The sequence below is a fragment of the Exiguobacterium acetylicum genome (assembly GCF_022170825.1).
GTDB classification, from domain to species: domain Bacteria; phylum Bacillota; class Bacilli; order Exiguobacteriales; family Exiguobacteriaceae; genus Exiguobacterium_A; species Exiguobacterium_A acetylicum_B.
The window spans coordinates 2,442,991-2,499,645 of the sequence record NZ_CP081878.1 but is presented as its reverse complement, the minus strand read 5'-3'; the positions used below and the strand labels follow the sequence as shown (position 1 = coordinate 2,499,645).

The window sequence follows — 56,655 nt, the reverse complement described above, 5'->3', positions numbered from 1 at the left end:
AGCGGGCGATGATGTCACGTGTGCCATCGACATGCCCTTCCCAGTAGTCGAACTCCATCCCGATCCGGATATCGATCTCGTTCTTATATGTCTCGCGTAGTTGCGTCAATTCCTTCAGGTAGGCATCGGCTGTCGCGAACGACATTCCGGAATCGTTATCCGGCGCGGGATCCGTCAGACCTTCTGGTAAAGGGGCATGTTCCGTGAAGCTGATTCGTTCTAAGCCTTGCTCTAAGGCACGCTCGATGTAGGCTTCGAGTGGATCCTTCGTACCGTGTGGACAATATGGACTGTGGACGTGACCGTCCCATTTCAATAATTGCATGATAAACCCTCCGATTTTTTAGAATTGGCAAGCAAAGCGATTGACAATGTGCCCGAAACGCGGTATCTTATCGTTAAATAATTTAGCGTGGTACAGTGATAATAAGATAAAGGAGTGGGAGTATGCAATCATTTTCTACGATTCGACTCAAGGATGGAGCGACTGACTACGTCGGTGCCTCGGCAACGCGGCTTCAACGGGTTATCCGTCAGCTCGAAGATGGACTCGAACAATCTAACTATACCCGATTAATCACCCCTTTAATTGAGGAAATCGGTGGACGGGAACAGATTCGGATGGACTTTACGACGAGTGTCGCGCGTGCCCTTAGCGAACGCGGTCGCGAACAATATAAACGTGTCTTCTACAGTGGCTCGGTCTTTCAACCGGAAGAGAAGTTCCAAGTCGGGTTTGAGGAACGGGGACAAATCGCAGAAGTCGAAGCGATCCAGCTTGCGGTCCGACTCGTTGAGGAACTGACAGGAAAAGAAGTCACACTCTCAATCGGCGATGCCGGGTTGATCGAGCATTTGATTGAGACGCGCGTCGGTGATCACCACTTACGTGACCAAGTGACACAGATGCTCCGTTTACGTAACGTCATCGAACTGAAGCGGATTGCGGGTCAACTCGATGATGCGTTGCTTGCAAAACTTCCTTTATTATTCGGACGTGAAGGAGCAGAGACGATTCTACCGTATGTTGACGAGACACGACTCAATGCCGTGCTTGATCTTTCGGAAGCCGTCAATGCCGATCTCGACTTCGGTCAAATGGGCTTACAGACGTACTATGACGGGATCACGATCCACGGTTTCATCGAAGGTGTAACAGAACCGGTCCTCGTCGGTGGACGCTACGACCGGCTTTATGAACAATTCGGACAAGAACAACAGGCGTTCGGCATCGGATTCTCGGTCGAACGGTTGGCGGAGGTGCTCTAAATGCGAATCGGAATTACGAAAGGACGGCTGTCGAAAGCGACAGAACGTTATCTAAAAGAAGCTGGCGTCGAGACATGGGGAGCCATTGAACGTGAACTGATCGTCAAACGGGGCGAGCACGAATTCGTCTTTATGAAAGGATCGGACTTGATCCCGTACGTTGCCCAAGGTGTTCTTGATGTCGCGATCACGGGGAGTGACATCTTACTTGAATCGGATCAAGAACTATCGGAACTGACAGAATTGCCGTTCGGTGTCTGCCGAATGTCCGTCTGTGCGAAGGAGCCCTTGCAATTTGAAGGTGGGCGCCGCGTCCGGATCGCGACGAAGTATCCGGTCATCGCGAAACGTTACTTCAGCGAACTTGGTGTCGACGTCGACATCGTACCGTTGAACGGATCCGTCGAACTAGCACCATTGCTCGGACTTGCTGACGCGATCGTCGATATCGTCGAGACAGGTGAGACGTTACGCGCGAACGGACTAAACGAATACGAGAAAATCATCGATATCAGCGCTCGATTCTTTACGAGCGAATGGACGTTAAAACGGAAGCGGGTTGAAGTTATCCGCTTGCTTGAGCAATTGACAGAAGGAGTGACACGATCATGACACCGACAAAACCTTTCAGCATCGATCGCGACACGGAGCTCGCGGTCCGCGCGATTCTTGAACGCGTCGCAACAGACGGTGACGCTGCTGTCCGCGATTACACGAAGCAATTCGATCAGGTCGATCTTGAGGATTTCCGTCTCAGTGAGACACGAATCACACAAGCGTTCGAACAGGCAGACGCGAACTTGATCGACTCGTTGAAGTTGATGGCAACACGACTCGTCGAGTGGCACGAGCAGGAGCTACCGTCGGACATCGAACTCGTCGAAGCAGACGTGACACGACGCCAACGCTTCGTTCCCGTTGATTCAGTCGGGATCTACGTACCGGGTGGGGCAGCAAGTTATCCGTCGACCGTCTTGATGAACGCCATTCCAGCGAAAGTTGCTGGTGTTGAACGCGTCGTCATGGTGACACCGATGACGAACTTAAGTGACGAGGTTCTCGTTGCAGCACGCATCGCTGGTGTGACAGAAATCTATACAATCGGTGGAGCGCAAGCCGTCGCCGCTTTGACATTCGGAACAGAAAGCATCCAAGCCATCGATTTGATCGTCGGACCGGGAAACCGCTTCGTTGCCGAAGCGAAACGCCAAGTCTACGGCATCGTCGGCATCGACTCGGTCGCCGGTCCGTCGGAAGTCGTCGTCATTGCTGACGAAACGGCGCATCCGGACCGGATCGCAGCTGACTTACTTGCCCAAGCTGAACACGACCGTGACGCTGTCGCTATCGCCTTCGTGCCGACAGAAGAGATGAAACAAGCCGTTGATGCAGAGATCGAGCGGCGCTTACAACAATTGCCGCGTCAAGAGATTGCCCGTCGAGCAATGGAAAACGGTGGCGTCTTTGTCGCCCCACTCGAGACAGCGATTGAAGAAGCGAACCGTCTCGCAGCGGAACACTTGGAACTCGCGGTTGCTAATCCGCAAGAGGTCGTCAAGTCGATCCGTCACGCCGGGATGATCTTCCTCGGTCATGAGACACCGGAAACGCTCGGCGATTACGTCGCCGGAACGAACCACGTCTTACCGACATCCGGGACAGCTCGTTTTGCGTCTGGATTATCAGCGCGGACGTTCCTACGTCACCAAACGATGCTCGAAGCAACACGCGCAGGCGTACAACGTCTCGCGAACGCAGCGAAGACCGTTGCTCGAGTTGAAGGACTTGAAGCACACGCACAAGCTATCGAAGTGAGGGAAGACTAATGCGATTACACCAAAACGAACGATTTACGACCCACAGTCCAGCTGGGATCGAAGCGATTCAGGAATTGATCGCAACGTTCCCATTAAACGAATATCCTGTTGAGATCATCGATCAAGTCAAGGCATCGTACGCGACGTACGCTGGTGTCCGTCCGACGCAACTCGTCGCCGGAAACGGCTCGGATGAGTTGATCGGCTACTTATGTGCCCGTTACGGGGGACCCGGTATGCCAGTCATTGCCTCAGAACCGGACTTCGTCATGTACCAGTTCTACGCTGACCGGGCACGGGCACCGTTCGAACGGGTACCGTTACTCGACGAGATGGCGCTTGACGTCGACGGATTGATCGAAGCACCCGGTGAGATCATCTTCTTGAGTCACCCGCATAATCCGTCCGGTGTCCTCCGCAAGGAAGCAGACATCCGTCGTTTGCTCGACAGTGGTAAATACGTCGTCATCGATGAGGCGTATATCGACTTCGCGCTCGAACAGTCGATGCTTCATCTACTAGAAGAGTATCCGAAAGCGATCATCTTACGGACACTCTCAAAAGCGTTCGGACTCGCATCGCTTCGACTTGGTTTCGTCATCGCGAGCGAACAAATCATCGAAGAAATCGAACAGATCAAATCACCTTATAACGTCTCTGGTCTATCAGCAGCTGTCGGCATCGCCATCATGGCAGAACCAGAACTCGATCGGGTCTTAGACGAGACTTATGCGAGTCGCGAAGCGATCGAGCGGATTCTCGCTCCAATCGGGAAGACGTATCCGAGTGCAGCGAACTTCGTCTACGTCGAGTATCCAGAAGCTGAACGCTTTACGCAGCGTTGTGCAGACGCCGGATTACGGATCCGCTTGTTTGACCAAGCATTCCGTGTCAGTTGTGGATCACCGGAAGCAATGCAAGTATTAGAAACGTGTGTAGAGGAGGAATTACGATGCGGCGTGGCGCAAGCGAACGAGTAAGTGCAGAGTCAGACATCAAGGTTGAGGTTGATCTCGCAGGAGGTCCGGTTGAGATTAAGACCGGTGTCGGATTCTTTGATCATATGTTGACATTATTCGCCTTTCAGGCACGAATCGGTCTGAAGGTAACGGCAAAAGGCGATACGTGGATCGATGCGCACCACACGGTCGAAGATACGGCGATCGTCCTTGGGGCAGCGTTGACGGAAGCGCTCGGTGATAAAGCTGGGATCGAACGTTACGGCGAATCACGTGTACCGATGGATGAAACACTCGCGTCGGTCGTGCTTGATTTCAGTGGTCGTCCGTTTACAGTCTTCCGTGCTAGTTTCAAGAATCCGAAGCTCGGTGATTTTGATACAGAACTTGCAGAAGAGTTCTTCCAAGGGTTATCACGGAGTGCCCGGATGACGATTCATGCCGAAGTCTTGTATGGCTCGAACACACATCACATGATCGAAGGGTTGTTCAAAGCACTTGGTCGGGCCGTCCGTCAGGCAGTTGCCGTGACGAGTGAAGGCGTACCGTCTACGAAAGGGTTGATTGATCAATGATAGCAATCGTCGATTATGGCGTCGGGAATATCGCGAACGTCGAGCGGGCGTTAAAAGAACTCGGCGAAGCGGTCATCGTTACGAGTGACACAGAGTTGCTCGACCAAGCAGAGGCACTCGTCTTACCGGGTGTCGGCGCCTATGCGCCAGCAATGGAGCGCCTAAAGGAAACGGGACTCGTCGACTTCTTAAAAGAACAAGCCGAAAAGAAACCGTTCCTCGGGATTTGTCTCGGAATGCAGTTACTCTTTGAATCCAGTGACGAAGATGGACTGACGGAAGGACTCGGGATTTTACCGGGAACGATTGAAAAATTACCGAGCGATGTTCGCTTACCACACATGGGGTGGCACCAATTGACGAACCACGGCGAAGCCGTCTATTTCGTCCACTCGTATGGTGCCGTCTGTGACCCAGAATGGATCGTTGACGCGGTTGAATACGGACGTCTCGTCCCAGCGATCGTTCAAAAAGGACAAGTCACGGGAATGCAGTTCCACCCGGAAAAGAGTGGCGAAGTCGGACTGAAACTACTGAAGGAATGGAGAGAGACGACATGCAACTCTACCCAGCAATCGATTTAATGAGCGGACAGGCGGTACGCCTGAAGCAAGGAGATTTTGACCAACAAACATTCTTCGGTGATGCGTTGACAATCGCGAAGCGTTTCAAGGAAGACGGGGCGACTGCGATTCACTTGATCGATCTTGACGGTGCAAAAGCCGGCGAACCGTTACATTTGAGCTTGATCGCCGACATAAAAAAAGAGACCGGGTTGTTTGTTGAAGCGGGTGGTGGTGTCCGCAATATCGAGACGGTTGAAGCATACGTCGGTGCCGGGATCGACCGGATTCTCGTCGGCACGGTTGCCCTTGAGGATGAAGCGTTACTCGAGCAGATGATCGCCCTCGCTGGTGATAAACTGGCTGTTGCGTTAGATGCCAAAGAAGGCATCGTTCAGACACGAGGTTGGCTCGAAGCGAGCGGTTGGACGCTCGAAGAAGCGATGACGCACTTGATCGGTAAAGGCATCAAGACGTTCCTCTATACAGACATTTCGCGCGACGGGATGATGATGGGACCGGACGTTGATGGACTTGATCGTTTAAAACGGGAAGGGGTCGAATTGATTGCTTCCGGTGGGGTGACGACAGTTGACGATGTTGCGCGTCTCAAAGAGATTGGGATGGACGGAGCAGTCGTCGGTCGGGCATTGCTTGATGGATCACTCGCCTTAAAAGAGGTGTTACGCGTATGTTGATGAAACGGATCATTCCCTGTCTTGACGTCAAAGAAGGACGTGTCGTCAAAGGGGTTAAATTCCAGAACTTACGTGATCTTGGTGACCCGGTCGCCGTCGCAAAATACTATTATGAGCAAGGGGCAGACGAACTTGTCCTGCTCGATATCTCAGCAACGCAAGAAGGACGCGAGACGATGCTTGATATCGTCGAACGAGTCGCAGAAGTCATCTATATGCCGTTTACGGTTGGTGGCGGAATCAAAACAATTGAAGACGCAAAACGCTTGATTCGTGCCGGTGCCGATAAAGTATCACTCAACTCGTCAGCGCTTCAAAACCCACAACTGATTCAAGAAGTTAGCCGCCTGTTCGGTGTCCAAGCGACGGTCGTCGCGATCGATGCGAAACAGACGGGCGACTCATGGGGGGTCTTCTCACACGGGGGAACACAACCGGTCGGACGTGACGTGATCGAGTGGGCGCAGGAAGCGGTTGCCCTCGGTGCCGGGGAGTTACTCGTTACGTCAATGGATGCTGATGGAACAAAAGACGGCTATGATCTCGCCTTGATCCGTCGTTTACGTGAAGTCGTCAACGTACCAATCATCGCTTCCGGTGGTGTCGGGACACTCGATCACTTAGCGGAAGGACTAGAGGCAGGGGCTGACGCGGCTCTAGCTGCTTCGATTTTCCATGAAGCGACGTACACGATGCCGGAAACGAAAGCCTACCTCAAAGAACGAGGAGTCGAAGTCCGATGACGACATTGAATTTTTCAAAAGGACTCGTCGCTGCCGTCGTCGTCGACGAGCAGACGAACGATGTCTTGATGGTCGGGTTTATGGACCAAGCCGCGTATGATAAGACGCTTGCGACCGGTCTCGTCACCTTCTTCTCGCGGACGAAGAATCGTCTCTGGACGAAAGGCGAGACGAGCGGAAACACGCTTGAACTCAAACGGATGTGGATCGACTGTGATCAGGATAGTCTCTTGATCACGGTCAAAGCGAACGGTCCAACATGCCATACCGGAAATCGCAGTTGTTTCTATACGGAAGTGGAGGTGCCCAATGTTATACGAACTGGAACAGACCGTCAAAGCGAAGATTGATGCAAAGGAAGCAGAATCCTATACCAACTATTTGATTGCTTCCGGGTACGAGAAGATCGCGAAGAAATTCGGCGAAGAGGCGTTTGAAGTTGTCCTCGCTGGCGACGATACATTAGCAGAAGAGACAGCAGACTTGCTGTATCACTTAACGGTCTTGCTTGCTGACCGTGGTGTCTCATTTAAAGAAGTCGAAGCTGTCCTCAATGAACGTCACGGAACAAAATCGACGTTTAAGGATCGCCCAGATATTGAACAGTGGTAAGACATATCCACATCGCATAGGCGGTGTGGATTTTTGTATAAGCGGGAAAAGACAAACAGATGACATATGTCATCAAATCGACAGAATCTTTCGATAGGCATGTCGTCACCTTAGGGCGTATAATCAAACACATAGTCGTATGTTTTTCAGTCAGAAAGTAGGTGTTCGGTTGGTTACCAAAAAAGAACTTAAGCAAACGATCAAGCAACAATCGAAAGAAACGATCGAAGAGCTACTCGCAAAAGGTGACTCCTTGAAAGAGGAGATCGCTAGTGCCATTACACACGGATTGGGTGTCATTTTCAGTATCGTCGCGCTTGTCCTATTAATCTTGCAGGCGACGAAATCCGGCAGCGCTTGGAACGTCACTGCTGTCAGTATCTTCGGGGCAACGATGATTCTCCTTTATCTGTTCTCGACCTTGATGCATTCACTGATGCACACGAAAGCGAATAAGGTCTTACAAATTTTAGATCATGCTGGTATCTATCTCTTGATTGCCGGTAGTTATACACCGTTCGCCTTAATCACGCTCCGTGGTCCGCTCGGCTGGACGTTGCTTGGCATCGTCTGGGGTGTCGGAACGCTCGGCATCATCTGGAAGCTCTATTCGACAGGTAAATACGTCTGGATCTCGAATGCGTCTTATCTGATTCTCGGCTGGTGCTGTCTATTTGCGATTAAGCCGATCTATGAAGCACTCGGGTTACAAGGATTCTTACTCCTTCTCGGTGGTGGACTCGCGTATTCCCTCGGCGTCATCTTCTACGTCTGGGCACGCTTGCCGTATAACCACGCGATTTGGCATCTGTTCGTCCTTGCCGGCAGTGTCTTGATCTTCCTCTCGATTTTCTATTACGTTGCTCCGGCGACGATGTCATGAAGAAACTACGGCTTCGGGACTGGCTCCCGCTCACGCTGTATTTTATGTTTGGTCTTGGGTTGCTCCTGTACTTCCGGCTGTCTGGAATGCTGGAGCAATTCGACATTCAAGCATTGTCTGATTGGGTACGGGATCAAGGTCTGACCGGGATGTTGCTTTATGTGCTCGCGTACACGGTGCGACCACTCGTCTTTTTCCCGGCTAGTTTACTAACGTTGTTCGGTGGCTATACGTATGGTCCGTGGCTCGGCACATTACTCGACGTCATTGGTGCCGGTACTGGTGGCTTGCTCAGCTTTTGGATCGCCCGGCTGCTCGGTCGCCGTGGTGTCGAAAAGTTGATCGGGAAAGGGAAGATACAGGGACTTGACGAACGGATTGCAACGAACGGCTTTCTCGTTGTCTTAGTCGTCCGGTTGATTCCATTGTTTCCGTTTGATGCGATCAGTTACGCGTCAGGTCTCTCGAAAATCCGCTTCAAACAGTTCGCCATCGCCAATTATCTCGGGATCATTCCCGGTGCGTTCGTTTACAACAATATCGGTTCAAGCCTTCGTGATCCATTCTCTTGGCAATTTTTCGTTGCGATTGGATTGTATGTCTTATTCTTTACCGTAGGACTTGTTGCCCAACGGATTCTCAAAAATAAACGAAATAAAGAGCGTATGTAAGCGCTTTATGGCATAATATGAGTGCAGAGATGTGAACCGATACGGTAAAACAGCCTAGCATTTATTTAGGGGGAATCATGAGTGATGGAAAAAGTACTACGGGATGGTTTTATCTTCTTATCGCAAAACAAGACATTGAACGGTCTCGCCAAGCGATACGGGCTTAAATTCGGAGCAAGTCGCTTCGTGGCAGGGGATTCATTGGAAGCATCAAAACGGGCGATCCAGGAATTGAACGCAAAAGGATTATGCGTCACGATGGACCATTTAGGGGAGTTCATCTCCACGGTAGCAGAAGCAGAGATGATGACACAAGAATGTATTCGTGCGGTAGAGATGATTGCGGAAGAAAAATTAGACTCGCAACTCTCGTTGAAACTGACATCACTTGGACTCGATATCTCGGACGACTTGATTCGCTCGAACATGGAGCGGATCTTAACACGGGCGAAAGAACTTGGTGTCTTTGTCACGATCGATATGGAAGATGAGCCACGTTGTGAAAAGACGATTCAATTGTTTGAAGAATTGCGCCAATCTTTCGATAACATCGGAACAGTCATCCAGTCATACCTGTACCGTTCGGAAGATGATATCAAACGTGTCGGACGTTTCGAGACGAATCTCCGGATCGTCAAAGGGGCATACAAAGAGCCGGCAACGGTGGCGTTCCCAGAAAAAGAAGACGTCGACCACAACTACATCAAGCTCGTGAAATTACAATTATCACTCGGAAACTATGCTGCGGTCGCAACGCATGACGATGCGATGATCGAGCAAATCATCCGTTACGCTAAAGAAAACGGAATCGAAAAAGACCAGTTCGAATTCCAGATGTTATTCGGCATTCGGGTCGAGCGTCAACTCGAACTCGTCAAACAAGGCTATAAAGTCCGTGTCTACGTTCCTTACGGACGTGACTGGTACGGTTACTTCATGCGCCGCTTAGCAGAACGACCGGCAAACGTTGCTTTCGTTCTTAAAGGAATGGTTAAAGGATAAGTGTAGAAGGCGATGCAGCGCTGCATCGTCTTTTTTGATTCAGGAAGGAGAGAACAAGATGGCTCGAACGGAACAACAGCTAAAAGAACTGCTTCAACAAGACGTGAGCGTAACACCTGCGTTACTCGATGAGTTACTTTTACATATTGGTTCGACGGATCCTGAGTTGCGGGATGGATTGGTCTATCCGCAGTTAGCGACCTACATCGCATTAGAGTCATTTACGATAGAAGAGGCCAATCGGATTTTCGATTTTCTTTTAAGCGGGCATGGATTGATGTATCGGATGGGAACGTCGGATACAACCGCTGTTCTGACGCGATCGTTTTCAGCTTTGGCACTTGCTGAGCTGTTAGTGATGGATAAAACCCGGCACGTCCTGACGCAAGATCAGCTGGATCGGCTGTCCACTTACTTACAAACCTATTTGGAGCAAGAAAGAGATGTCCGCGGATTCATTGACGGGTCTGGATGGGCACATAGTATGGCGTATATCGCCGATGTTTATACGGTCTGGTTTACGCATCCAGCCAGTCGTCCGCAGGAGGAAATCGGAGCGATCGATGCGATGATTCGTCAATTGACGCGATCTGATTATCTCTACATCGATGAAGAAGCAGACCGGATGGTGACGGCATGGTTGCAAGCTTGTCGTCATGGACTGTCGGAAGACCTCCTATTGCAACGAATCGAACGTAATATTAAGGAATGGCTTGAGAGTGACGTGACATGGGGTGATGCGGAGTGGACGACGTATCGTAACGTCAAACAGATGCTACAGACACTCTATTTCCGACTGAAATGGGAAGAAATGACGGGAAGTACACGTGTAGAGGACTGGTTAAGAAAAGTGCATCAGCGAACGCACGGAGGATGAAGATACATAGTATACCGGACGTTCCCAACGTCTTCGCTTTCCTCAGGCGGGAAGTAAGCCGCGGCATCTCGCATTCCATGCGATTTGCCGGGTCTTCCCATTCCCTGACGGAAGCATATAGCATGCTTCCTTTTCCTGTAGGAGTCGAAGATGACTGGTTCCGTCCTAGATGAACTAAACTCAAAAGCGATCGATTCCATTGACAGAAATCGATCGCTTTTGAGTTCTTTGGATAACAAATGATTGCATTCTCCTCACATGTCTTCACCCGACTCCTACAGGAAAAAGCGCGGTGTTTTATCGCGCTGTCAGAGACAAACAAGACCCGTATTCATCATCCGAAGGGTGAGGAAGACTGGCTTGTGTCTCGCCTGAGGAAAGCGGGTGAGAAGACAGTGAGGTTAGCAACATTGTAGTACGGCTCGATCTATATCAAGGATACAAGGCATTCGCTACGAAAATAATTCCAGCAAACAGTAGCACAATCAGAAAAACAGCCGTCTGTGGATGGAATCGTTTTTCTTCAAAGCGACGGAATAAGCGACTTGCAAAAGCTTGCAGTACAACGAAAAGAACAATGGCGACCACGAAGAACTGCCATCTTTCAAGTATGCCGAGATTTTGTAAGTAGAATAAAAAGAAGATACCGACAACGTTCAATATGGAAGTGAAAAAATAGCTATATGACATATTTATCGCTCTCTCACAGTCGTCGTTTGAAAGGCAAACAAACACGAGAAAGCATGTGCTTGATCAAGTAAGCGATGCCCTGTCATGACGGCGCCTTCTTTTTGGATGACTGCTTCATCAAGTAACGTCCAGCCCCGTTCTTTCGCTAGCTGTAGCAATTCCCACGGCATCATCGTATTCCCCATTGCGACTTCCTCGCCATACAGACGACGATAAGCGAGTTGCCGTGGTGCGGCTGTCGGACCGAGTAGACTGATGACGACAAGTGGGGCAACGCGTTCGATTTCTTGCAGTACTTGGACGGGACGTGTCGACCATTCGAGTGAGTTGACGGCAAGAACGACGTCAAACGCATAATCACCGAATGGTAATGCTTCGCCCGTTCCGACGATGAACGTCTGCTCGGGTGATTTCTGACGTGCAATTCGAATCATCTCGTCAGAGACATCGAGTCCGACTGTTTGAAAGTCCGGTGTCAGTAGTCGACAGGCGGCACCATCGCCACAACCGAGATCAAGCAACCGACCACCGGTGATCATTTTTCGTAAGAACGGTAAAACGGTTTTGCGGCTGCCATTCGTCCACATATCATCAGCGCGCTCCGCCCAGTCAGCGGCTTTTTGATTCCATACGTGCTCAGTTTGACTCATTTTCAACCACCCCTTTATATCAGTCTAACAGGAAAATTTGTCCATTGACTGATTTTTTATTGCTACTGAATCATTATTCATTTATGATGAAGATGTAGAAGAAGCAAACGAAAACCGATTGGCTTCTTTTTTTGTCAGTATAATGAATGGTTGTTCATTCAATTTAAACTCAGGGGGTATATCATGGCGAGTCAAATCGGTCAGCCGACCACAATCCAGTTGACGAAACACATCCAATTCGCCGTCATCATCGGTTCAGGGGTGATGGGTGCAGGCATCGCGGCACATCTTGCGAATGCTGGCATACGGACATTGATGCTTGATATCGTACCAAAAGAACTTACAGCACAAGAAGAGAAGCAGGGCTTGACGCTGAGTGATCCGCGCGTCCGTTCCCGCATCGCGCGCGATAACCGCGAAAAACTCTTGAAACAAAACCCAGCACCACTGGCGTCGAAGAAATTGATCGACTTCATCGAGGTCGGAAACTTAGAAGACGACTTAGAGCGTTTGAAAGAAGCAGACTGGATCGTTGAAGTCGTTGTCGAACGACTCGATGTCAAACAGCAATTGTTTGAAACGATCGAACCGTTCATTCGGGAAGACGCAATCGTCAGCTCGAACACATCGGGCATTTCGATTGAAGCAATGCGCGAAGGGCGCTCGGAATCGTTCAACCGTCGTTTCCTCGGGACACACTTCTTTAACCCACCACGTTATCTGAAGTTACTCGAGTTGATTCCAACGTCAGACACGGATCCAAGTGTCGTCGACTTCATGAAACAATTCGCAGAAGAACGACTCGGGAAAGGCGTCGTCATCGCGAAGGACACACCGAACTTCATCGGTAACCGAATCGGGACATACGGTCTCCTCGTGACGATGGACGAGATGAAAAAAGGTGGTTATTCGATCGGGGAGGTCGATTCCGTCACCGGTCCATTACTCGGACGTCCAGGGTCAGCGACGTTCCGAACACTCGACGTCGTCGGCATCGACACGTTCGTTCATGTCGCGAACAACGTCTATGACTTGTTGCCAGAAGGCGAAGAGAAGGAGACGTTCGCGGTTCCGGCTGAAATGCGTCGCCTTGTCGAACAAGGGTCGCTCGGTGCGAAGACCGGTCAAGGCTTCTATAAGAAAGTCGGAAAACAGATCCTTGAACTTGATCTTGAGACATTCGAGTACGTTGAAAAGAAAGCGCTTACTGAACCGTCGATCGGACAAGCAAAAGCACTTCCGGGCGCAAAAAACAAACTGAAGGCCGTCGTCTTCGCACAAGATCGTGTCGGTGCGTTACTCTGGCCAATCCACGCGAAAACATTGCTCTATTCGGCACAACTGACAGGCGAGATCGCAGACGACATCAAAGCGATCGACGAAGCAATGAAATGGGGCTTCGGCTGGAAGATGGGACCGTTCGAGACATGGGATGCACTTGGCGTCGAGAAAACGGTCGCGAAGATGAAACAAGATGGATACGCGGTACCGGCATGGGTCGATGAGATGCTCGCAGCAGGAAAGACGAGTTTCTATGATGCATCGGGTCGTCATTATGACGTTGCAACAAAAGACTACGTCGGAGCGACAGTCAATCCGAAGGAAATCCGACTCCGTGATGTTCGGAAGTCAAACGGTGTCTTACTCGAGAATAACGGAGCACGCCTGCTTGATATCGGCGACGATGTCGCAGTCCTCGAGTTTACATCGAAGAGCAACGCGATTGGCGTCGACATCATGCAGATGATCGAACAGTCAGTCGATTTAGTTGAGAAAAACCACCGTGGTCTCGTCATCGCAAACGATGGCAAAAACTTCTGTGTCGGTGCGAACTTAGCGATGATGCTGATGGAAGCAGAAGATGAGAACTGGTTCGAACTCGACTGGATCATCAACAAATTCCAACAATCGATTCAAAAGATTCGTTACGCATCGCGCCCAATCGTCGCTGCACCACAAGGGATGACGCTTGGTGGTGGTACGGAGATCTCGCTTCCGGCAGCTCGTCTGCAAGCTGGTCTTGAAACGTACATGGGACTCGTCGAAGTCGGTGTCGGTCTGATTCCAGGAGGCGGCGGAAACGTCAACACGTATCGTCGACTGTTAGAAAACACACCAGACGGACTCGTCAACATCGAGAAAGCAGCGCAAAAGACATTTGAAAACGTCGCGATGGCAAAAGTCTCAAAATCAGCCTTTGAAGCACGGGAACTCGGATATGTTCGCTCCATTGATCAAATCTCAATGAACCGCGATCACTTGACGTATGATGCGAAACAACTTGTCTTGGAACTTGACCGGATTGGCTACACGGCACCAGCGAAAGCGAAAATTCCAGTCGTTGGTCGCGCCGGTAAAGCGACGCTTGAACTCGCAACACGCGAAATGTTCTACGGCGGTTATATCTCAGAACATGATTTGAAAATCGCAAGTAAACTCGCACACGTCATCGCCGGTGGGAACGTCGCCTTCGGTAGCCACGTCGATGAACAATATATGCTCGACATCGAACGGGAAGCCTTCTTGAGCCTGATCGGTGAGATGAAAACACAACAACGGATGCAGCACATGCTCGTCAAAGGCAAGCCGCTTCGTAACTGAGGACTGGGGGGATTCGGATGAAGGAAGCAGTAATCGTCGCCGGTGCACGAACACCGGTCGGAAAAGCAAAAAAGGGCGCATTCAAGTCAATGCGCTCGGATGAATTAGCAGGCATCGCCATCCAGGAAACGTTGAAACGGTCCGGTTACACGGGAGCGGTCGATGACGTCATCCTCGGATGTGCCTTACCGGAAGCAGAGCAAGGGATGAACATCGCCCGGTACGCTTCAGTCCTTGGTGGATTATCACACGAGGTACCGGCAATCACAATAAACCGGTACTGCTCAAGTGGTTTACAATCGATTGCTGACGCGGCAATGAAAATCATGACGGGTCAAGCAACCGCTGTCGTCGCCGGTGGACTCGAATCTATGAGTCAAGTCCCGATGCCGGGTCACGTCGTCCGACCTAATCCGTCGATCGTCGATACGGCACCGGAGTACTACATGAGCATGGGGCATACAGCGGAGCAAGTCGCTGCAACCTACAATGTCTCACGAGAAGATCAAGATGCCTTTGCACTAAAGAGTCACCAAAAGGCAGCAGCCGCAATCGCAGCTGGTAAGTTTGCTGAAGAAATCGTCCCAGTGACGGTGACGGAACAATTCGTCAACGATGAACTGAAAATCGAAGAGAAGACATTCGTCGTCGAGCACGATGAAGGCGTTCGTCCAGATTCGTCTCCTGAAGGTCTTGCGAAACTTCGCCCAGCATTCCGCCTTGGCGGAAGCGTCACGGCAGGAAACTCTTCGCAGACGTCAGACGGCGCAGCTGCCGTCCTCGTCATGGAACGGGAAGAGGCAGAACGCCAAGGCTTACCGATTCTCGGCAAGTTCAAATCGTTCGCTGTCGGTGGTGTCCGTCCGGAAGTCATGGGTATCGGACCGGTTGTCGCGATTCCGAAGGCGCTCGAACTCGCAGGCATCACGCTTGAGGACGTCGGTTTAATCGAGTTGAACGAAGCGTTCGCTTCGCAGTCGCTCGGAGTCATCCGTGAGCTTGGACTAAATGAAGACATCGTCAACGTCAACGGTGGAGCAATTGCCCTCGGTCATCCACTCGGTTGTACAGGAACGAAATTGACATTAACGCTCTTGCATGAAATGAAACGCCGGAATGTCCAGTATGGTGTCGTCTCGATGTGTATCGGTGGCGGAATGGGCGCAGCAGGTGTATTCGAACTAGTTGAAGGAGGAACAGGACAATGAGCCAAACGACAAACGAATTAATCAAAGGTGGCAGTTTTGTATTAGATGAGTTAGCACCAGAACGTCTTTTCACACCAGAGGATTTCTCAGAAGAACACAAAATGGTTGGTGATATGACAGCGAAGTTCGTCGAAGATCGTGTCGTTCCTGTCCTTGACCGGATCGAAAAACACGAGTTCGAACTGTCGGTCGGTCTACTCCGTGAAGCAGGCGAGCTTGGTTTACTCGGTGCAGATGTTCCGGAAGCATACGGCGGCTATCAGATGGATAAGATTTCGTCTTCGATCATCACGGAGAAGTTCGCGCGTGGTCGTTCATTCGCCCTCAGCTACGGCGCACACGTCGGAATCGGTTCGTTGCCAATCGTCTTCTTCGGTAACGAAGAGCAAAAGCATAAATATTTGCCGAAACTCGCTTCAGGGGAGTGGATCGCTTCGTACGCATTGACAGAGCCAGGCTCTGGTTCGGATGCCCTCGGTGCTAAAACGACAGCTGTCTTGAATGAAGCAGGAACGCACTACATCCTAAACGGTGAAAAACAATGGATCACGAACGCTGGTTTCGCAAGCTTGTTCGTCGTCTACGCAAAAATCGACGGTGACAAGTTCACAGCCTTCCTCGTTGAAGGATCATATCCAGGCGTCTCGACAGGCGTCGAGGAGCAGAAGATGGGAATCAAAGGGTCATCGACACGGACGTTGATCTTACAAGATGCAGAAGTACCAGTCGATAACGTCCTTGGTGAGATTGGACGCGGCCACGTCATCGCCTTTAACATCTTGAACGTCGGTCGTTATAAATTAGCTGTTGGTGCTGTTGGTTCGTCAAAACGGGCGATCGATCTCGCCGTTCAGTACTCGAACGAACGTAAGCAGTTCAAAACACCAATCAGCTCGTTCCCATTGATTCAAGAAAAACTCGCGACGATGGCAGCACAGACGTATGCGATGGAAAGTTCAGTCTATCGGACAGGTGGTCTGTTCCAAGATAGCCTTGATCAGCTGTCGGAAGAAGAGAGCAAAGACGGTAAGAAAATCGCCGATGCCATCGCTGAGTATGCGATTGAATGCTCGATGAACAAAGTCTTTGCTTCGGAAACATTTGATTACGTTATCGACGAAGCAGTTCAGATTCACGGTGGTTACGGCTTCATGGCAGAATATGAAGTCGAGAACATGTACCGCGATTCACGGATCAACCGGATCTTCGAAGGAACGAACGAAATCAACCGTCTCCTCGTACCAGGAACATTGCTGAAGAAAGCGATGAAAGGCGAGTTGCCATTGCTTGCGGAAGCACAGCGTCTGCAACAAGAAGTGATGAGCTTCATGCCGACAGAAATCGGAACAGCACCACTTGATCGCGAACGTCATTTACTTGCGATGATGAAAAAAATCTTCTTGTTGACTGCCGGAACAGCGGTCCAGAAATACCAGGACAAACTCCAAGGCGAGCAAGAGATCTTAGCGAATACAGCCGACATCATGAGTGCAATCTATGCGCTTGAGTCAGCGATCGTCCGGACGGACAAAGCGATTGCCGATAAAGGCATCGAGAAGAGCGAACTGAAAGTCCGTTATACGGAAGTCTTCGCGCAACAAGCATTCGAAGCTGTCGAGCGTGACGCGAAAGAGACTCTTTACGCGGCAGCAAGCGGCGACGAACTTCGGATGTTGCTCTCAGCGCTCAAAAAATTCAGCCGTTACCAGCCGATCAACGTCATCGGTACAAAACGCGACATCGCAAAACGTCTCATCGAGTCAAACAAATATACGGTCTAAGTCAGGTTTACCGCTTCGCCTTTGCAGGGAAAATCTCTGTAAAGGCGAAGTTTTTGGTTGAGGAGGGAAAACGAGATGCGCCAAGAATTGGTTGAACTGCAATTTGCGATTGCCTACTATCAATCCCTTGAACGTTTGTCGCCAGAAGAATGGAATCTGCCGCTTGCCCTTAACAAGTGGACCGTCCTTGAATGTGTCAGCCACCTCTATTTATGGGACCGTTTTTATTATGATCATGCTATCTCGAAGTTACCGGACGAACCGCTGACGCTTGTCGAGACGGATTTCGATCAGTTCAATCGACTGGCGGTCGAGTATGCGCATCATATCGATCCGCTTGCCTTACTGAAGAAAGCGATTAGTGTCCGGCGTGATATCGTCGATCACCTCGATCGTCTGTCTGACGCGCAATTTGAAGCGACCTATGATGATTTTCGACCGTTAGAATTCGTCGAGTCGTTCGTTGCCCATGACGCCCATCATCAAGATCAGATCGACGGGGCGCTCGCACGCTTGAAGCAGAAGTGATCCATCTGCTACTCTTGGAAGTGAGGTGATGAACATGACAACAACAGTCACGATGTACGGCTATCCGAAATGTAGTACGTGCGTCAAAGCAAAAAAAGCACTCGAACAGCACGGTGTCGAAGTCGATTACAAACATATCGTCGAGGAGACACCGTCTGCAGCAACGATTCAGGAGCTCCATCAAAAAAGTGGGGAGCCGTTGAAGAAATTCTTCAACACGAGCGGTCAATCGTATCGTTCGCAAGGTATTAAGGACAAACTTCCTACGTTATCGGAAGACGAGCAATACAAGTTGCTCGCAAGTGACGGCATGTTGCTGAAACGTCCAATCGTTACCGACGGGAAAGACGTCACGATTGGCTTCAAAGAAGAATTGTATCAAGGAAAATGGTATTAAGTTCAGAGTCGATTTTGGTATACTGAACACGTTAGTCCAAATTAGTCCACAGGGGGAATCGGAAATGAGTCAAGTAAAAGACAACTTACGCTATTCGGAAGAACATGAATGGGTCGAAGTATCAGGAAACAAAGCGCGCATCGGAATCACGGATTTCGCGCAACACGAACTCGGGGATATCGTCTTCGTCGAATTGCCTGAAGTCGGGGATACAATCTCAGCAAACGAGCCATTCGGTTCAGTCGAGTCGGTCAAGACGGTTTCGGAACTATACGCACCGATCTCTGGTAAAGTCGTTGCCATCAATGAAAACCTTTCGGATTCCCCAGAACTCGTCAACGAGTCACCATTTGAAGGCGCTTGGATGGTCGACATCGAAATCGAAGATGCTTCACAAGTCGAAGCATTGATGGACGCTGCAGCGTACAAATCGATGATCAACGAGTAATACTTAACGAAAAGAGAGTGAACGAGGCGCATGCGTTTCGTCCGCTCTCTTTTTTTTGTATACTGACGACAGATACCACGAAGAAAGGAGCGATCCCGATGCAAGAGGTCACGACTGTCCCGGAAAGCGGGTTGTTGTATGTCTATGCACCGATGTGCGGGACATGCGCCATCGCAGAACGCATGCTTGATATCGTCGAAGCTACGGATTCAGGTCAATCGATTCAGAAGGCGAATGGGAATTTCATCCCGGACTTCTTAGAAGAAGCCCGTGTCATGAGCGTGCCCGCTTTATTACGAATTGAGGAAAATCAAGTCGTAGAGCGACTTTATGCCTTCCAGTCCGTCCAAAACGTCTTCGCTTTCTGTCAAGAACGTTAAGAAAAGTCCAACTGGATTTTTCTTTTTGTTAAATTGTCGGAATATTTACAATAATCCGTTGACAACGCAGAAATATGAATGGTATATTCATAACAACTTCTAGAAATGCATTATAGGAAGTCTAGCAGAGGTGATCGTTCAATACGCTTCAAGTCTTGAACCCTTTCTCCCATCCTAAGCCCGTGTATTGTCTCCCCTTAAGTCGTCCCCCAAAGACGAAGCGGTGCAATAGATAGGTGGTGGATCGAAAGGACCGATCAAGAAGTGAACGTAAGCTGGCGATCATGTCGAACAGGCGCCGTCCTCCACGCGGAAGAGCGAACAATTCCGAATGGAGCTGGGTTTTCCTTCGTAGCGTTTCTAACCACATTATTCGTGTTGTCGGTTCGCCGGCAACGCCTTTTTTTGTTTTCTGGAAGTTTTTTCGAGCCGGTCGCTTGCCAGGATAGGATCTCCTTGCTACAATGCGAATAAGGAAAATTACTTTAATTCATATCCGATTACTCGGAATTAACTGGTGAGATGGAGGACGACAAGGCATGACAGTACGTTTTATGGATGTTTTCACAGAATGGGCATCGACGTATGACGAGACAGTAACCGGGCACGATCCGGAGTATAAGGAAGTCTTTCGTCGATACGATGAAATTTTGGATACAGTAGCGGATAAAGCGCAGTCGCCGGTCATTGAATTCGGAGCAGGCACAGGGAACCTGACACAACGTCTTCTGACACGTCATGACGCCGTACTTGCCGTCGAACCAAGTCCGGAGATGCGGGCGATTTTGACGGAAAAGATTCCATCGCTTGATGTACAGGACGGTCACTTCCTCTCGTTCGAAGCGAAGGAAGCAAGCAGTTTCGTCTCCACTTATGCGTTTCATCATCTAACGGATGAGGAAAAGGGAGAAGCAATCGATCTGATGGCGTCACATTTACCGAAAGACGGAAAAATCGTCTACGCGGATACGATGTTCGTCTCAGAAGAGGCACGCCTGCAAACAATCCGCGAAGCGCGCGCACAAGGGTTTGATGCGTTAGCAGAAGATCTCGAACGCGAGTTTTACCCGTTGATTCCAGTCATGGAAGAATTGTTTACAGCACGGGGATTCACTGTTAAATTTATACAATACAATCACTTCGTCTGGCTCGTAGAAGCCGAGAAAATGGGGGAATAAATCATGGCACTTCAAAAAATGAACGTCGAAAGCTTTAACCTGGATCACACGAAAGTCAAAGCACCTTACATCCGCGTCGCAGGATATAAAGAAGGTAAAGTGGACCAAGTCGTAAAATACGACATCCGTTTCACACAACCAAACGTTGAGCAAATGCCGATGCGTGCGATGCACACACTCGAGCACTTACTTGCTGAAAACATCCGCAACTACTCGGATGATGTCATCGATGTTTCGCCAATGGGATGCCAAACAGGTTTCTACATGGCGATGATGAACTTCGACTCGGTCGAAAAAATGAGCGAACTCGTTGAGAAGACGTTAAATGACGTCCTCGCAGCAGAAGAGATTCCAGCGCAAAACGAAGTCCAATGTGGATTTGCAAGCGCACATGACCTCAAAGGAGCGAAGCACTATGCCGAGAAAATGCTTGCCGGTCGTGATGAATGGGACATCGTCTTCGGATGATTGCGAACAACGTCCGCGACCTCGTCGGAAACACACCACTCTACGAGATCACTTCATTCGATTTGCCTGCTGGTACGCACATTTTGGCGAAGCTCGAATGGATGAACCCTGGGGGCAGCGTCAAAGACCGCCTTGGCATTCAACTCGTTGATGCAGCAATCGAAAACGGACATGTGACACCAGGCGGTACGATCATCGAGCCGACAGCCGGGAATACCGGCATCGGCTTGGCGCTCGCCGCTAAGAAATACGATCTACAAGTCATTTGTGTCGTTCCAGAAAAATTCAGTCAGGAAAAGCAGACGTTGATGCGGGCACTCGGCGCAACCGTCGTCAACACGCCGACTGAACTTGATATGCAAGGGGCAATCGACCGGGCAAAAGAACTCGGTCAAGAAATTCCGAACAGTTACGTTCCGTTACAATTCGAAAACGAAGAGAACCCAGTCACGTATCAGCGGACACTCGGTCCTGAGCTGATTGCGGACTTACCGCACATCGACTGGTTCGTTGCCGGTTGTGGTTCAGGTGGCACGTTTGCCGGAACAGCGGACTTCTTAAAACAACGTCTCGGTACAAAAGCGGCAATCGTTGAACCGGAAGGCTCCGTCTTAAACGGTGGTCCAGCCGGTCCGCACAAGACAGAAGGCATCGGTACAGCAAAATGGCCAAGTCTCGTGCCGCGTGAGCTCGTCGACGAGATTCATACGATCTCTGATCGCGATGCGTTTGACGCGGTCCATACACTTGCCGCTCGTGAAGGACTACTCGTCGGTAGTTCAGCAGGTGCAGCGCTCGTTGCTGCGCTTGATATCGCGAAGCGTCACCCCGGCAGTACGATCGTCACGGTCTTCGCAGACAGTGCCGAACGTTACTTAAGCCAACAAATCTTTGAAAAGGTGGACGAAACTCATGCGTAAGAAGACAGCATTGATTCATGGAGGAACAGGTGTCGACCGGGCAACAGGTGCCGTCACACCACCGATCTATCAAACAAGCACATATAAGCAAGATAAAATCGGTCAACTCAAAGACGGATACGAATACTCGCGGACAGCGAACCCAACACGGACGAGCATCGAACGTTTGATTGCAGATCTTGAAGGCGGCGCACGTGGTTTTGCATTCGGTTCTGGAATGGCAGCGATCCATGCCGTCTTCCATTTGCTTGAGTCTGGTGACCACATCGTCATGACAGATGACGTCTACGGTGGAACGTTCCGCTTAATGCAACGCGTCTTACCGAAATTCAACATCCAAGTGACATTCGTGGATACGACGGATCTTGCGGCAACGGAAGCAGCGATTCAAGACAACACGAAGATCGTCTACGTCGAAACACCGACGAATCCATTGTTGAAAGTAACAGACATCGAGGCAATCGCAACGATTGCAAAACGTCACGATCTCAAACTCGTCGTCGACAATACGTTCGCAACACCATACCATCAACAACCACTCGCACTCGGTGCAGATATTGTCTTGCACAGTGCAACAAAATACATCGGCGGACACTCGGACGTCGTCGCTGGACTTGTCGTCGTCAAAGATGATGCGCTCGGCGAAGAACTGCACTTCATCCAAAACTCGACAGGCGGCGTGCTTGGACCGCAAGATAGCTTCTTGCTCGTCCGTGGTCTTCGGACACTCGGTATCCGGATGGATGCGATCGAAGAAACAGCACATGATCTCGTTTCGTTCTTACAAGCACAAGACATCGTCTCGAACATCTTCTACCCAGGACTTGCATCGCATCCTGGACATGACATTCAAGCAAAACAAGCGACTGGATTCGGTGGAATGATCAGCTTTGATGTCGGTTCAGCAGCGAACGCAGAAAAACTCGTCGAGGCAACACACTTCTTCACACTTGCTGAGAGTCTTGGCGCCGTCGAGAGTCTGATTTCCGTTCCGGCACGGATGACGCACGCGTCAATTCCAGCAGAACGTCGGGCAGAGCTCGGGATCACAGACGGTCTCGTTCGGATTTCAGTTGGACTTGAGGATGCGGAAGATTTGAAAGAAGACTTAACACGTGCTTTCACGTTCCTCGAAAAAGTTTCTGAAAAAACTGTTTGACAACAAAAATAACCCCTGCTAATATTCAGAATATATTCTACAAACTTAATACCGAAACTCTTATCGAGAGTGGTGGAGGGACTGGCCCGATGAAACCCGGCAACCGCGGATCTAATCCGAAGTGGTGCTAATTCCAGCAGACAAAAGTCTGGGAGATGAGAGCAAATGGTTTTGTGTACTGAAAAGTGCGCGCGTTTGCTCTAAAACGCGCGCACTTTTTTTATTTAGGAGGGACAGTTGTGATTCGTTTACAAGACGTAGGAAAGATTTATCGCTCAAAGCGCGGAGCGGTCGAAGCCGTCGCGAATGTCGATCTGACAATCGAGCGCGGTGAAATTTTTGGAATAATCGGTTATTCCGGTGCAGGGAAATCAACCTTGATCCGGTTGCTGAATATGCTTGAAGCACCAACGAGTGGTTCAATCCAAATCGATGGTGTCGAAATGACATCGCTGAAACCTAAAGAATTACGAGGCGTCCGCAAGAATGTCTCGATGGTTTTCCAGCACTTCAACTTACTCTGGTCACGGACTGTTGAAGAAAACATCATGTTCCCACTCGAACTCGGTGGTTTCCCGAAGGCTCGCCGTAAGGAACGAGTCGCTGAGTTGATCAAACTCGTTGGGCTTGACGGACGAGAAGGGGCTTACCCGTCTCAGTTATCCGGTGGTCAAAAGCAACGTGTCGGTATCGCTCGGGCACTGGCATCGAATCCGGACGTTCTCTTATGTGACGAGGCAACGAGTGCACTCGATCCAAAAACGACGGACTCGATCCTTGAGTTACTCGTCGACATCAACGAAAAACTGAAATTGACGATCGTCTTGATCACACACGAGATGCACGTCATTCAAAAAATCTGTCATCGGGTCGCCGTTATGGAAGCCGGTAAAATCGTCGAGCAAGGACCGGTCGCAGAAGTCTTCCGTCATCCGAAGCAAGCGATGACGAAGGAATTCGTCAAACAATTGACGTCACCATCAGAAAACGAGTTGACGTTCGCAAAACTCCGCGAACGGTACCCAACCGGTAAAATCGTTCAGTTGACGTTCGTCGGATCGACAGCGGAAAGCCCGATCCTTGCGGAAGTCATGAAGGATTCACCAGTCCTGTTCAATATCATCGGCGGAAACGTCGGTCAGTCACAGGAAGGGGCACTCGGTACACTGTTCATTCAGTTGATCGGGGAAACAGACGCAACACAAGCGGTCATCACGAAGCTTCAAGCCAGTGATGTTGAAGTGGAGGTGGATCACCGATGATTTCATTCTTTGACAACCTAGATTGGGACATGGTGTGGGAAGCAACAGGCAGCACCGTCTATATGACGGCAATCGCTGGTGTTTCGACATTCGTTCTTGGTTTAATCATTGGTTTACTATTATTTGCGACAAACGAAGAGTTGTTATTCAAGAACCGAGCGTTCTATTCGATCTTGAGCTTAGTCGTCAACGTCTTCCGTTCGATTCCGTTCATCATCTTACTGATCTTATTGATTCCGTTCACGACGGCAATCGTCGGTTCGTTCCTCGGACCAACGGCAGCACTACCCGCACTGATTTTCGGTGCCGCACCGTTTTACGGTCGGATGGTTGAACTTGCGTTACGCGAAGTCGATAAAGGTGTCATCGAGGCAGCTGAATCGATGGGCGCGACGAAGTTCCAGATCATCTATAAAGTCTTAATCCCGGAAGCATTGCCTGCGATCGTTTCGGGAATCACAGTCACACTCGTTTCACTTGTCGGTTATACGGCAATGGCCGGAGTAGTCGGCGGAGGTGGACTTGGGGACATGGCCTTCATCGAAGGATTCCAGCGTTCTCAAAACGATGTCATCGTCATTGCGACACTCTTAATCTTAGCAATCGTCTTCGTCATCCAAATCATTGGTGACTTGCTGATCCGAGCGATCGATAAACGTTAATTCAAATTTTATTCATATTGGAGGAATCATTCATGAAAGTTTGGAAAAAATTCGTAGGTACTGCCGCTGTATCCGTTTTAGCAATCAGCCTTGCTGCATGTGGCGAAGAATCATCAGGATCAGGTAGCGACGATAAGACACTCGTCGTTGGTGCATCGAATGTACCGCACGCTGAGATTCTTGAGCACGTTAAAAAAGAGTATGAAGCAAAAGGCTATAAGCTCGAAATCCAAAAGTTCCAAGATTACGTACTTCCGAACAAAGCGCTCGCAGCGAAAGAAATCGATGCGAACTACTTCCAGCACGTACCGTACCTTGAGCAACAAGAGAAAGAAAACAAATCGTATAAGTTCGCGAACGCAGGTGGCGTCCACGTTGAACCACTCGGTATCTATTCGAAGAAATACAAGTCACTCGATAAGTTACCAAACGGTGCAACGATCTTAACGAGCTCAAACGTTGCGGAACGCGGTCGTGTCTTGACGTTCCTTCAAAACGAAGGGTTGATCAAACTTAAAGATGGTAAAACGACAGACGCGCAACTTGGTGACATCGCGGAGAACCCGAAGAAACTCAAGTTCAAGACGAACATCGAAGCATCACTTCTTCCACAAGCTTACAAAAACAATGAAGGCGACGCAGTCCTCATCAACACGAACTATGCGATCGATAACGGTCTGAACCCATTGAAAGACGCAATCGCATCAGAAGATGAGTCTTCACCGTACGTCAACATCATCGTTACACGTGATGGCGATGAAAAAGACAAGCGTGTCACAGCACTTCTTGACGTGCTACACGAAAAGAAAAACCAAGATTGGATTCTCGACAAGTACAAAGGTGCGGTCGTTCCAGTCAGCAAATAAATTCACCGAAGCCGGCATCCTTCCTATATAATGGAAGGATGCTTTTCATTTGTCTGAAACAGGGGTTAGGGGGAATCACATGCAACGCATTCGTCAACTGCATCCGTTGACACTCGGGGTCTTGTTCGGGACGTTTTTCTCGCGTCTTGGAACGTTCATCACGATGCCGTTCTTCGCCATCTACATGACGACCGTATTGAAGTTTGATCCGGTCGATGTCGGCTGGGTCCTCAGTATCTCAGCGATCGCCAGTCTCGTCATGAGCTTCATCGGCGGTACATTGTCGGACCGCTACGGTCGCCGGGCGATGATGCTCGCCGGAACGATTGGGTTTGCGATCGTCTTCATCGCACTCGCCCAAGTCGAGACGTTTTGGGCATTCTTTACGCTCAGTGCCTTGAACGGGGTCTGTCGCTCGATCTTCGAACCATCCGCTCGTGCCTTGATCAGTGATACGACGGATGAAGCTAACCGGTTGTTCGTCTTCAACATCCGTTATGCGATGATCAATATCGCTGCAGCGATCGGTCCGGGAATCGCCTTACTGCTGAGTGCGGGGAACACGTCAGCGACGTTTTACATCACGGCGTTCGTCTATATCGCGTACGGGGTGATGATCGGTATCTTGTTCAAACGCCATCCGATTACTGAAACACACGGTGGAAAAAAGGTCTCGTTCGGTGCAACGATTCGTCTGTTGCGGACGGATATCGCCTTTACGCTCGCACTCGCCGGTATCATCTTCGGTGTCTTCGGTTACAGTCAGTTCAACTCGACCTTGCCACAGTTCTTAACGGAGACGTCACTGCTTGAAGGCGGGAAGACGCTTTATGCAATTTTGATTACGATCAATGCAATCACCGTTTTGATCGTGCAGTATCCGATCATGAAGTTTGGTGTTAAGACGTCACCACTCGTCTCGATCACGACCGGGATTGCGACCGTCGCTGTCGGTTTGTTCATCATCGGTAATGCGAGTTCGATTTGGTTGATGGTCGTCGCGATGGTCATCTTCACATGTGGCGAAGTCATGATGTTCACGATGACTGACATCTTGACCGATCGCTTTGCGAAGCCAGAACTACGAGGCAGTTATTTCGGAGCGATGGGGTTAACATCGATTGGTCAATCGATTGGTCCGATTGCCGGTGGTCATTTATTAAGTTTATATGGAGCGGACCGTCCATTACCGATTTTCGGGATATTAGCGGGCTTGACATTATTCGGAATACCACTGCTCTTACTGTCACAACGGATTCATCGGGCTTCGACGATCAAGGAACTAGAAGAACCGGTCACACTTTCGAATGATTCTCAACAAAACGCATGATTTTGAGAAAAAACAACGAGCGATGACGCTTGAATAATACGCCATGTTTCTTTAAGATTAGAATGATACTAAATTAGTAACGCTCGTGTTCTGAATCGTCAGTCACGAAATGAATAGATGGAGGGATTCTAACATGAAGGCTTCACACTTGAAGATTGAAGATCTACACGTCGCGATCGACGGCAAGGAAATCTTGAAAGGCGTCAACTTGGAAATCAAAGGCGGGGAAATCCACGCGGTCATGGGACCAAACGGGACAGGTAAATCAACACTCGCATCAGCATTGATGGGTCATCCATCGTACGAAGTAACATCTGGTTCGGTCACACTCGACGGCGAAGACGTCCTCGACATGGAAGTCGATGAGCGCGCACAAGCGGGTATGTTCCTCGCAATGCAGTACCCGAGCGAAATTAGTGGTGTTACAAACTCAGACTTCCTTCGTTCAGCGATCAACTCGCGTCGTGAAGAAGGCGATGAAATCTCACTCATGAAGTTCATCCGTGAGCTTGATTCACAAATGGGTCTTCTCGAGATGCCTTCAGAAATGGCACACCGTTACCTCAACGAAGGTTTCTCTGGTGGAGAAAAGAAACGTAACGAAATTCTTCAAATGATGATGCTCAAACCAGCGATTGCAATTCTTGATGAAATCGATTCAGGTCTTGATATCGATGCACTTAAAGTCGTTGCAAAAGGTGTCAACGAAATGCGTTCACCTGAATTCGGCTGCTTGATCATCACGCACTACCAACGTCTCTTGAACTATATCGAGCCAGACTTCATCCACATCATGATGGGCGGAAAAATCGTCATGTCTGGTGGTAAAGAACTCGCACACCGTCTCGAAGCAGAAGGTTATGACTGGGTTAAAAAAGAACTCGGCATCGAAGACGTCGAAATCGAAACAAAAGCGTAAGACGAGGGAGGAAGCATGATGACTGTAGAACTGAATCTTGCAGTAAATCGCGAGGCAGTGGCAGAACGTGCGACTCGCTTAGGGGAACCATCTTGGATGGTCGCAAAGCGTCAAGACGCGCTTGATCTTGCCCCAACGCTCGCATTGCCAAAAGTAGAAAAAATCAAGATTGAAGGCTGGAACTTCACAGAAGGTACGACGGAACTTGAAACCGTCACTGGTCTTTCTTCAGATATCGAAGCATTGATCGGTGAAAACCGTGATCACATGCTCGTCACGCGTAACGGACAACTCGTCCACGCGCAAAACAGTGAAGCGGCGAACGGCGTCATCTTCACGACGCTCGAAGACGCATTAAAACAACACCCGGAACTCGTCGAGAAGTACTTCATGACGGAAGGTGTTCAAGTCAACGAAGATCGTCTTGCGGCATTAAACGCAGCACTTCGTAACGGTGGTACGTTCCTTTATGTACCAAAAGGCGTCAAGCTTTCTGTACCGATGCAAGCGATCTACACGCTTGAGCAATCAGGCGCAGCCCTTTACCACCACGCAATCATCGTCGCAGATGCTGACAGCGAATTGACGTATATCGAGAACTTCGTCTCTTACGGTGACGAAGCACATAACGTCAACGTCGTCACAGAAGTATTCGTCGAAGATAACGCAAAAGTCCTCTTTGGTGGTGTTGATACACTATCTAAGGGTGCCATCACGTATATGAACCGTCGTGGTGTCGTCAAACAAGGCGCGAAGCTCGAATGGGCACTCGGCCACATGAATGACGGTCACACGGTCACAGAAACAAAAACACACCTTGTCGGAAACGATTCTTTCTCAGATACGAAAGCCGTTACGGTCGGTCGTGGAGAGCAAAAACAAAACTTCAACGTCCGTACGGACCACTTCGGTAAAGGATCAGAAGGTTTCATCTTGATCCACGGTGTCCAAAAAGACGCAGCAACATCGATCTTCAACGGAACGTCGATGATCCATCACGGCGCTTCAAAATCAAACGGCGTTCAAACGGAACGTGTCCTCATGTTGTCTGAAAAGGCACGTGGTGATGCGAATCCGATCCTCTTGATCGATGAGGATGACGTCATGGCAGGACACGCGGCATCTGTCGGTCGTGTCGATGAATTACAACTCTACTACTTGATGAGCCGTGGCCTTTCACGGAAGGAAGCAGAACGCCTCGTCGTTCACGGTTTCCTCCAGCCAGTCGTCTCGGAACTTGCGATTGACTCGGTGAAAGAACGTCTCGTTCAAGTCATCGAAGGGAAAGTAAACTAATATGGGAATCGATGCATCCATCCGCAATCAGTTTCCGATCCTCGACCAACAGGTCAACGACCGGAAACTCGTCTATCTCGATAGTGCGGCCTCGTCGCAGAAGCCGCTCGTCGTCATCAATGCGATTGACGACTACTATAAGACGATTCATTCGAATGTGCACCGTGGCGTCCATACGCTCGGAACACGAGCGACGGATGCGTACGAAGGTGCGCGTGAGAACGTTCGTCGTTTCATCCAGGCGCAACACCATGAAGAAATTATCTTTACCCGCGGTACGACGACGGCGATTAACATCGTCGCGTCAAGCTACGGGATGGAGCATGTCGAAGAAGGCGACGAAATCGTCGTCACGTACCTCGAACACCATGCGAATCTCATTCCGTGGCAACAAGTCGCTAAACGCAAAAAAGCGAAGTTGAAATACGTTGATTTGACAGCAGATGGTCGCGTGACGATTGAAGCGGTCGAAGCACAACTGTCCGACCGGACGAAGATCGTCGCGATGGCACATGTCTCGAACGTCCTCGGTACGATCAATCCAATCAAAGAAGTCGCTCGTCTTGCGCACGCTCGAGGAGCCGTCATGGTCGTCGATGCCGCGCAAAGTGCACCGCATCAGCGAATTAATGTTACGGATCTCGATTGTGACTTCCTCGCCTTCTCTGCACATAAGATGTGTGGTCCAACAGGCGTTGGTGTCCTTTACGGGAAAAAGGCATTACTCAATGCGATGGAGCCGGTCGAGTTCGGTGGCGAGATGATTGATTACGTCGGTCTTGAAGAGTCGACGTTCAAACCATCGCCATACCGTTTCGAAGCGGGTACACCAATCATCGCGGGTGCTGTTGGTCTATCAGCAGCGATTGATTTCTTAGAAGAGATTGGTCTTGAGAACGTCGAAGCACACGAACGTGAACTCGCGCAGTACGCGATGGCACAAATGCGTGACATCGACGGACTAACGATTTACGGTCCGGAAGAACGCGTTGGGCTCGTCACGTTCAATCTCGGTGATGTCCATGCACATGACGTCGCAACCGTCCTTGATATGCAAGGAATCGCGGTTCGTGCCGGTCACCATTGTGCACAGCCATTGATGCGTTGGCTCGGAGCGAGCTCGACGGCTCGCGCTAGCTTCTATCTGTACAACACGAAAGAAGAGGTTGACGCACTCGTGACAGGACTTCGCCAAACGAAGGAGTATTTCAGTCATGGATTTTAACAATCTCGATCACTTGTATCGTCAAGTGATCATGGATCACTATAAAACTCCCCGAAATCGCGGTGCGATCGAGGGGGGCGTCACGATCGACATGAACAACCCGACGTGCGGCGATACGATTCGTCTCCAGCTCGCGATTGAAGACGATGTCGTCCGTGATGCAAAATTTGACGGGGAGGGCTGTTCCATCAGCATGGCGTCTGCTTCAATGATGACGCAACTCGTCAAAGGTAAGACTATCGAAGAAGCCTTACGACTCGCGGATATCTTTTCGGACATGGTCCAAGGAAAAGACTATGACGACGAATCGTTCGACCTCGGGGACGTCGAGGCACTCTCGGGTGTCACGAAATTCCCGGCACGGATCAAATGTGCGACACTTGCCTGGAAGGCGCTCGAACGCGGCGTAGAAGAAGGGAAGTAAACTTCGGTCACAAGCAAGTAAGAGGAGGAAATGAACATGGCAAAGAACATGCCGGAAATTGGCGATTATAAATATGGTTTCCACGATCGCGATATCTCGATCTTCCGTTCTGGACGCGGCTTGACGACTGAAGTCGTCGAAACGATCTCGAAAATGAAGGAAGAACCACAATGGATGCTTGATTTCCGTTTGAAATCACTCAAGATCTTTAACGAACAAGCAATGCCAGCGTGGGGTGGCGATCTCTCAGAATTGAACTTCGACGACATCACGTACTACGTCAAGCCGTCTGAACGTGCAGAGAAATCGTGGGATGAAGTACCAGAAGAAATCAAACGTACGTTTGATAAGCTCGGTATCCCTGAAGCAGAGCAAAAATATTTGGCAGGTGTCTCGGCTCAGTACGAGTCAGAGGTCGTCTACCACAACATGAAGGAAGACCTCGAAGAAATCGGTGTCGTCTTCAAAGATACAGATACAGCATTAAAAGAGAACGAAGATATTTTCCGTGAGTACTTCGGAAAATTGATCCCGCCAACAGACAACAAGTTCGCAGCATTGAACACAGCAGTCTGGTCAGGTGGATCGTTCATCTACGTACCAAAAGGTGTTAAAGTCGACACGCCGCTTCAAGCCTACTTCCGAATCAACTCGGAAAACATGGGTCAATTCGAGCGGACATTGATCATCGTTGACGAAGAAGCATCGGTTCACTACGTCGAAGGATGTACAGCACCGGTCTACACGACGAACTCGCTTCACTCAGCGGTCGTTGAGATCTTCATCAACAAAAACGCTTACTGCCGTTATACAACGATCCAAAACTGGGCGAACAACGTCTACAACCTCGTTACGAAGCGTGCGATCTGTGAAGCTGGCGCAACGATGGAATGGGTCGATGGTAACATCGGTTCGAAACTGACGATGAAATACCCAGCCGTCATCCTCAAAGGTGAAGGTTCACGTGGTATGACATTGTCAATCGCAATCGCTGGTAAAGGTCAACACCAAGATGCGGGTGCGAAAATGATTCACTTAGCACCGAACACATCGTCGACGATCGTCTCGAAGTCGATCTCAAAACACGGTGGTAAAGTCACGTATCGCGGTATCGTTCACTTCGGACGTAAAGCAACAGGCGCACGTTCGAACATCGAATGTGACACGCTCATCATGGATAACCAATCGACGTCGGATACGATTCCGTACAACGAAATCCTCAACGATAATATTTCGCTCGAGCACGAAGCGAAAGTCTCGAAGGTCTCGGAAGAGCAATTGTTCTACCTCATGAGCCGCGGGATCTCACAAGAGGAAGCAACGGAAATGATCGTCATGGGCTTCATCGAGCCATTCACAAAAGAACTCCCAATGGAATATGCGGTCGAAATGAACCGTCTCATCAAGTTCGAGATGGAAGGTTCAATCGGATAATTCGTCTTACTCTCTCATCTGCGGATGAGGGAGTTTTTTTCATGAAATGGTTATTGGGGTAAAGAGTGAAAAAGGAGGGATTACTATGCGTGACATCGTCTATTCCTTTCAAGTCTCGCTCGACGGTTATATCGAAGATGCGTCAGGTAGGATTGATTTCGCTTCACCAGACGCAGAATTACATCAGTATTTCAATGACTACGAGAAAGCGTTCGATACCCATGTCTATGGACGTCGTTTGTACGAGATGATGCAATACTGGGAGACAGCGGATCAGGAAGACGAGCCGATTGTCGTTGAGTATGCGAAAACCTGGCAATCGCTTGAGAAGGTCGTCTTCTCGCGGACGCTCGACGCTGTCGAAGGAAAGGCGTGTCTAGCGAATCAGTCGCTTGCCGAGGAACTTCAAGCACTAAAAGCCTTGCCTGGAAAACAGATTGCGATCGGTGGGGCGACGCTTGCTGCTGAAGCAATTGAGCTTGGACTCGTCGATCGCTATCATGTCGTGATCTACCCCGTTCTGCTAGGTAGTGGAAAACGGATGTTTCCGGTATTTGATCAACCACAGACGCTACGGTTAGTCGAAACACGCGTCTTTGCTTCCGGATGTATCGCGTTATCTTACGAAAAAATCTAGTCTTCACAAAAAAGAGTCTCTTATTTCAAAAGGGATTCTTTCAGATTAAAGACAAAGTGCAATTTTTCTCTAAAGAGAAGGATCGCGCTTTTTTTGTTCATTTCGAATCGTTTTCCTGGGACAAGCATCACGCCGCTTCGCTTCGCTGCAGGGTCGCTCTTGCTTGTTTTTCCCTAGGAAGCGATTTTGAGCGAACAAAAACACTTCTCTCTTTTTCCTTCAAGCTATTAAGAACAGAAAAGCAGTATGACATTTTAGCAGATGTGTATAAGACGAATCCTCATTTCAAAATAGATTCTTTTTCGTTACATCCGATAAAATTTGGATATTATCATTTAATTTGGACGAAAATAGATTATAATAACTTTTGTGAAAAAATCTATAAACATGATTAAGGTGTGAAAAAATGAAATTTTATCAAGAAATTCCTGTCATTCGATCAATTGCGGCAATTATGGTCGTCGCTGTCCATGTCATCGCCGGTCTTTACCATTCGAAAGGGGAATTTGAAAATGAAGCGATTGGTTACATCGATCAATTTTCCCGGATTGGTACGCCGATCTTTGCCATCATCAGTGCGTTTCTTTTGATGTCGATGGTCCAGCGCAAAGGATTTGATTTTGTAACATTCGTCAAGTCCCGTTTCTCTAAAATTTTCATTCCTTATTTGATTTGGAGCACGATTTACCTCGTGTATCGTTATCATGTAGAAGATAGTCTAAAGCCGGGTATGCCACTATCGGATTACTTCCTTTATGGAACGGCAAACTTCCATCTGTACTTCATTTTGACGGTGCTTCAGTTTTATGTCGTATTTCCGGTACTTGCACGACTTAAGAAAGGAACATTGCTACTTGTCGCGACAGTGGTGTCGATGGGTGTCAACTACTTCTGGCTGACTTCAGGAAGCTTAACGACGGACATCGAGTTTCTGGATCGACTCGTCAATAGCCGCTCCTTCTTACTTAACTGGATTGCCTATTTCATGATGGGGATTACATATGCCGTCTATTATGAAGAGATTCAGCAGATTTTAAAACGTCATCGGACGATCTTGTTATTGATCAGTGGACTGATCATCCTTGATATCTGGGTCAGCATCGATTTAGAGCGAACGTACACGTCGACGAATCTCGCAAATCTTGTCTACATCCCGTTCGTGCTCGTCGTCTTGAACTACGTCTTCCGCCGTGTGCAGACGGATCGTACAGCGATGCGAGTCTTTCAAACAATCGGAACGCACTCGATGGGCATCTACTTGATTCATCCGCTCGTCATTCGCGGAATTGGTCGGACGGATCTCTTTGCCTACTTCGACTCTGCGAGCATGTTCGTTTGTGCGATGATCGTCACGCTTGCGGCTTCGATTTCTGTATCGTATGTGATTAGTTTATTGCCGTATGGAAACTACATCGTTCCGGTTCCAAAACGAAGAGCTCCGGCTCCGAAAATCGTTGAGGCACAGTCTACTGCTTCATGATGAAAACAGTCTACTAGGCATCATCTTCGTTCCTACATGAGTAGGGAGGAAGGGGATGTCTTTTTTCTGAAAAAAGAGTGTTTGCTTAGGAAGCATTGAAGAAGAAATCCCCGATTCTGCTATGCTATGATAAACAAGTAGAAAAGAACATACGAGGGGGAAGAGAGCATGATATATATCGGTGTCACGGGCTGGGGAGATCATGATAGCCTCTACTTGACCCCGCAAGATCGAAAAGAAAAACTAGCTGCTTATGCCGGTCACTTTCCAGCAGTTGAGGTCGACTCGACGTTCTATGCGATTCAACCGGAACGCAACTATGAGAAATGGGTATCTGAGACACCGGACGGATTCCGCTTCATCGTTAAGGTGCACCGGGCGATGAGTGGACACGACCGGGAAAACAAAGATCCGCTCGGACCGATTTTTGAACAATATATCGCGTCAATCGAACCGATGCGAAAGAGTGGAAAAATTGCGGCAATCCTTGTCCAACTTCCACCATGGTTCGATGTCAGTAAAGTGCACTTAGAATACTTGCAAACGATCCGGAAATCACTTGCCGGACTCCCGGTTGCGATTGAATTCCGAAATCCATCGTGGTATTCAGAAATCTATCGTGAGCGGACACTTCGTTTTCTAAAGGAACATCAGTTCATTCATACGATTTGTGACGAACCGCAAACGGAAGATGGTTCCGTTCCGTTCGTACCTGTTGTGACGCAGGAGACGGCATTTATTCGATTACATGGACGCAACAAGGCCGGTTGGCTAAAGAAACCGGGTCAAAGTAGTGACGATTGGCGCAAGGTCCGCTGTCTCTATCGTTATTCTGAAGACGAGCTACAGGAACTTGCAAGTCACGTCCGCGACGTTGCAGCGCAAGCAAAGGATGTCTATGTCTTCTTTAACAACAACTCAGCAGGAGATGCTGCCCCGAATGCGAAACGATTAATCGAGATTCTTGATCTCGACTACGAACTCGCGCCGCGACAAATCTCTTTGTTTTAAATCATCAAGGGGGGCTTCTGCATGAAGTTACACATCATTCACTATAATGATTTGCACTCACACTTCGACATGTGGCCTCGCTACATGTCATTCGTCAAAGAACACCGGACGTATGATTCGCTCGTTTTTGATCTCGGCGATCATGCTGACCGTGTCGACCCAGCGACGGAAGCGACAAAAGGAAAAATCAATACGCATCTATTGAATGCGTTGATGCCAACCGCCGTGACAATCGGGAACAATGAAGGCATCACGTTTCCCCATGATTGGTTAGCGGATCTCTACACGGAAGCAGACTTTTCGGTTCTCGTCTCGAATTTAGAAGCACCATTCGCGAAGCAAGGTGTCATTCACGAATTACCGACCGGGAAAGTCGGTGTCTTTGGTCTGACGGCGCCTTATATCGAGCTATACGGTCTGCTTGGCTGGACGATCGAAGAACCGTTTGAGGTCGCAGCACGTGAAATCGAGCGGTTGCGTCAAGAGGTCGACGTCTTGATTTGCTTAAGTCACCTCGGCTTTTATCAGGACGAAGAACTAGCGATGCGTTTTCCAGAGCTCGATTTGATCATCGGTGCGCATACACATCATGTCCTCGATGACGGTGTCGTCAAGAACGGCGTCTTAATCACGCAAGCGGGAAAACATGGTCAGTATGCAGGTGAGATTTATATGAATACGGATACGGGTGAGAAAGAAGCAGTGCTTCATTCCTTACACGATTATGTCGAGGATGAAGCGACGGCAAAATTACTCGACCGGGAACAGTATCTGGCAGAACAACAGATGAAGGAGCCGATTGGCGAGACAGCGGGTCTAGCCAATGATTGGTTCAGTGAGTCGTCGTTTTCGCAGTTGCTCGTCGAGACGATGCGTGATTGGTGTGATGCGGATATCGCTTGTGTCCCGGCAGGTATTCTGCTTGGGTCACTTCCCCCAGGTCCTGTCTCTGCCTTTGATTTACATCGACTCTGCCCGCATCCGATCAATCCGTGTAAAGTGACGATGACGGGAGTGGAATTACAAACATTCCTCGATGAAGTCAACACAGAGCAATTCGAACACTTAAAGGTTCGTGGTCTCGGTTTCCGTGGTAAGTTAATGGGGCGGATGCATTATGCTGGTTTGACAGCACATCAACCGCTTGAGTCAACGCGAAACTATACGGTCGTCTTGCCGGATATGTTCACGTTCGGTCCACTCTTCCCAGCAATCAAAGAGATGCCAAAAGAATACTTCATGCCCGAATTGTTGCGTGATTTGTTATTCGAACGCTTATCGGAGAAGTCGGAATATAATGAATTGCATGTTCGCAAACGCTGATTGTTTGTTATACTAAAGCAGACATTAATTGACTTTTTGGGGATGAAGGGGGAAGCGAAACCATGGGACGCGGAGAAATCCAACGTAAACCGGAATGGTTGAAAATCAAGCTGAATACGAATGAGACCTACACAGAATTAAAGAGTATGATGCGCGAGAAAAAGCTACATACTGTCTGTGAGGAAGCAAAGTGTCCGAATATCCACGAGTGTTGGGCAGTACGCCGGACAGCGACTTTCATGATTCTCGGAAGTATCTGTACACGTGCGTGCCGTTTTTGCGCCGTGACGACAGGACGTCCGAACGAACTCGATCTTGAAGAACCAAAACGGGTTGCAGAATCCGTTCGTTTGATGAACTTGAAACACGCGGTCATCACAGCGGTCGCACGCGATGATCTAAATGATTTTGGAGCAGGCGTTTATGCTGAGACGGTTCGTGAAGTTCGTCGAATGAATCCAGAGACATCAATCGAAGTCTTGCCTTCAGACATGGGTGGGAATTTCGAAGCATTGAAAACCTTGATTGACGCACAACCAGACATCATGAACCATAACATCGAGACGGTCCGCCGTCTGACACCGACCGTCCGTGCAAAAGCTACTTACGACCGGACGCTTGAATTCCTTCGTCGTTCGAAGGAACTCGCACCTGAAATTCCAACGAAGTCGAGCTTGATGCTTGGTCTTGGTGAGACATGGGAAGAGATTCTTGAAACGATGGATGATCTTCGTGCAAACAACGTCGACATCATGACGATCGGTCAGTATCTCCAACCGACGAAAAAGCACCTCGACGTCATCAAATACTATACACCACAAGAGTTCGCTGAACTGAAGCAGATCGCGCTCAGCAAAGGGTTCTCGCATTGTGAGGCAGGTCCACTCGTTCGTTCGTCGTATCACGCGGATGAGCAAGTCAACGCAGCGAAAAAGAATAAAACAGCACTTCCGATCGACTAACGATCAAAAACCGTTCGAGCAACTGCTCGGACGGTTTTTCGTCTGCCAGGCGAAATGGAATATGCTATGATAAGAGCAGCAGGAGGTGGGAATAATGATACAAGTCAATCGGGAACGTTATGAGGTCGTTGAAGAGAAACGGGAAGGCTTTCATGAGGAAGCGTTCATCGGTCGCTTCAGTGACGTCCTTGAGAAATATGATTATATCGTGGGCGACTGGGGGCACGGTCAATTACGACTACGTGGCTTCTATGAGGATCAACATGAGAAAGCAACATTCGATACGAAGATTTCGCATGTCGCCGACTATCTCTACGAATACTGTAACTTCGGATGTGCCTATTTCATCGTCAAGAAGGTCGGATTGGTAGAAGGAGAAGAAGCACCACCTCGCTTCGACGGTTCTTCATCCAATACGTTGAAGTTGAAACGGAAGTTCGCACCTGCACCAGAGAAGACGGAAGGCGAGTAATCAAACTGTCATACAGAAAAGCGTTTCCAGTGGACGGAATTCGGCTATTACTATAAGTATCACGTACCTATAGGGGGAACTATCCATGCGAATCGTTGGAATTTACTCATCCGTACCAGAAGTCGTTAGTGCCGTGCACGATCTCCGTGTTGCCGGTGTCGTCTCGACTGATCTAAAAGTCTTGGCGCACGACAAATACGATCTCGAACAGATTGAGGAGCTTGCGGATTTAAACAATCAACAGACATCAACACGTTTGTCGCAGGAAGATCATCGTAATCTCTGGCAGGAAATCAAGAGCATCTTCAAAAAAGATGACACAGCTTCTCATGGAGATGCGATTCATGGAAGTGGCTTAACGAAAGAAGATGTCGATCGTGCGAACCATGCGGTCGAAAGTGGTCAGTTCGTATTACTCGTCGGTGATGAAGCGGATCAGCATTCAGAACGCCGTGCCCATGACGAGTCAGACAATACGAATGTCTTTAGTGGACCAAACACGCTAAATGAACGAAACGATCGTCTCTTATAAGAAAAAGCCTTCGTCCACGGACGAAGGCTTTTTTCATAGACCGATATAAGCGCGCAGGTACATCTCGAGTTCCGTTGCCGCATCGTCTTCGACGTCAAACGCCGTGGCGATGTAGCCAGGTTCATCAAAATCATCCGCGCCGATGATCGCAAAGCGATTCGATAAGAGATTCAAGACGAGAATCTTACCGTAAAAATGCTCTGAGTGGGTGATGGCGAGATCAAACCGACTGGCTTCTCCAATCCAACTGACGAAGCGTGTCTTCGTTTGTTCGACATCATCATATAAAAAATCACGTTCTTCCATCATTTAGCTTCCCTCATTTCCCTAACATCAGTTTCAGATTAAAGGGTTTGGGGGACTTTTTGCAAGTATGGTTTACGCGATAAGCTATGCTCGGCGATGACTTTTCGAATCGTCCGTGTCTTTGAACGCATGACGAGGGATGTCGTTTCGACGATATCATCCGTCAAGAACTTGACGCCGTCGAGCATTTCACCCGTTGTGACGCCTGTCGCGGCAAAAATACAATCGTCGCTTTTAATAAGGTCATCAAGCGTCAAGAGTTGGAGCGGATCTTCAAGCCCCATCCGGATGACACGAGCGGTTTCTTCTTCGTTCATCGGATGTAAACGTGCCTGCATGTCGCCGCCCATCGCTTTGACGGCAGCAGCCGTGATGACGCCTTCAGGAGCACCGCCTGTGCCGATGAAGATATCGATTCCCGTCGCAGGAGAGAGTGGTGCGATTCCAGCGGAGACATCACCGTCTTCAAACAGACGGACGCGTGCGCCCATCCGCATCGCTGCTTCACGGAAATGATCATGACGTGGACGGTCTTGCATGATGACCGTGACGTCCTCAATCCGTTTATTGTTGTATTGAGCTGCTTTTTCAATGATGACTTCAAGTGGATCGTCAAGCGAGACATGCCCTTTTAAGTTCGGTCCAACTGTTAATTTATCCATATACATATCGGGTGCGTGGAGCAGGGCACCTTGATCGGCGACGGCGATGACGACCATCGCATTGCCGAGTCCTTTAGCGACGATGTTCGTACCTTCAAGCGGATCGACGGCGATATCAACGATTGGACCGTTTGCTGTTCCGACACGTTCGCCGATGAAGAGCATCGGTGCTTCGTCGAGTTCGCCTTCACCGATGACGACCGTTCCGTTCATGTTGACCGTGTTCAAGACTTCGCGCATCGCAGTTGTTGCTGCATCATCCGCTTCATTTTTCTTACCGCGACCAATCCATTGAGCAGAAGCTAGTGCTGCTGCTTCCGTAGCGCGTACGATTTCCAGTGCGAGTTCCCGTTCCATGTATATAACCTCCACGTCACCAATGTGACATACTATTTTCAGCAAAAATCTAAATTGAGGATAACACATTGGGTAATGTGATGCAAATGACCTTTCTACTTTTCAGGATTGCTCGATAGCGATAAAATGGAGGATGTGAGGGGGAATGAAGATGTATTTCGTCAATCGTCAAAAAATCGAAGAGACGGTCGTCTGTTATGAGACGGCACTTCGACAAAGTAAAGAAGTTACGGGGGATCCGGTGACGACAGCACTGGCTATAGAACGGATTGGTTTTTTAGTCATTGAGAGTGTCATTGACATCGGAAACAGTATGATTGATGGATTCATCATGCGGGATCCGGGAAGTTATGAAGATATCATCCTTATCTTAGAAGATGAGAAGGTCATTGATGGACCGCTTGCGACGAGTCTAAAGAAGCTCGTTGCGTTACGTACGTTGATCGTCCGGTCATTCACAGAGTCAAGTATGGCGGAGATTCGGGCGGTACTAGAGACAGAGGAAGCAGAACTACGTCGTTTCCCGGAAGCGATTCGTCGGTATATCGAGACAGAACTCGGACCGGTGTCTGCATTTTTACCAAACGAGGAGTGAGTCAGGATGAAGGCAAAAGGCTATTTATTTGATTTAGATGGAACGATGTATAACGGAACGGAACCGGTAAAAGAAGCGGTCGATTTCGTCAATCGTCTGCAAGCAGAAGGAATTCCGTACTTGTTCGTGACGAATAATGCGTCGATGACGGCAGAAGCCGTGGCGGAGAAGTTACGCGGGATGGGTGTTCATTCCGATGCGAAACACGTCTTGACGAGCGCGATGGCGACCGGTCGTTATATCGCTGATTTGTCACCGAAAGCGCGCGTCTATGCGATCGGAGAAACAGGACTGATTGATGCGCTTGAACGAGAAGGGTTAGACGTCGTCGCAACCGAAGCAGCAGACTACGTCGTCATCGGTCTCGATCGTCAAATCACGTATGAAAAACTTGCTGTTGGTGCGCTTGCGATTCGTGCCGGTGCGCGGTTCATCTCAACGAATGGTGATATCGCGATTCCGACAGAACGTGGTTTCTTACCAGGAAACGGTGCCTTGACAGCAGTCCTACGCGTGACGACGGAGAAGGAACCGTTCTTTATCGGTAAACCGGAACCGGTCATGGTTGATATCGCGACAGAAATGATTGGTCTGTCAAAAGAAGATGTCATCATGGTCGGGGATAACTACCATACGGACATTCTGTTCGGAATCAATGGAGGCATCCGGACGATGCACGTCAATTCTGGTGTCCATACACCAGTCTTCATTCAAGGGCAGGACCGTCAACCGACATATATGGTCGATACGTTAGCTGAATGGATTCTGTGAATCAAAAAATCCCGAACGAGAATTCGTTCGGGATTTCATGTATTAGAAGACTTGTTCGACTTCGACGACGCCAGCGACTTCTTCAAGAAGGGCACGTTCGATACCGGCCTTCAATGTGATTGTTGAACTTGGGCAGCTACCACAAGCTCCCATCAAACGGAGTTTTACGATTCCGTCTTCTACATCTACGAGTTCAACGTCTCCTCCATCACGAAGAAGGAACGGACGCAATTTTTCAAGAACTTCATTCACTTGATCAAACATTTCCATGCGTAAACACATCCTTTCGTATAGTTTCATTGTAACAGGGTTGAAAAATGTTCTCAATCTGGAAAACTTGTATACTAAAGAGGAGTGAATTGAAAAGGGGGACTTCAAGATGGAAATCACGGTCTACGGAACAGCGGTCACTTGTCCGAGTTGTGTCGGGGCACCCAGCTCGGAAGAGACGTTCAGTTGGCTACAAGCCGTCCTCGGACGGAAATATGAGCAAGCGATGACGTTACGCTATATCGATTTCGAGACAGCCGCATCGGATCAATGGACAGAAGCCTTGAAAGAGGATGTCTATTTTTATCCGTTGATTGTTCTCGATGACGAGATGATTGACGAGGGGTACGTCAAGCTGAAAACGATTACGGCGGCAATCGATGCAAAGTTGAGTCAGACGGGGTGAACGAAAAAGAGGTATCCCAAAGATCGGGACACCTCTTTTTGCTCATTTAATTTTTTTATGTTTCCATAAGACACCGGACTTCAGGAGACGTGGGACTTTTCCTGTCAGCGCCTGTTTGCCCATGACGATTCCGAACCCATCTGATTTTCCGAGTGATCCGAGCATCCCGCGCAGTTTGATTTCTGGCAACTTCGGTAACTTTTTACCTTGCCACTTCGCTTGCAGGACATCGACAACTTGTTCTGCCTGATGTTCTGCAAGTTGACCACTTGGTGCATACGGTAGACTTGCGCAATCACCGATGACGAATAGATTATCGTATTCCGGTACATGATGGTGTTCTGTTAATTTGATTCGACCACCGCTGTCCGCAGCAAAGCCGAGATCGCGAACGACTTTGACCGGTTGTGTACCCGCCGTCCAAATCGTTAAGTCGGATGGGTACGTATCGTCGCCGTTACGAACGTCGTCCGCTGTGACGAGCGTGACGTTCGAATTGTTGATGACTTCAACATCGTGCTCCTCGAACCATTCCTGAACGTAAGACGAGACTTTGTCCGATAAGAACGACAAGACAGATGGTCCGCGGTCGAACAAACGAATCGTCAAATCTTTCCGGCTCTCGTGCAGCTCACTGGCAAGTTCGACACCAGATAGACCAGCACCGACGATTGAGACGACAGACCCTGGTGAGAGTCCACAAATCGCTTGTTGTGTCTTCCGTGATTCCTCAAGTGTCTGGATGCTATATGTAAACTCTTGAGCACCCGGAATGTTGTGGTATTTATCCTCACAACCGAGGGCGATGATCAAGTCATCATAGAATAGTTCTGACCCATCTTGCAGATGGACCGTATTCGTCTCGGGTGAAATTTTGATGACATGTCCATATTTATAGGTAAGATGTTTCCCCTCCGGAAATTCAATCCGGACATCTCGATCTGATAATGTACCTGCTGCGAGTGCGTAATATTCGGTTTTGAGTGCGTGGTACGGTAGACGGTCAACGAGCGTGACGGCAACTTCCTCGTCCTTGAATCGCTCACAAATCCTCATTCCACCATATCCTCCGCCGAGTACGACCAATTGCTTCATAACGTAAAATCCCCCTTAGTTCCCCTAAATCAGTCTGACCTTGTATAATACGACATGAGGCAGGTCGTTTCCTGCTTGAAGGAGGAAAAAAAGTGAATCCGATTATTGAATTTTGTATTAGTAACTTAGCGGCTGGGACACAGGTCGTCATGGAGCAACTCGAACGTGACCCGAACGTTGACGTCGTCGAATACGGTTGCCTCGGCTATTGTGGCATTTGTTCGCTCGATCATTTTTGTCTCGTTGATGGTGAGACCGTCGTAGGCGAAACACCGGAAGAGTTGCTCGAGAAGATCTACCTGAAAATCGAAGAGAATGAGCTGTGAACGCAGCAAAAAAATCCCCTCGTTCGTTTGAACGAGGGGATTCGTGTCCGTCAGCGGGCGCAGCTTTTCGGATTAAGCAGATTGTTGACGGCGCATCATCCATGGTCGTAGTTTCAAGAACAATGGAATGAAGAGTGCCGAGATAAACAGTGCCTTGATGACGTTAAACGGTAAGATACCGGCTGTGATCGCTGTCCATTTGACAGCTGGATCCGCCATATAGTCCATACCGAGGAACCATGCATACGCTGGAAGGATTAAGATATAGTTGAGGATCGCAAGACCAAGTGCCATCGTGATCGTACCAGCGACGAGACCTGTTGCGAGACCTTGTGTTGATTTCTTTTTGTGGTAGAACCAGCTGACAGGTAGTACGAATGCAACGCCTGCAGCAAAGTTAGCGAATTCTCCGACCGGAACACCACTTCCGCGGAAGATATAGTACAACACGTTCTTCAATGCTTCGACGATGACACCTGCGACCGGTGAGAACATGATCGCTGCGACGAGAGCCGGAACATCACTGAAGTCGATCTTCAGATAGTTCGGTAAGAACGGTAGTGGAAAGTTGATAAGCATAAGAACAAACGAAATTGAACCTAACATTGACAGAGTGACCATTTTTTGTGTGCGTTTCATACGAGTATTGTCTCCTTTTGCTCGTTCCTCTCGATGAAGTATTGGCATGACTGCGACCATAAAGAAACCCCTATTGATGAGATCAACAGGGGAGAAGTCCGCATTAAATAAACCTAATCGATTATTGCAAAAATCGATCAAATTCAAACTCATGCCGCCATCTTCTCCCATCCAGACTATACTGTCGGCTCCTGAATTACACAGAATCAGCAAATAGCGCCCTATTCGCTCGCGGGCTTCAACTCATATGAGTTGTTTACCGCCGGTCGGGAATTTCACCCTGCCCTGAAGATGGAACGATTATTTTATTGTACATACCATTTATACAACGAATTCAAGATGGTTTCAAGCAACTAGGTTTCGATTCGCTCAAAAGTTGCGTATACTAAAGAAAAGGAAGGTGATGACATGATCCATTTAACGGAGGCAGCAGCGTTACAAGTCCAGGACATGATGGCGCAGGCACCAGCAGATGAACGAAATCTTCGGATGCTCGTCCAAGGTGGTGGATGTAGTGGTCTGTCGTACGGAATGGGATTCGATCAACAAAAAGAAACGGATCTCGTTTTCGAGCAGCACGGCGTGACCGTCATCGTGGACGAAAAAGATTATCCGGTCGTCAAAGGACTGGAAGTCGATTATAAACAGTCAATGCTTGGCGGTGGATTCACGATCACGAATCCGAATGCCATCGCAACATGTGGTTGCGGAACTTCATTCCGTACGGCAACGAATGCCGGTACACCGGGTGGTTGTTGATTGATGCAATCGTGGACATCGTCCACGATTTTTTTATTGCTTTCATACAGGAGACCTGTTCCGTTGACTCGAAATATTACAGAGAGTGAATGCTACTACGAACAGGGAGGGCTTCAGGATGAGAAAAGTATTGATCTTCGGGGGAACACGTTATTTCGGACGCCGGTTAGCGATTCGCTTAGCCGATTCGGGGGATGATGTGACGATCGTCACACGTGGCGAGCATACTCCACCAGTCGCGAAGGGCTTGACATTTTTCAAAGGGGACCGGACGTCGAGTAGTACGATGAAGGACTTGAGTCAACAGCACTGGGATGTCATCTATGACAACATCTGCTTCACACCGTATCAAGCAAAGCTCGCAATCGACGCGTTTGAAGGAAAAGTCGGACGCTATGTGTTGACGTCGACGATGTCTGTTTATGAAGACGGTGGTGCGAATATCACGGAACGCGCCTACAATCCGTTTCCCGGGAAATATGACCTCGAGAAGGAACATGGATATGGTGAAGGGAAGCGCCAAGCGGAGAGTTATTTCTTCCAACGGGCGACGTTCCCAGTCGTTGCTGTCCGTTTCCCGGTCGTTCTCGGACCAGATGACTACACGGAGCGACTCGTCTTTCATATCAAGCGGGCGCTTGACGGACGCCCGACCGTTGCCGAAAACACGTATGCGAAGATGGGCTATATCTCAAGTTATGAAGCAGCAGCCTTTCTTGAGTGGTGTGGCCGTTCCGAGATGACAGGACCGATCAACGCTGCGAGTGACGGGGTCATATCGATTCAAGACCTGATGGATAAAATCGACCGAGTCGCGGGAACGACGAGCCAACTCGTCGCAAAAGGAGAGGATGAATCGCCTCTTGCGCCGGAACGTGATTTTTATATGGATACGACAGCCGCAAAACAAGCGGGCTATCTGTTCCAACATGTCGATGACTGGCTCGATCGTTTGATTGAAGAGGAGGTGCGCAATCACCAATGATGCAGTTGATGAAACCAACTCTTGCATGGGAGACAGAATACCGCGCCTTTTTAGAAGACTGGCGAGAGTCGGGCGAAACGATCGTGCCGGAAGCAGTCGGAGACACATATGAGCCGCTCGGCGCTTATTTTGCGGAACTGAAGGAAATGGAGACAACGGTCAGACCGGGGCTCGTCACCCATTCGACGTACTGGATGGTCGACGGGGAACGGATCGTTGGAGCATTGAACTTCCGGCATGATTTGACGGAGAACTTAAAATTGTACGGTGGACACATCGGATACGGCATCCGACCATCCGAGCGTCAGAAAGGGTATGCGACGACAGGTCTTCAGCTTGCGCTTGAAGAAGCGCGTAAACGGGGACTGGATCAAGTGCTATTGACCTGTGGTGTGGATAATCTCGCATCACGTCGCGTCATCTTAGCTAACGGCGGACAGGAAATCGAACCGACTGTTCGCAATGGACGTGAGACACGTCGTTTCATCATTGCGTTATGAAGATTCGTGAAGCACGTCTAGCAGATGCGTCAGCGATCGCTCGCGTTCATATTGATGCCTGGAGGGAGACGTATCAAGGTATCATTCCAGATCCGTATTTAGCACAGTTGTCGCATGCGAAACGGACGAAACAATGGGGACAGACGTTAATTGATCAGCGCGTGTATGTTGCCCTGTCAGGAGAAGAAGTCGTTGGTTTCGCGCAAGGCGGACCGAGTCGAAGTGATGCGCGTGAAGGGGAGTTATACGCGATTTATGTCTTGCGAGCGTCTCAAGGGCAGGGACTCGGGAAAGCGTTGTTTCAACGCATCGCTGATGACTTAGCGGAGTATGAGACGATGCAGGTCGCTGTTTTGCGAGATAATCCAGCATGTCGGTTTTATGAGCGATTCGGTGGTCAGATTATTGAGGAATCGATGATTGAGCGTGGTGGGGTGGAACTCTTTCAACGAGTTTACCGGATGCCAGTTCGGATGGACTAAGAGAGCGCGTGTGAAATCGGATGTTCTCAACATCTTCACTTTCCTCAGGCGGGATGTAAGCCGCGCTAGTTCCCATTTCATGTGATCTGTCGGGTCTTACCTATCCCTGACGGAAGCACGAATCGTGCTTCCTTTTCCTGTAGGAGTCGAAGCTGTTTGGGCACGTCCTATCGTAATTCCATGAAAATAAGAGGTCGGACTCCGGTATGTCATCCGGAATCCGACCTCTTATCATTTACAGTCACTCATATATATCTTAAGAATGATTTGTTACTTTTTCGAACAAGCTTGTCGAGTGTTGCGGATGACGAGCAGATGGATCAACGAGAAGTTTCGCTTGGTTGACGGCGATTGGTGCTTCACCGAAGCCTGTTGCGATCAATTTGACACGTCCTTCGTAAGTCGCGATATCACCACAAGCGAAGACACCTGGAATCGCTGTCTCCATCTTCGAGTTGACGCGAATCGAGTTCCGTTCGAATTCGACTTCCCATTCTTTTAATGGTCCGAGTGACGAGACGAAACCGAAGTTACAGACGACATCGTCAGCAGCAACGACAACGACTTCACCACTTTCAGCATGTTTGAACGTCAGCGTCTCGATGTGTGTCTCACCTGTGACGGATTCAAGTGTGTATGGCGTCATGACGTTGACGGACGAATCATGTAAAAGTTCGACTGAATGTTCATGGGCACGGAACTTGTCGCGACGATGGACGAGCGTGACGGATTTAGCAATCGGCTCAAGCATCAATGACCAGTCGACTGCAGAATCGCCGCCACCAAGTAAGACGACTTGACGATCCTTGAAACGTTCCATGTCGTTGACGAAATAGTGGAGGTTTGTTTCTTCGAAGCGTTCCGCGTCAGCGACGCCGAGTGGGCGCGCGGCGAACGAACCGTTTCCTGCTGTTAAGATAACAGTCTTCGTGTAATGTTCGCCTTTATTCGTGACGAGGCGGATGATGCCGTCGTCCATCCGTTCGTAAGCGATGACCGTTTCTCCGAGCACGTAGGTCGGATCGAATTCATTTGCTTGTTCGAGCAGACGATCGACCAGTTCCTGTGCTTTTACTTTCGGAAAACCGGCGATATCGTATATATATTTTTCAGGATAAAGCGTAGCGAGTTGCCCACCTAATTGGGGTAGACTCTCGATGACCTTCGTCTTCATCTGGCGCATTCCTGAATAAAACGCGGTGAACAGTCCGACTGGACCGCCGCCGATGATCGTGACATCATATGGTTGGTGCATCTGATTCCCTCCTAGCGTTGGATAGGTCTATTATATAGGAAATAGGGGGTTCAGGTGCAAGTGCGGGACATCTCACATTTTTTTAGGGAATTTACATTTTTCTTTTGCAATCACTTCTAAAAAGTGTTTCAATAGGCTTATAGACATGTGAACATTATTTGAACAAAATTTTTGAGCATTCGTCTGTAATTGAATGTGAAGAAAATCACAACAAAACTACGATTCGTAAGGAGTATCAGAACATGAACACACCTAACATTGTCATTCTTGGAGCGGGCTACGGTGGATTGATCACAGCAGTCAACCTTCAAAAGAAACTCGGCGTCGATCAAGCGAACATCACGTTGATCAACAAACACGACTATCATTACCAAACGACTTGGTTGCACGAACCAGCAGCAGGTACGATGTCTGCGGAGCAAGCGCGCATCTACATCAATGATGTCATTAACCCGTCACGCGTCAAACTTGTCAAAGGTATCGTTGAAAAAGTCGACACGGCTGCTAAAACGGTTCTCTTACAAGATGGCGGAACAGTTCCTTACGATTACGTCGTCGTTGCTCTCGGTGGCGTTCCTGAAACATTCGGTATCAAAGGATTGAAGGAACACGCGCTGACGATCAGCTCGTTGAACAGCGTCCGTAAAATCAAGGAACATATCGATTACTCATTCGCACAGTACAAAACAACAGGATCACAAGATCGTTCACTCTTGACGATCGTCGTTGGTGGTGCTGGATTCACAGGAATCGAGTTCATGGGTGAGCTCGTCAACCGTATTCCAGAACTGTGCAAACAATATGATATCCCACGCGAACTCGTCCGTGTCGTTAACATCGAGGCAGCACCAACAGTCCTTCCAGGATTCGATGCAGATCTCGTCAACTACGCACACAAATGGCTTGAGCGCCAAGGTATCGAGTTCAAACTTGGTAACGGCATCAAGGAATGTGGACCAGGAAGCGTCACATTCGGTCCGCTTCAAGGCGATACAACAGAAACAATCGAAGCAAACACAATCATCTGGACAGGTGGCGTCAGTGGTAACCCTGTCGTTGCAGCATCTGGATTCGAAGCGATGCGTAACCGTGTCGTCGTCGAAGAAGATCTTCGTGTTCCAGGATACGATAACGTCTTCATGATCGGTGACTGTTCAGCAGTCATGGATCCAAGCTCGAACCGTCCGTACCCACCAACTGCACAAATCGCGACACAACAAGCACACAAAGTCGCTGAGAACATCGCAGCACTCATCGCAGGTCGTCAAACATCGACGTTCACGTATGAGAACAAAGGAACGGTTGCTTCACTTGGTCATAAAGACGGTATCGGCATGGTCTTCGGTAAGAAGATCTACGGTCGTAACGCATCGTTCATGAAAAAAGTCATCGACAACAAACACTTCTTCGAACTGAAAAAACTTGGTCTTGCGATCAAAAAAGGGAAGTTCTAAGTTCACGTTTTAGGCAAATGTACACTCGTGCATTTGCCTTTTTTGTCGGTTATACTAAAAGAGATTCAAAGGGGGAACAGTATGCATATCATTCAAGCCGTGATCGGGAGTGTCCTTTATCTCGTCATGTTCTTTAGTATCGGATTCATCTTAAACATGTTGTTGCGGAGTACATGGGTGATGCTAGTACTCTATCCGGTCATCATCATCATGATGATCGACAACCAATCGACGCTCGAATACTTCACGAATGCTCGTGAAGCGATTCCGAATCTTGGCGACCGGATTGCTGGTCTACAGACGGCGGATATCACGATGTTCGCGGCAGGTCTTGCTGGAATCATCATCGCCGGTCTATCGATTCGCTTCTTGCGTAAGAGCGGTTACCAAATGTTTTAAAGTCTACTTGAGTAAGTAGGCTTTTTTCGTGTCTGAAAAACCGTTATAATAAAAACAATGTCTTTAAATAAATGTGTAAGAGCAGATTGGGTTGAGAGCGAATGGATAAACAAATGTACCACGTTATCAAGGTATTGAATAATAATGTTGTCATTTGTTCGACTGGTGCGAATCAGGAAGTCATTATCCTCGCGAAAGGGATTGGCTTCGGTCGGAAGCCAGGCGATCAACTGACAGATCTCGACAAGTTGGAAAAAGTCTACACGTTGAAGGATAAAGAAGAACAGGATCAATATAAGGCACTCGTCGGTCATCTCGATGAGAACTTCATCGCGTTGATGAACGAGATCGTCTCGATGATCGAGACACGCTTCGGAAAAAAGGTCGACGAACATATCCATATCGGATTGACGGATCATTTGACGTTCACGTTCAAGCGATTAGAACAAGGAATGGAAGTCACGAATCCGTTTCTTGCCGAAACGGAAGCCTTATATCCGGAAGAGTATGCCCTTGCAGAAGAAATCGTCGAGTTCATCAGTGCCGAGATGAATTTTTACCTGCCTCCAGCTGAGACAGGATTTATCGCACTTCATATTCATTCAGCGACGAACTTCAAAGACGTACTCGAAGTCAACCGCCATCATCAACTCGTCGGTTTAATTGCCAGTCATATCGAACAGCGACTGGAGATTAAAATCGATCGAAAATCGCTTGATTACAAGCGTCTGATTCGGCATCTTCGTTCAGCGATTGAAAGGGTTTCCAATGGGGAGTATCTAGAGGCTCCAGAAAAAGTAGAAAAGCTATTGCGTGAAGAATATCCGCTATGCTATGATACTGCTTGGGAGCTGATGTCCATCATGGAACGTCAGTTGAAGAAAGCGGTACCGCGCGGTGAGGCGACGTATCTTACGATGCATCTGCAACGCTTAGTGCAGTACGATTCAGGTAAATGACCGCACGGACTACGTGTTACTGATACGATCAGGCATGAGTGGGATGTCGGGCAAGAAGCTTTATTTCCGTTATTCAACGGGATAAGTCTATTGTCTACAATCCGCTCGTGCCTGATTTTTTTCTGTAAAAAATCGGTCAGATGTCTGACTTTTTTCGTCTCAATCATTGGCATTATTCATCATACTTCGCTCTTAACAGGAAAAGGAGGAAACACACATGTTCAAACAGATTTTTGCTGTTCTTCAACGTGTCGGTAAAGCGTTGATGCTTCCTGTAGCGATTTTGCCAGCTGCCGGTATCCTACTCGGATTCGGTAACGCGATGCAAAATCCGAACTTGACGTCAAAACTCGAGTTCTTAAAAAATGATGCAATCATCAAGGTTGCAAAATTGATGGAAGCAGCCGGGGATATCATCTTCGGTAACTTAGCACTCTTATTCGCGGTCGGTGTCGCGATTGGTCTTGCAGGGGACGGCGCAGCCGGACTTGCGGCAATCGTCGGATTCTTGATCATGAACAAAACAATGAGCGTTTGGCTCGGCGTTACACCTGAAATGGTTGCTAACGGTCAAGGATATGCAAACGTACTCGGTATCCCAACACTTCAAACAGGGGTATTCGGTGGTATCATCATCGGTCTGATCGCAGCCTGGGCGTACGGGAAGTATCATAATCTCGAATTGCCGCAGTTCCTCGGATTCTTTGCTGGTAAACGTTTCGTTCCAATCGTCACAGCTGTTGTCTCATTATTCGCAGGTCTTGTACTTGTATTCGTTTGGCCGTTCGCACAGGACGGATTAAACACATTCTCCCACTTTATGATGGAGAAAAACCCAACACTCGCAGCATTCGTCTTCGGTCTCATCGAACGTTCGTTGATTCCATTTGGTCTTCACCACATCTTCTACGCTCCATTCTGGTTCGAATTCGGTTCGTACACGAATGCAGCAGGTGATGTCGTTCGTGGTGACCAAGCGATCTTCTTCGCTCAATTGAAAGATAACGTTGAATTGACTGCTGGTACATTCATGACTGGTAAATTCCCGTTCATGATGTTCGGTCTTCCAGCAGCAGCACTCGCAATGTACCACGAAGCTCGTCCTGAGCGCCGTGCAGTCGTTGGTGGTCTTCTTGGATCAGCAGCACTTACAGCATTCTTGACAGGTATCACAGAGCCAATCGAATTCGCATTCTTGTTCGTAGCTCCAATCTTGTTCGCAGTTCACGCGGTCTTCGCAGGTCTTTCGTTCATGACAATGCAATTGTTGAACGTTAAGATCGGTATGACGTTCTCTGGTGGTTTGATTGACTTCCTTCTCTTCGGTGTTCTTCCAGGACGCACGCAGTGGTGGCTCGTCATCGTCGTTGGTCTTGCACTTTCTGTCATCTACTACGTTGGATTCCGTTTCGCAATCCGTAAATTCAACCTGAAAACGCCAGGTCGTGAAGATGAAGCGCAAGAGACTTCTTCTGTTCAAGGTTCTGAACTCGCTGAAGGTATCCTTGACGCACTCGGTTCAGAGTCGAACATCAAACACTTGGATGCATGTATTACACGTCTTCGTGTCGAAGTTCTCGACAAGTCAAAAGTCAACAAAGATGAGTTGAAAAAATTAGGTGCTGCTGGTGTCCTTGAAGTTGGTAACAACGTTCAAGCGATCTACGGACCGAAATCAGACAACATTAAGTCTGAAATCCAAGCCGTCATCGCATCACGTAAACAAGAAAAATCAGTCTAATGTTCTTTAAAATGAGTCCTTCTACGGAAGGGCTCATTTTTTTTTATGGAAAAATCTCTTAGAATCGTTTTGCGATAGAATATTTTAGGGTATGAATTAAATAGTTTGTTTAAAAAAGGAGGGGAAATACGCATGTGGAAAAACGTGTTTGGTGTCTTACAGCGGATTGGTAAGGCCCTGATGTTACCGGTAGCGATTTTACCGGCAGCGGGGTTATTGCTCGCGTTCGGGACGGCGTTTCAGAACCCGAACTTGACGCAATATTTACCGTTCCTCGAGAACGATTCGCTAGTCGTCATCTGGCGAGTCATGCAGGATGCAGGTGATATCATCTTTGCGAACCTCGGATTACTGTTTGCCGTCGGGGTCGCGATCGGTCTTGCGAATGGTGAAGGAGTCGCCGGTCTAGCAGCGATCGTTGGTTTCTTGATCATGAACAAGGTCATCAGTTCGTTTTTGCAGATTACACCAGAAAAAATCACGGAAGCCCAGAAGGCGAGTGACTTGTCGTATGCGACGGTCCTCGGGATACCGACCTTGCAGATGGGGGTATTCGGAGGGATCATTGCCGGTTTGATAGCAGCGTACAGTTATAATAAATTCTTTAAAATCAAACTGCCTGATTTCCTCGGATTCTTTGCAGGGAAACGTTTTGTTCCGATTGCAACCGCCTTATTCAGTCTCGTCGCAGGTTTTGCCCTATCGTACATTTGGCCACCGATCGGTAGTGGGATCAACACATTCTCAAAAACAATTATCGAAGCGAACGAACCGTTGTCTGCCTTCATTTTTGGACTCGTCGAACGTTCGTTGATTCCGTTTGGTCTTCACCATATCTGGTACTCAAGCTTCTGGTTCCAGTTCGGAGAATATACGGATAAAGCCGGAACGATCATCAACGGGGATCAGCGGATCTTCTTCGCACAGTTGAAGGATGGTGTACCATTTACAGCAGGAACATATATGACCGGGAAATATCCGTTCATGATGTTCGGTCTTCCAGCAGCCTGTCTTGCAATGTACCATACGGTTGCGAAGGATCGTCGTAAAGCTGTTGAAGGTCTTTACTTCTCAGCAGCGCTAACTTCTTTCCTGACTGGTATTACTGAGCCAGTCGAGTTCTCCTTCGTATTCGTCGCACCACTCTTGTTTGCCGTTCACGCCGTCTTTGCCGGACTTTCATTCATGATCATGGATTTACTGAACGTCAAGATCGGGATGACGTTCTCGGGTGGACTGATTGACTACACGTTATTCGGGATTCTACCGAACCGCACCTCGTGGTGGCTCGTCATTCCAGTCGGTCTAGCCTTCGCTGTCATCTATTACTTCGGCTTCCGCTTCGTTATTACGAAGTTTGATTTGAAGATTCCTGGACGCGAAGCGATTAAAGAAGGTGCCGCGACATCAACGGCACAAGCTGGCGATCTACCGTATGAGATTCTACAAGCATTCGGTGGTCCGTCGAATATCAAACATCTCGATGCCTGTATCACACGTCTTCGGATTACGGTTAATGATAAGTCCGGAGTCAATAAAGATCGTTTGAAAGAACTCGGTGCTGCCGGCGTCCTTGAAGTCGGAGATAACGTCCAGGCAATCTTTGGACCAAAATCCGACGGCATTAAGACCGAGATGGCAGATATCATGAAAGATCCAAATTATAAACCGAAAGAGACACCAGAAGCAGATCCAATCCCGCAAGTTCCAACGGGAGACGAAGCACGAACTTCTGGATCAAATGCAACCGATACGAGTCCACTTGCAGGAGATCGTGGTGGTGCTTATGTTCCTGAAGATGGTTATGTCGCACCGCTGAGCGGTATCATCCGTTCACTTGATGATGTGCCGGATCAAGTCTTCTCCGGACGCATGATGGGTGACGGATACGCGATTGAACCAACGGAAGGATATGTCGTCTCTCCAGTCTCTGGTGAGATCACGACCTTCTTCCCGACGAAACACGCGATTGGTATTCTTGCTGATAATGGAGATGAAATCTTGATTCATATCGGTATTGATACCGTTTCTCTCGAAGGAAAAGGATTTGAGGCGTTGGCGAAAGCTGGCGATCGTGTGGAACCAGGTACGCCACTTCTCAACGTTGATCTTGAACAAGTGCGACCACTCGTTCCATCATTACTGACACCAATCATCGTCACGAACAGCGGCGATCGAAAAGTCGACGTTGATGTTGGACGGACGGTCGAAGCAGGAGAAGCGATTTCGTATCGTGTAGAATAAGAAATCAAAGCGGCGGATCGTCATGAGCGATCCGTCTTTTTTGTGTGAAAATATAGTAGAACACATTTGATAATGAGATTTTGCACATATGATGATACAATGAGTTAGCTATTATAAGAGTTAGCTAATTTTTTTAGAAATGAGGTGCGTCGATGTCTTCGACTACAACAAAAACGAATACGACACCTGTCGTCATTGGATTATTGATTGGGATTTTAGTTGCGGCAATGGATAACACGATTGTTGCGACGGCAATGCCAACGATCGTCAGCGAACTGAATGGGTTTGATCAGTACGCGTGGGTCACATCTGCTTACATGATCGCAACCGTTGCTGGGATGCCGATCTTCGGTAAACTGAGTGATATGTATGGAAGAAAACGCTTCTTCCTCTTTGGAATGCTCATCTTCATGATTGGGAGTATCTTATGTGGAATGGCAGACTCGATCATTGAGCTGTCTGCTTATCGTGCGTTACAAGGGCTCGGTGGAGGGGCATTGATGCCAATCGCCTTTACGATCATCTTTGATATCTTCCCACCCGAAAAACGCGGTAAAGTCAGTGGTCTATTTGGAGCAGTCTTTGGAATTTCAAGTATCTTTGGTCCGTTACTTGGTGCTGTATTGACCGACTCCCTCGACTGGCGCTGGGTGTTCTACATCAATATCCCGCTCGGCTTGATTGCGCTTGGTCTCGTGACGGTCTTTTATCAGGAGTCGCCGGTTCACCGGACACAAAAAATCGATTATGTCGGTGCGGTTACGCTTGTCGCAGGATTGATTCTATTCTTGCTCGCGCTAGAAATGGGTGGGAAAGAGTATGCGTGGTCTTCACCACAAATTCTCGGCTTATTCGGAGCGGCACTCGTTTCGTTCATTGCCTTTGCGTTCGCTGAACGACGTGCAGCGGATCCCGTTATTACGTTTAGTTTGTTCCGTCGTCGTCTCTTTGCTGCAACACAAGGTGTGGCTTTCTTTTATGGGTTCGTCTTCATCTCAGCAAGTGTGTTCATTCCAATCTTCGTGCAAGGTGTCTTCGGGGGAAGCGCAACGAATTCCGGTCTGATCTTGATGCCGATGTTGATTGCCTCGGTCATCTCGGCACAACTCGGTGGACAATTACCGAATAAGTTTGGATTCCGAAACGTCATGATCGTCTCGGCTGTCTTTTTCTTACTCGGTGTCTATCTCCTCAGTACGATGACGCTTGATACATCCCGAACAGCAGTCACGATCTATATGATCATTCTCGGATTCGGGGTTGGGTTCAGCTTCTCGTTGTTGAATCTAGCAAGTATCAATGGGATCGAGATGCAACGCCGTGGTGCTGCGACTTCGATGGGATCAACGTTCCGAACAATCGGGATGACGCTTGGTGTCACGGTCCTTGGAATCATTCAGTCACGAACGTTCACATCAGCTGTCTCCGATCGGTTGCCGCAAGGTGAGGCGCCGTCGGGTGGACAATTCCCAACGGCAGCTGCGTTTGCGAAGATGCCGCCAGAAGTTGCGACAGCGATTAAGACGTCGCTTGCAGAA

The 56,655-nt window shown here is 48.8% G+C and carries 61 protein-coding genes, 1 pseudogene and 2 riboswitches (2 of these 64 cut by a window edge); of the genes and pseudogenes, 54 read left to right on the top strand and 8 right to left on the bottom strand.

From position 1 onward, the window contains the following. Positions 1–325, bottom strand: the start of a protein-coding gene (gene hisJ, locus K6T22_RS13120) for a histidinol-phosphatase HisJ (protein WP_238237712.1). Its footprint begins 470 nt before the window's first position; only the first 325 of its 795 coding nucleotides appear in the window; its start codon is at positions 323–325; its stop codon lies off the left edge, out of view. A 122-nt stretch (positions 326–447) separates the two neighbouring features. Here hisJ and K6T22_RS13115 point away from each other — a divergent pair, with 122 nt between their 5' ends. The 13 genes and pseudogenes from K6T22_RS13115 to K6T22_RS13055 all read left to right on the top strand — a co-directional run bounded on the left by K6T22_RS13115 (position 448) and on the right by K6T22_RS13055 (position 10,669). After that, positions 448–1,269 carry an ATP phosphoribosyltransferase regulatory subunit gene (locus K6T22_RS13115; protein WP_238237710.1) on the top strand — a complete coding sequence of 274 codons (822 nt, stop codon included), beginning with the start codon at positions 448–450 and terminating at the stop codon, positions 1,267–1,269. After that, on the top strand, positions 1,270–1,881 hold the full coding sequence (gene hisG / locus K6T22_RS13110; protein ID WP_053454150.1) for an ATP phosphoribosyltransferase: 612 nt from the start codon (positions 1,270–1,272) through the stop codon (positions 1,879–1,881). Then, a complete protein-coding gene (hisD, locus tag K6T22_RS13105) occupies positions 1,878–3,095 on the top strand; it encodes a histidinol dehydrogenase (RefSeq protein ID WP_238237708.1) in 1,218 nt (405 codons plus the stop codon). The genes hisG and hisD overlap by 4 nt, the downstream gene beginning before the upstream one ends. Further along, positions 3,095–4,066, top strand: a complete 972-nt coding sequence (locus K6T22_RS13100) for a pyridoxal phosphate-dependent aminotransferase (protein ID WP_238237707.1) — start codon at positions 3,095–3,097, stop codon at positions 4,064–4,066. The genes hisD and K6T22_RS13100 overlap by 1 nt, the downstream gene beginning before the upstream one ends. After that, complete coding sequence (gene hisB / locus K6T22_RS13095) at positions 4,039–4,620, top strand: imidazoleglycerol-phosphate dehydratase HisB (RefSeq protein ID WP_035396348.1); 582 nt, start codon at positions 4,039–4,041, stop codon at positions 4,618–4,620. The genes K6T22_RS13100 and hisB overlap by 28 nt, the downstream gene beginning before the upstream one ends. Then, positions 4,617–5,204 (top strand): imidazole glycerol phosphate synthase subunit HisH, encoded by a 588-nt coding sequence (gene hisH / locus K6T22_RS13090; RefSeq protein ID WP_029342451.1) that lies wholly within the window; start codon positions 4,617–4,619, stop codon positions 5,202–5,204. Before hisB ends, hisH begins: the two co-directional genes overlap by 4 nt. Then, complete coding sequence (hisA, locus tag K6T22_RS13085) at positions 5,177–5,881, top strand: 1-(5-phosphoribosyl)-5-[(5-phosphoribosylamino)methylideneamino]imidazole-4-carboxamide isomerase (protein ID WP_035396350.1); 705 nt, start codon at positions 5,177–5,179, stop codon at positions 5,879–5,881. Before hisH ends, hisA begins: the two co-directional genes overlap by 28 nt. Next, positions 5,875–6,624, top strand: a complete 750-nt coding sequence (gene hisF, locus K6T22_RS13080; RefSeq protein WP_053454147.1) for an imidazole glycerol phosphate synthase subunit HisF — start codon at positions 5,875–5,877, stop codon at positions 6,622–6,624. Before hisA ends, hisF begins: the two co-directional genes overlap by 7 nt. Next, a pseudogene (gene hisIE, locus K6T22_RS13075) lies at positions 6,621–7,236 on the top strand (bifunctional phosphoribosyl-AMP cyclohydrolase/phosphoribosyl-ATP diphosphatase HisIE). Before hisF ends, hisIE begins: the two are co-directional and overlap by 4 nt. 223 nt (positions 7,237–7,459) lie before the next feature. Further along, a complete protein-coding gene (trhA, locus tag K6T22_RS13070; RefSeq protein ID WP_056063369.1) occupies positions 7,460–8,119 on the top strand; it encodes a PAQR family membrane homeostasis protein TrhA in 660 nt (219 codons plus the stop codon). Then, complete coding sequence (locus K6T22_RS13065) at positions 8,116–8,790, top strand: TVP38/TMEM64 family protein (RefSeq protein ID WP_238237705.1); 675 nt, start codon at positions 8,116–8,118, stop codon at positions 8,788–8,790. The genes trhA and K6T22_RS13065 overlap by 4 nt, the downstream gene beginning before the upstream one ends. Before the next feature lie 84 nt (positions 8,791–8,874). Beyond that, positions 8,875–9,792 (top strand): proline dehydrogenase family protein, encoded by a 918-nt coding sequence (locus K6T22_RS13060; protein WP_035405952.1) that lies wholly within the window; start codon positions 8,875–8,877, stop codon positions 9,790–9,792. 58 nt (positions 9,793–9,850) lie between these two features. Then, positions 9,851–10,669, top strand: coding sequence for a DUF2785 domain-containing protein (locus K6T22_RS13055; RefSeq protein WP_238237704.1), 819 nt, complete (start codon positions 9,851–9,853; stop codon positions 10,667–10,669). Between the two features lie 692 nt (positions 10,670–11,361). Here K6T22_RS13055 and K6T22_RS13050 read toward each other — a convergent pair. After that, positions 11,362–12,009, bottom strand: a complete 648-nt coding sequence (locus tag K6T22_RS13050; protein ID WP_238237702.1) for a class I SAM-dependent methyltransferase — start codon at positions 12,007–12,009, stop codon at positions 11,362–11,364. Positions 12,010–12,192: 183 nt separating this feature from the next. On the opposite strand from K6T22_RS13050, the gene K6T22_RS13045 reads away from it, so the two are divergent. From K6T22_RS13045 to K6T22_RS12915, 27 genes are all read left to right on the top strand, one after another. After that, a complete protein-coding gene (locus K6T22_RS13045; protein ID WP_238237701.1) occupies positions 12,193–14,610 on the top strand; it encodes a 3-hydroxyacyl-CoA dehydrogenase/enoyl-CoA hydratase family protein in 2,418 nt (805 codons plus the stop codon). Positions 14,611–14,627: 17 nt separating this feature from the next. Further along, positions 14,628–15,818 carry an acetyl-CoA C-acetyltransferase gene (locus K6T22_RS13040; RefSeq protein ID WP_238237700.1) on the top strand — a complete coding sequence of 397 codons (1,191 nt, stop codon included), beginning with the start codon at positions 14,628–14,630 and terminating at the stop codon, positions 15,816–15,818. Continuing rightward, complete coding sequence (locus K6T22_RS13035; RefSeq protein WP_023469171.1) at positions 15,815–17,599, top strand: acyl-CoA dehydrogenase FadE; 1,785 nt, start codon at positions 15,815–15,817, stop codon at positions 17,597–17,599. The genes K6T22_RS13040 and K6T22_RS13035 overlap by 4 nt, the downstream gene beginning before the upstream one ends. A 75-nt stretch (positions 17,600–17,674) precedes the next feature. Beyond that, positions 17,675–18,127, top strand: coding sequence for a DinB family protein (locus tag K6T22_RS13030; RefSeq protein ID WP_238237699.1), 453 nt, complete (start codon positions 17,675–17,677; stop codon positions 18,125–18,127). A 34-nt stretch (positions 18,128–18,161) separates the two neighbouring features. After that, complete coding sequence (locus tag K6T22_RS13025; protein WP_238237698.1) at positions 18,162–18,524, top strand: arsenate reductase family protein; 363 nt, start codon at positions 18,162–18,164, stop codon at positions 18,522–18,524. 64 nt (positions 18,525–18,588) lie between these two features. Then, positions 18,589–18,972 carry a glycine cleavage system protein GcvH gene (gene gcvH, locus K6T22_RS13020; RefSeq protein ID WP_029342437.1) on the top strand — a complete coding sequence of 128 codons (384 nt, stop codon included), beginning with the start codon at positions 18,589–18,591 and terminating at the stop codon, positions 18,970–18,972. 98 nt (positions 18,973–19,070) lie between these two features. After that, positions 19,071–19,352: a thioredoxin family protein gene (locus K6T22_RS13015; protein WP_238237697.1), complete on the top strand. Its 282-nt coding sequence runs from the start codon at positions 19,071–19,073 to the stop codon at positions 19,350–19,352. Between the two features lie 539 nt (positions 19,353–19,891). Then, positions 19,892–20,530: a class I SAM-dependent methyltransferase gene (locus K6T22_RS13010; RefSeq protein ID WP_238237696.1), complete on the top strand. Its 639-nt coding sequence runs from the start codon at positions 19,892–19,894 to the stop codon at positions 20,528–20,530. A 3-nt stretch (positions 20,531–20,533) separates the two neighbouring features. Beyond that, positions 20,534–20,998 carry an S-ribosylhomocysteine lyase gene (locus K6T22_RS13005; protein WP_029342435.1) on the top strand — a complete coding sequence of 155 codons (465 nt, stop codon included), beginning with the start codon at positions 20,534–20,536 and terminating at the stop codon, positions 20,996–20,998. Next, a complete protein-coding gene (locus K6T22_RS13000; protein ID WP_238240117.1) occupies positions 20,995–21,918 on the top strand; it encodes a PLP-dependent cysteine synthase family protein in 924 nt (307 codons plus the stop codon). The genes K6T22_RS13005 and K6T22_RS13000 overlap by 4 nt, the downstream gene beginning before the upstream one ends. Continuing rightward, a complete protein-coding gene (locus K6T22_RS12995) occupies positions 21,911–23,077 on the top strand; it encodes a bifunctional cystathionine gamma-lyase/homocysteine desulfhydrase (protein WP_238237695.1) in 1,167 nt (388 codons plus the stop codon). Before K6T22_RS13000 ends, K6T22_RS12995 begins: the two co-directional genes overlap by 8 nt. Positions 23,078–23,134: 57 nt before the next feature. Further along, positions 23,135–23,239, top strand: a riboswitch (SAM riboswitch). 77 nt (positions 23,240–23,316) lie between these two features. Then, positions 23,317–24,339, top strand: a complete 1,023-nt coding sequence (locus K6T22_RS12990) for a methionine ABC transporter ATP-binding protein (protein ID WP_238237694.1) — start codon at positions 23,317–23,319, stop codon at positions 24,337–24,339. Then, the gene (locus K6T22_RS12985) at positions 24,336–25,001 is read left to right on the top strand and encodes a methionine ABC transporter permease (protein WP_238237693.1); all 666 of its coding nucleotides are present in this window, start codon (positions 24,336–24,338) and stop codon (positions 24,999–25,001) included. The genes K6T22_RS12990 and K6T22_RS12985 overlap by 4 nt, the downstream gene beginning before the upstream one ends. A gap of 32 nt (positions 25,002–25,033) precedes the next feature. Beyond that, entirely contained in the window at positions 25,034–25,867 is an 834-nt protein-coding gene (locus tag K6T22_RS12980; protein ID WP_238237692.1) for a MetQ/NlpA family ABC transporter substrate-binding protein, read from the top strand. A gap of 79 nt (positions 25,868–25,946) precedes the next feature. Beyond that, positions 25,947–27,197, top strand: a complete 1,251-nt coding sequence (locus K6T22_RS12975; RefSeq protein ID WP_238237691.1) for an MDR family MFS transporter — start codon at positions 25,947–25,949, stop codon at positions 27,195–27,197. A gap of 133 nt (positions 27,198–27,330) precedes the next feature. After that, the gene (gene sufC / locus K6T22_RS12970) at positions 27,331–28,116 is read left to right on the top strand and encodes a Fe-S cluster assembly ATPase SufC (protein WP_023469158.1); all 786 of its coding nucleotides are present in this window, start codon (positions 27,331–27,333) and stop codon (positions 28,114–28,116) included. A gap of 18 nt (positions 28,117–28,134) precedes the next feature. After that, positions 28,135–29,412 (top strand): Fe-S cluster assembly protein SufD, encoded by a 1,278-nt coding sequence (gene sufD, locus K6T22_RS12965; RefSeq protein ID WP_023469157.1) that lies wholly within the window; start codon positions 28,135–28,137, stop codon positions 29,410–29,412. A 1-nt stretch (position 29,413) separates the two neighbouring features. Then, entirely contained in the window at positions 29,414–30,637 is a 1,224-nt protein-coding gene (locus tag K6T22_RS12960) for a cysteine desulfurase (RefSeq protein ID WP_238237690.1), read from the top strand. Then, positions 30,627–31,061: a Fe-S cluster assembly sulfur transfer protein SufU gene (gene sufU / locus K6T22_RS12955; protein WP_023469155.1), complete on the top strand. Its 435-nt coding sequence runs from the start codon at positions 30,627–30,629 to the stop codon at positions 31,059–31,061. The genes K6T22_RS12960 and sufU overlap by 11 nt, the downstream gene beginning before the upstream one ends. Positions 31,062–31,097: 36 nt before the next feature. Continuing rightward, on the top strand, positions 31,098–32,495 hold the full coding sequence (gene sufB / locus K6T22_RS12950; protein ID WP_050678657.1) for a Fe-S cluster assembly protein SufB: 1,398 nt from the start codon (positions 31,098–31,100) through the stop codon (positions 32,493–32,495). A gap of 85 nt (positions 32,496–32,580) precedes the next feature. Beyond that, positions 32,581–33,132 (top strand): dihydrofolate reductase family protein, encoded by a 552-nt coding sequence (locus K6T22_RS12945; RefSeq protein ID WP_238237688.1) that lies wholly within the window; start codon positions 32,581–32,583, stop codon positions 33,130–33,132. 406 nt (positions 33,133–33,538) lie between these two features. Next, the gene (locus K6T22_RS12940) at positions 33,539–34,612 is read left to right on the top strand and encodes an acyltransferase (protein WP_238237686.1); all 1,074 of its coding nucleotides are present in this window, start codon (positions 33,539–33,541) and stop codon (positions 34,610–34,612) included. 168 nt (positions 34,613–34,780) lie between these two features. After that, complete coding sequence (locus K6T22_RS12935) at positions 34,781–35,623, top strand: DUF72 domain-containing protein (protein ID WP_238237685.1); 843 nt, start codon at positions 34,781–34,783, stop codon at positions 35,621–35,623. 21 nt (positions 35,624–35,644) lie between these two features. Next, positions 35,645–36,946 (top strand): bifunctional metallophosphatase/5'-nucleotidase, encoded by a 1,302-nt coding sequence (locus K6T22_RS12930; protein ID WP_238237683.1) that lies wholly within the window; start codon positions 35,645–35,647, stop codon positions 36,944–36,946. Between the two features lie 62 nt (positions 36,947–37,008). Continuing rightward, positions 37,009–37,908, top strand: coding sequence for a lipoyl synthase (gene lipA / locus K6T22_RS12925; RefSeq protein ID WP_023469150.1), 900 nt, complete (start codon positions 37,009–37,011; stop codon positions 37,906–37,908). Between the two features lie 94 nt (positions 37,909–38,002). After that, on the top strand, positions 38,003–38,380 hold the full coding sequence (locus K6T22_RS12920) for a YutD family protein (RefSeq protein WP_238237682.1): 378 nt from the start codon (positions 38,003–38,005) through the stop codon (positions 38,378–38,380). A gap of 85 nt (positions 38,381–38,465) precedes the next feature. Further along, positions 38,466–38,912, top strand: coding sequence for a general stress protein (locus K6T22_RS12915; protein WP_029342422.1), 447 nt, complete (start codon positions 38,466–38,468; stop codon positions 38,910–38,912). Between the two features lie 33 nt (positions 38,913–38,945). Here the strand turns inward: K6T22_RS12915 and K6T22_RS12910 are convergent, their stop codons facing one another. Both K6T22_RS12910 and glpX read right to left on the bottom strand, forming a co-directional pair. Beyond that, positions 38,946–39,221 (bottom strand): DUF3055 domain-containing protein, encoded by a 276-nt coding sequence (locus K6T22_RS12910; RefSeq protein ID WP_034786088.1) that lies wholly within the window; start codon positions 39,219–39,221, stop codon positions 38,946–38,948. A gap of 35 nt (positions 39,222–39,256) precedes the next feature. Next, positions 39,257–40,237 carry a class II fructose-bisphosphatase gene (gene glpX, locus K6T22_RS12905; protein WP_029342420.1) on the bottom strand — a complete coding sequence of 327 codons (981 nt, stop codon included), beginning with the start codon at positions 40,235–40,237 and terminating at the stop codon, positions 39,257–39,259. Between the two features lie 151 nt (positions 40,238–40,388). Here glpX and K6T22_RS12900 point away from each other — a divergent pair, with 151 nt between their 5' ends. Both K6T22_RS12900 and K6T22_RS12895 read left to right on the top strand, forming a co-directional pair. Then, positions 40,389–40,832 carry a DUF86 domain-containing protein gene (locus K6T22_RS12900; protein ID WP_238237680.1) on the top strand — a complete coding sequence of 148 codons (444 nt, stop codon included), beginning with the start codon at positions 40,389–40,391 and terminating at the stop codon, positions 40,830–40,832. 6 nt (positions 40,833–40,838) lie between these two features. Beyond that, positions 40,839–41,603, top strand: a complete 765-nt coding sequence (locus tag K6T22_RS12895) for a TIGR01457 family HAD-type hydrolase (protein ID WP_053454121.1) — start codon at positions 40,839–40,841, stop codon at positions 41,601–41,603. 42 nt (positions 41,604–41,645) lie between these two features. On the opposite strand, the gene K6T22_RS12890 is transcribed toward K6T22_RS12895, so the two are convergent. After that, positions 41,646–41,873 carry a NifU family protein gene (locus K6T22_RS12890; protein WP_012371190.1) on the bottom strand — a complete coding sequence of 76 codons (228 nt, stop codon included), beginning with the start codon at positions 41,871–41,873 and terminating at the stop codon, positions 41,646–41,648. Between the two features lie 109 nt (positions 41,874–41,982). On the opposite strand from K6T22_RS12890, the gene K6T22_RS12885 reads away from it, so the two are divergent. Further along, complete coding sequence (locus K6T22_RS12885) at positions 41,983–42,279, top strand: DUF1462 family protein (RefSeq protein WP_238237678.1); 297 nt, start codon at positions 41,983–41,985, stop codon at positions 42,277–42,279. 42 nt (positions 42,280–42,321) lie between these two features. On the opposite strand, the gene K6T22_RS12880 is transcribed toward K6T22_RS12885, so the two are convergent. After that, positions 42,322–43,374, bottom strand: coding sequence for an NAD(P)/FAD-dependent oxidoreductase (locus tag K6T22_RS12880; protein WP_238237677.1), 1,053 nt, complete (start codon positions 43,372–43,374; stop codon positions 42,322–42,324). 92 nt (positions 43,375–43,466) lie between these two features. Between K6T22_RS12880 and K6T22_RS12875 the strand changes: the two genes are divergently transcribed. Continuing rightward, a complete protein-coding gene (locus K6T22_RS12875) occupies positions 43,467–43,700 on the top strand; it encodes a YuzB family protein (RefSeq protein ID WP_023469141.1) in 234 nt (77 codons plus the stop codon). Positions 43,701–43,772: 72 nt separating this feature from the next. On the opposite strand, the gene K6T22_RS12870 is transcribed toward K6T22_RS12875, so the two are convergent. Continuing rightward, on the bottom strand, positions 43,773–44,339 hold the full coding sequence (locus K6T22_RS12870; RefSeq protein WP_029342415.1) for an ECF transporter S component: 567 nt from the start codon (positions 44,337–44,339) through the stop codon (positions 43,773–43,775). A gap of 155 nt (positions 44,340–44,494) precedes the next feature. Beyond that, a riboswitch (FMN riboswitch) is annotated at positions 44,495–44,636 on the bottom strand. A 111-nt stretch (positions 44,637–44,747) separates the two neighbouring features. Here K6T22_RS12870 and K6T22_RS12865 point away from each other — a divergent pair. The 4 genes from K6T22_RS12865 (at position 44,748) to K6T22_RS12850 (ending at position 47,065) form a co-directional block, all read left to right on the top strand. After that, positions 44,748–45,098, top strand: coding sequence for a HesB/IscA family protein (locus tag K6T22_RS12865; RefSeq protein WP_053454118.1), 351 nt, complete (start codon positions 44,748–44,750; stop codon positions 45,096–45,098). A 118-nt stretch (positions 45,099–45,216) separates the two neighbouring features. Continuing rightward, positions 45,217–46,083: an NAD-dependent epimerase/dehydratase family protein gene (locus tag K6T22_RS12860; protein ID WP_238237675.1), complete on the top strand. Its 867-nt coding sequence runs from the start codon at positions 45,217–45,219 to the stop codon at positions 46,081–46,083. Next, positions 46,080–46,583, top strand: coding sequence for a GNAT family N-acetyltransferase (locus K6T22_RS12855; RefSeq protein ID WP_238237673.1), 504 nt, complete (start codon positions 46,080–46,082; stop codon positions 46,581–46,583). Before K6T22_RS12860 ends, K6T22_RS12855 begins: the two co-directional genes overlap by 4 nt. Continuing rightward, positions 46,580–47,065, top strand: coding sequence for a GNAT family N-acetyltransferase (locus K6T22_RS12850; RefSeq protein ID WP_238237672.1), 486 nt, complete (start codon positions 46,580–46,582; stop codon positions 47,063–47,065). Before K6T22_RS12855 ends, K6T22_RS12850 begins: the two co-directional genes overlap by 4 nt. 256 nt (positions 47,066–47,321) lie before the next feature. Here K6T22_RS12850 and K6T22_RS12845 read toward each other — a convergent pair whose 3' ends face one another. Next, positions 47,322–48,320, bottom strand: coding sequence for an NAD(P)/FAD-dependent oxidoreductase (locus K6T22_RS12845; protein WP_023469135.1), 999 nt, complete (start codon positions 48,318–48,320; stop codon positions 47,322–47,324). Between the two features lie 242 nt (positions 48,321–48,562). On the opposite strand from K6T22_RS12845, the gene K6T22_RS12840 reads away from it, so the two are divergent. From K6T22_RS12840 to K6T22_RS12815, 6 genes are all read left to right on the top strand, one after another. Next, positions 48,563–49,774, top strand: coding sequence for an NAD(P)/FAD-dependent oxidoreductase (locus K6T22_RS12840; protein ID WP_238237670.1), 1,212 nt, complete (start codon positions 48,563–48,565; stop codon positions 49,772–49,774). Positions 49,775–49,855: 81 nt separating this feature from the next. After that, positions 49,856–50,173, top strand: coding sequence for a YuiB family protein (locus K6T22_RS12835; RefSeq protein WP_023469133.1), 318 nt, complete (start codon positions 49,856–49,858; stop codon positions 50,171–50,173). A gap of 101 nt (positions 50,174–50,274) precedes the next feature. Further along, entirely contained in the window at positions 50,275–51,132 is an 858-nt protein-coding gene (gene glcT, locus K6T22_RS12830) for a glucose PTS transporter transcription antiterminator GlcT (protein ID WP_023469132.1), read from the top strand. A gap of 217 nt (positions 51,133–51,349) precedes the next feature. Beyond that, positions 51,350–52,873 (top strand): glucose-specific PTS transporter subunit IIBC, encoded by a 1,524-nt coding sequence (gene ptsG / locus K6T22_RS12825; protein ID WP_410501711.1) that lies wholly within the window; start codon positions 51,350–51,352, stop codon positions 52,871–52,873. Positions 52,874–53,005: 132 nt separating this feature from the next. After that, positions 53,006–55,117, top strand: coding sequence for a glucose-specific PTS transporter subunit IIBC (gene ptsG, locus K6T22_RS12820; RefSeq protein WP_238237668.1), 2,112 nt, complete (start codon positions 53,006–53,008; stop codon positions 55,115–55,117). 152 nt (positions 55,118–55,269) lie between these two features. Next, positions 55,270–56,655, top strand: partial view of an MDR family MFS transporter gene (locus K6T22_RS12815; RefSeq protein ID WP_238237666.1) — the 5' portion only. The gene runs 132 nt beyond the window's last position; only the first 1,386 of its 1,518 coding nucleotides appear in the window; the start codon lies at positions 55,270–55,272; its stop codon lies beyond the right edge, outside the window.

What these genes read in the sequence shown, in the direction of transcription:
- sufB (WP_050678657.1), top strand. Translation starts at nt 31,098, where the DNA reads ATGGCAAAGAACATGCCGGAAATTGGCGATTATAAATATGGTTTCCAC.
- K6T22_RS12975 (WP_238237691.1), top strand. Translation starts at nt 25,947, where the DNA reads ATGCAACGCATTCGTCAACTGCATCCGTTGACACTCGGGGTCTTGTTC.
- K6T22_RS13055 (WP_238237704.1), top strand. Translation starts at nt 9,851, where the DNA reads ATGGCTCGAACGGAACAACAGCTAAAAGAACTGCTTCAACAAGACGTG.
- K6T22_RS12985 (WP_238237693.1), top strand. Translation starts at nt 24,336, where the DNA reads ATGATTTCATTCTTTGACAACCTAGATTGGGACATGGTGTGGGAAGCA.
- ptsG (WP_410501711.1), top strand. Translation starts at nt 51,350, where the DNA reads ATGTTCAAACAGATTTTTGCTGTTCTTCAACGTGTCGGTAAAGCGTTG.
- K6T22_RS12880 (WP_238237677.1), bottom strand. Translation starts at nt 43,374, where the DNA reads ATGAAGCAATTGGTCGTACTCGGCGGAGGATATGGTGGAATGAGGATT.
- hisF (WP_053454147.1), top strand. Translation starts at nt 5,875, where the DNA reads ATGTTGATGAAACGGATCATTCCCTGTCTTGACGTCAAAGAAGGACGT.
- hisH (WP_029342451.1), top strand. Translation starts at nt 4,617, where the DNA reads ATGATAGCAATCGTCGATTATGGCGTCGGGAATATCGCGAACGTCGAG.
- K6T22_RS12870 (WP_029342415.1), bottom strand. Translation starts at nt 44,339, where the DNA reads ATGAAACGCACACAAAAAATGGTCACTCTGTCAATGTTAGGTTCAATT.
- K6T22_RS12860 (WP_238237675.1), top strand. Translation starts at nt 45,217, where the DNA reads ATGAGAAAAGTATTGATCTTCGGGGGAACACGTTATTTCGGACGCCGG.
- K6T22_RS12980 (WP_238237692.1), top strand. Translation starts at nt 25,034, where the DNA reads ATGAAAGTTTGGAAAAAATTCGTAGGTACTGCCGCTGTATCCGTTTTA.
- K6T22_RS12865 (WP_053454118.1), top strand. Translation starts at nt 44,748, where the DNA reads ATGATCCATTTAACGGAGGCAGCAGCGTTACAAGTCCAGGACATGATG.
- K6T22_RS12935 (WP_238237685.1), top strand. Translation starts at nt 34,781, where the DNA reads ATGATATATATCGGTGTCACGGGCTGGGGAGATCATGATAGCCTCTAC.
- K6T22_RS12920 (WP_238237682.1), top strand. Translation starts at nt 38,003, where the DNA reads ATGATACAAGTCAATCGGGAACGTTATGAGGTCGTTGAAGAGAAACGG.
- K6T22_RS13030 (WP_238237699.1), top strand. Translation starts at nt 17,675, where the DNA reads ATGCGCCAAGAATTGGTTGAACTGCAATTTGCGATTGCCTACTATCAA.
- K6T22_RS12840 (WP_238237670.1), top strand. Translation starts at nt 48,563, where the DNA reads ATGAACACACCTAACATTGTCATTCTTGGAGCGGGCTACGGTGGATTG.
- K6T22_RS13065 (WP_238237705.1), top strand. Translation starts at nt 8,116, where the DNA reads ATGAAGAAACTACGGCTTCGGGACTGGCTCCCGCTCACGCTGTATTTT.
- K6T22_RS12930 (WP_238237683.1), top strand. Translation starts at nt 35,645, where the DNA reads ATGAAGTTACACATCATTCACTATAATGATTTGCACTCACACTTCGAC.
- K6T22_RS13040 (WP_238237700.1), top strand. Translation starts at nt 14,628, where the DNA reads ATGAAGGAAGCAGTAATCGTCGCCGGTGCACGAACACCGGTCGGAAAA.
- K6T22_RS12850 (WP_238237672.1), top strand. Translation starts at nt 46,580, where the DNA reads ATGAAGATTCGTGAAGCACGTCTAGCAGATGCGTCAGCGATCGCTCGC.
- K6T22_RS13050 (WP_238237702.1), bottom strand. Translation starts at nt 12,009, where the DNA reads ATGAGTCAAACTGAGCACGTATGGAATCAAAAAGCCGCTGACTGGGCG.
- K6T22_RS12835 (WP_023469133.1), top strand. Translation starts at nt 49,856, where the DNA reads ATGCATATCATTCAAGCCGTGATCGGGAGTGTCCTTTATCTCGTCATG.
- K6T22_RS13010 (WP_238237696.1), top strand. Translation starts at nt 19,892, where the DNA reads ATGACAGTACGTTTTATGGATGTTTTCACAGAATGGGCATCGACGTAT.
- K6T22_RS12945 (WP_238237688.1), top strand. Translation starts at nt 32,581, where the DNA reads ATGCGTGACATCGTCTATTCCTTTCAAGTCTCGCTCGACGGTTATATC.
- K6T22_RS12960 (WP_238237690.1), top strand. Translation starts at nt 29,414, where the DNA reads ATGGGAATCGATGCATCCATCCGCAATCAGTTTCCGATCCTCGACCAA.
- K6T22_RS12900 (WP_238237680.1), top strand. Translation starts at nt 40,389, where the DNA reads ATGTATTTCGTCAATCGTCAAAAAATCGAAGAGACGGTCGTCTGTTAT.
- K6T22_RS12995 (WP_238237695.1), top strand. Translation starts at nt 21,911, where the DNA reads ATGCGTAAGAAGACAGCATTGATTCATGGAGGAACAGGTGTCGACCGG.
- sufD (WP_023469157.1), top strand. Translation starts at nt 28,135, where the DNA reads ATGACTGTAGAACTGAATCTTGCAGTAAATCGCGAGGCAGTGGCAGAA.
- gcvH (WP_029342437.1), top strand. Translation starts at nt 18,589, where the DNA reads ATGAGTCAAGTAAAAGACAACTTACGCTATTCGGAAGAACATGAATGG.
- K6T22_RS12940 (WP_238237686.1), top strand. Translation starts at nt 33,539, where the DNA reads ATGAAATTTTATCAAGAAATTCCTGTCATTCGATCAATTGCGGCAATT.
- K6T22_RS13005 (WP_029342435.1), top strand. Translation starts at nt 20,534, where the DNA reads ATGGCACTTCAAAAAATGAACGTCGAAAGCTTTAACCTGGATCACACG.
- lipA (WP_023469150.1), top strand. Translation starts at nt 37,009, where the DNA reads ATGGGACGCGGAGAAATCCAACGTAAACCGGAATGGTTGAAAATCAAG.
- K6T22_RS12845 (WP_023469135.1), bottom strand. Translation starts at nt 48,320, where the DNA reads ATGCACCAACCATATGATGTCACGATCATCGGCGGCGGTCCAGTCGGA.
- hisB (WP_035396348.1), top strand. Translation starts at nt 4,039, where the DNA reads ATGCGGCGTGGCGCAAGCGAACGAGTAAGTGCAGAGTCAGACATCAAG.
- glpX (WP_029342420.1), bottom strand. Translation starts at nt 40,237, where the DNA reads ATGGAACGGGAACTCGCACTGGAAATCGTACGCGCTACGGAAGCAGCA.
- hisD (WP_238237708.1), top strand. Translation starts at nt 1,878, where the DNA reads ATGACACCGACAAAACCTTTCAGCATCGATCGCGACACGGAGCTCGCG.
- K6T22_RS13045 (WP_238237701.1), top strand. Translation starts at nt 12,193, where the DNA reads ATGGCGAGTCAAATCGGTCAGCCGACCACAATCCAGTTGACGAAACAC.
- hisG (WP_053454150.1), top strand. Translation starts at nt 1,270, where the DNA reads ATGCGAATCGGAATTACGAAAGGACGGCTGTCGAAAGCGACAGAACGT.
- K6T22_RS13060 (WP_035405952.1), top strand. Translation starts at nt 8,875, where the DNA reads ATGGAAAAAGTACTACGGGATGGTTTTATCTTCTTATCGCAAAACAAG.
- glcT (WP_023469132.1), top strand. Translation starts at nt 50,275, where the DNA reads ATGGATAAACAAATGTACCACGTTATCAAGGTATTGAATAATAATGTT.
- K6T22_RS12895 (WP_053454121.1), top strand. Translation starts at nt 40,839, where the DNA reads ATGAAGGCAAAAGGCTATTTATTTGATTTAGATGGAACGATGTATAAC.
- K6T22_RS12855 (WP_238237673.1), top strand. Translation starts at nt 46,080, where the DNA reads ATGATGCAGTTGATGAAACCAACTCTTGCATGGGAGACAGAATACCGC.
- K6T22_RS13115 (WP_238237710.1), top strand. Translation starts at nt 448, where the DNA reads ATGCAATCATTTTCTACGATTCGACTCAAGGATGGAGCGACTGACTAC.
- K6T22_RS12890 (WP_012371190.1), bottom strand. Translation starts at nt 41,873, where the DNA reads ATGGAAATGTTTGATCAAGTGAATGAAGTTCTTGAAAAATTGCGTCCG.
- K6T22_RS13015 (WP_238237697.1), top strand. Translation starts at nt 19,071, where the DNA reads ATGCAAGAGGTCACGACTGTCCCGGAAAGCGGGTTGTTGTATGTCTAT.
- K6T22_RS13100 (WP_238237707.1), top strand. Translation starts at nt 3,095, where the DNA reads ATGCGATTACACCAAAACGAACGATTTACGACCCACAGTCCAGCTGGG.
- K6T22_RS12915 (WP_029342422.1), top strand. Translation starts at nt 38,466, where the DNA reads ATGCGAATCGTTGGAATTTACTCATCCGTACCAGAAGTCGTTAGTGCC.
- sufU (WP_023469155.1), top strand. Translation starts at nt 30,627, where the DNA reads ATGGATTTTAACAATCTCGATCACTTGTATCGTCAAGTGATCATGGAT.
- ptsG (WP_238237668.1), top strand. Translation starts at nt 53,006, where the DNA reads ATGTGGAAAAACGTGTTTGGTGTCTTACAGCGGATTGGTAAGGCCCTG.
- K6T22_RS13035 (WP_023469171.1), top strand. Translation starts at nt 15,815, where the DNA reads ATGAGCCAAACGACAAACGAATTAATCAAAGGTGGCAGTTTTGTATTA.
- sufC (WP_023469158.1), top strand. Translation starts at nt 27,331, where the DNA reads ATGAAGGCTTCACACTTGAAGATTGAAGATCTACACGTCGCGATCGAC.
- K6T22_RS13000 (WP_238240117.1), top strand. Translation starts at nt 20,995, where the DNA reads ATGATTGCGAACAACGTCCGCGACCTCGTCGGAAACACACCACTCTAC.
- K6T22_RS13025 (WP_238237698.1), top strand. Translation starts at nt 18,162, where the DNA reads ATGACAACAACAGTCACGATGTACGGCTATCCGAAATGTAGTACGTGC.
- hisA (WP_035396350.1), top strand. Translation starts at nt 5,177, where the DNA reads ATGCAACTCTACCCAGCAATCGATTTAATGAGCGGACAGGCGGTACGC.
- K6T22_RS12885 (WP_238237678.1), top strand. Translation starts at nt 41,983, where the DNA reads ATGGAAATCACGGTCTACGGAACAGCGGTCACTTGTCCGAGTTGTGTC.
- K6T22_RS12910 (WP_034786088.1), bottom strand. Translation starts at nt 39,221, where the DNA reads ATGATGGAAGAACGTGATTTTTTATATGATGATGTCGAACAAACGAAG.